The following is a 57671-nucleotide window of genomic DNA, read 5'->3' as shown; positions in this document are numbered from 1 at the left end:
CCCAGCCCCATCACCCGATCTTTACCGCGAATCCTGATAGATAAAATAAAACATTTATTCCAGTTTTGTATAAATTGAAAATTATGTTTTTGCGTACCAGTTAACATTTTCATGACATCTTCGCTGTTTTCTGCAACCCCAATCACACATCGTGTGAGTAAGTCTGTGGAGGTATACAAGGCTGTCAGCGGATCGAAGCAGTGCAGGAACGAAATAGGAGAGAAAATGAAACTGCGGTTTGAAAATGAAATGGATGTTTCAGTTTGTTCTCCCTCCGCATTCACCACTCTCGGAGACAAAAATACAGGGAGTTATCACGGTTTTTACCTTTATCCGGCGTAAAAAATTATGCTGAGGAGATAGCTGGCTTCGGATGAGCCGCAGGACGCGGCGAAAGCTTGCGCCACGTATGGAACGTGTCGCAAGCGGTCCGTTAAGCCAGATACCGACGAAGGCACCGCGTAAGCGGCATAATTCCCGCCGAAAGCCTGGGGTCAAGGGGCGAGCGGCGTTTGAGCCGTCCCTTGTCGGGCGCGTGCTACTAAGTAGCATGAAAATGGCGGCATTATCGCGCACGAAACCGTCTCTTAGTCTTCATAAAAACTGTGACTAAGAGACAGTGCGAAAGGGGAGCATTTAATACTGCCGTGCGCGGGAGAGCGCGGCTTTCACGCTATTGGCAGCAGCCTCGATCTCAGGGTTGTCGGCAACCTGTGCCGTACCGGTGCGCCACCAGGATTCGTAGCCGTGCGTCATGGTCTTCGGCAGCACCTTGATGTCGAGCAGTACGGGTCCCGAATGCTGGCGTGATTCCATCAGCGCCTGCCTGAGCGAGACTTCATCATGCACTCGCCACGCTTTACAGCCGTAGCTTTCCGCGTTCTTGGCGAAATCCACCGGAATGAGTGCGCCGTGCAGTTGCCCCGATTCTGCATCGCGATAGCGATTTTCCGTACAGAAGCTACCCATTCCCTGACTCATTTGCAGGTTGTTGATACAGCCAAAGCCCGCATTATCGAATAGCAGCACGGTAATTTTGATGCCCTCCTGTACCGCCGTTTGCAGTTCGGTATGCAGCATTAAATAGGAACCGTCGCCGACCATCGCGTAGACCGGCTGTTGCGGTGCCGCAAGGCGTGCACCAATCGCCGCCGCAATCTCGTATCCCATACAGGAATAGCCATACTCCAGATGATAGCTGTCCGGCGTTTTCACCTGCCACACGCGCTGTAGATCGCCCGGTAACGAGCCCGCCGCTCCTACCACAATCGCGTTGTCTTCCAGTTTCTCATTCAGTATGCCCAGCACGCGCGTTTGCGTCAGATGGGTATTCAGCATCTGGCGGTATTCATCCAGCTTGTCTTCCAGACCATCCACCACTTCTGGCACCAGTTCACCGTTATCCTGCACGGTAAACAACCGCTGTAGCTCGCACTCCCATTCCGCACGAACCTGCGCGACAGTCTGCTGCCAGCCGCTGCGATACGATACCGTCTCCAGCCGTTCAGACAGCGCTTCCAGCCCGACACGCGCATCGGCGATCAGGGGTAGCGCCTCCAGTTTTAACGCATCGAACTCGGCAACGTTGAGCAGTAAAAATTCGACGTTCGGGTTCTGAAACAGAGATTTAGAGCCAGTGGTGAAATCGGTTAAACGCGTCCCGACGCCGATAATCAGATCCGCCTCATGCGCCAGCCGATTCGCCGCCAGCCCGCCCGTCACGCCAATACCACCGCAGTTCAGCGGATGTGATGACACAATCGCACCTTTACCTGCCTGCGTTTCGCCAAACGGAATTGCAAATTGCTCGGCAAATTGCGCCAGCGCGTCATGTGCGCCGGAATAACGGACACCGCCGCCGCAAATCAGCATCGGACGACGCTTTTTCGCAATCAGCGCTGCCGCCTCCTCCAGTCGTGCCGCATCCGGCGGGCGTCGTTCGAGGTGATGGACGCGCTTGCGGAAAAACGATGCCGGATAATCCCAGACTTCCGCCTGCACATCCTGCGGTAAACATAGCGTCACCGCGCCGGTATCGGCCGGATCGGTCAGCACGCGCATCGCATTAATCAGCGCACTCATCAGCTGTTCAGGGCGATTAATGCGATCCCAATAGCGGGAAACCGGTTTGAAGCAGTCATTGGTGCTGATCGACAGATCGTGATACTGCTCGACCTGCTGCAACACCGGATCCGGCTGGCGGCAGGCAAAGAGATCGCCGGGCAGCAGCAGCACCGGAATGCGGTTGGCGGTGGCGGTCGCCGCCGCAGTCACCATATTCGCCGCGCCCGGCCCCACCGATGAGGTGACCGCATAGATTTTCCGTCGCTTGTGCTGTTTAGCGAAACCGACGGCGATCTGCGCCATTCCCTGTTCATTGCACCCCTGATGCACGGTGAGACGATTCGCCTCCTGCTCCAACGCCTGGCCGATGCCCAGCACATTACCGTGACCGAAAATGGTCATGACGCCCTGCACAAAGGGGGATTCTTCACCGTCTACGCTGAGGTATTGCTGGTTGAGAAACCTGACCAGCGCCTGCGCCATGGTGATGCGACACGTATCCATTGATCTACTCCTTCACGTAAGGGAGGATTAAAACGACGATCCCTGCTGCAATATCGAGATTCACGGGTATACCACGGGGTGAGGCATCCCTGCGGGAACCTCATCCCCGTGTTCCCCCTAAAACTACACATCATTGATACAGCACATTTCCAACACTTATTATCGTTACCAACGTGACACACATCCTCATTCCAGCGTGGGCATGACGAAGCTGCTGGTGTGGTGTTCCAAACGGACGCTAGCGGGCCAGCGGCTGGTGACGGTTTTCATGCGGGTGTAGAAGCGCACGCCGTCGCTGCCATGGACGTTGAGCGGCCCAAAAATGGAGCGCTTCCAACCGCCGAAGCTGTGGAACGCCATCGGCACCGGAATCGGTACGTTCACGCCGACCATACCTGCCTGCACCTCTTCGCAGAACTGGCGTGCAGTCTCGCCATCGCGGGTAAAAATAGCGGTGCCATTGCCGTATTCATGGTTATTAATCAGCGTCACCGCCGTCTGGTAATCCGGCACCCGCACCACGGACAGCACTGGGCCAAAAATCTCTTCCTGATAGATCTTCATCTCCGGCGTGACGTTATCGAACAGCGTCGGTCCGATAAAGTAGCCTTGCGGATGCGCCTGTACGGACAGCGTGCGACCATCGATACGCAGCGTCGCACCCTGCTCGACACCACTTTGAATATAGTCGGCAATCTTCGCCCGGTGCGGTGCGCTGATCACCGGCCCCATTTCATTTTCCTGCCCGTCAACCAGACCTGGTCCGACGCGCATTGCTTTGATCTGTGCGCTCAGACGCTGATGCAGCGCTTCCGCCGTGTCATCACCAACGGCCACCACCACCGACAGCGCCATGCAGCGTTCGCCTGCCGCGCCAAAGGCCGCGCCCATGATCGCGCTGGCAGCCATGTCCATGTCGGCATCCGGCATCAGGATGCAGTGGTTTTTCGCCCCGCCCAGCGCCTGACAGCGTTTGCCGTGCGCCGATGCCGTCTGATAAATGTATTCCGCCACCGGCGTCGATCCCACAAAGCTCACCGCCTGTACGCGCGGATCGGTCAGCAGGATGTCCACTGCTTCCTTGTCACCCTGAACCACGTTAAACACGCCATCCGGCAGGCCCGCTTCTTTCAGCAGTTGCGCTAACAGCAGCGAGAGCGACGGATCTTTTTCCGACGGCTTAAGCACAAAGGTATTGCCGGTCGCCAGCGCAATCGGGAACATCCACATGGGCACCATCGCCGGGAAGTTGAACGGCGTAATCCCGACGCACACGCCGAGCGGCTGCATGAGCGAATGGCTATCCACACCCGTGCCGACATTCGCCGAGTGTTCGCCTTTTTGCAGATGTGGGATACCACACGCAAACTCAACAACTTCCAGACCGCGCGTCACCTCCCCCACGGCATCGGAATAGACTTTGCCGTGCTCCTGTGAAATCAGACGGGCCAGCGTATCCATTCGTTCTTCCAGCAGCGCTTTGAAGCGAAACAGCACGCGCGCCCGGCGGAGCGGAGAGTGTTTTGACCACGTAGGGAATGCCGCCGCCGCGCTGGCAATCGCCTGCTCGACTTCCGCCTTATCAGACATCACAACCTGGCGAATCTGCTCGCCCGTCGCTGGGTTATACACCGCGGCGTAGCGTTGGCTGTTGCTGGAGGCAATCGCCCCCTGAATGAAGTTAGATACGGTTTCCATGTTTACACCTTTGTGGGTTTTGAGGAGACAAACGGCTGACATCGGATTACAGTATATGAAATGAATATTCCATTTAATGGAAAAATAAAATAAATGTTGATTATTGTGATCCGCTGCGAATTTTTATGTAAACTTGAAGACAGCCGTCCATAAAGACAGGCGAGCAGCCTCTGAAAATAGCCGTACCGATGAAAGGCGTGCCGCCAAAAATGTCGTACAGATAAAACAACCGTATCCAGAAATGAATTTTCTGTTCCGTTTCAGGCGCAAATCATGAAATCGCCCTAATGGGATAGGTTCTTATACGTCTTTGGGAGATAACCCGATATGCCCATGGCAACCAGCCTGAGAGAGTTACAGGAACAGATTCGCGAGCGCTATGATTCGCTCAGTAAGCGGTTACAGCAGGTGGCGCACTATGTACTAGATAATACCAACAGCATCGCGTTCGATACCGTCGCGGTGATCGCCGAACGCGCTGACGTTCCCCCCTCAACGTTGATTCGTTTCGCCAACGCCTTTGATTTCAGCGGCTTCAACGAAATGAAACAGCTGTTCCGTATGAATCTGGTGGAGGAAACCGCCAGCTATACCGACCGTGCGCGGCTGTTTCGGGCGATGGAAGCTGACGCCATGCCAGAAACGCCGCTGGATATTCTGCATGAGTTTGCCCACTCAAACGCGCAGGCGATGCAGCAGTTGGCAGCACGCACCCCGCCAGAGGATCTGCAAAAAGCCGTCGATCTGCTGGCACAGGCGGAAACCATCTATATCGTCGGGCTGCGGCGCTCGTTCAGCGTCGCCACTTACCTGACCTACGCGCTTAGCCATCTGGAAAGCAGCCCGATTCTGGTCAACGGGTTGGGAGGCATGTTTCGCGAACAGCTCAGCCGAGTCAGCTCGCGCGATGTGGTGGTTTCCATCAGCTTCTCGCCCTATTCACAGGAGACCGTGATGGTCAGTGAAATGGCAGCGAAAGCCGGTGCGCGGCAAATCGTGATTACCGACAGTCAAATTAGCCCTCTAGCGACACTCAGCGACGTTTGCTTTGTCGTAAAGGAAGCGCAGGTTGACGCGTTCCGTTCACAGTCCGCCACGCTATGTCTGGTGCAATCGCTGATGGTGTCGCTGGCCTACCGGCAGGGAAACGGCGCAGATCAGAGTGAAAAACAGCAGCGCGGCTAGTCGGAATCGTTTAATTAGCAGGACTCACAGAGAGGGAGAGCCGTTTTATGCTTAAAGTGATCGCACAAGATTTTATTAAGCCTGAGTACATTGAAATCGTCATGCCGCTGTACCGCGAATTAGTAGAGAAAACCCGACAGGAGCCGCTGTGCATCTCCTATGAGCTTTTTATCAATCAGAAAGATCCGGGGCATTTCACCTTTATCGAAACCTGGCCGGATAAAGCCGCACTGGACACTCACTGCCAGACCGAACACTTCCAGCGTCTGGTTCCGATGATCAATAGCCACCAGCGGGCCGAATGCACCGTCCTGCTAATGGATCCGTTTGAGTGACACTGCGCCGCCTGCTGGCTATAAACCTATCTTGAGACTAATGACGGCCCTCCCGCCGTTTCCTTATGCATTCAGGCAACTTCGGTTCGGCGGCGGCCTTTATTTTTTGCCCGGTAAAGTGCCATATCCGCGGCTTTTAACCAGTCAATATATTGACCCATTTCCGGTGAAATTTCCGCAATACCGACGCTGACAAACACCGCCAACTGCGGCGTCTGGCTCAGGAATTTCAGCGATAAGCTCTCCCGAATACGATTCACGGCGTCCAACGCGTCTCCCGCGCTGGTCTGTGGTAAAATAACGGCAAACTCATCACCGCCGAACCGCCCAATCACATCCGTTTCCCGAAAGCCGGATGTCAGCTCACGCGTCAGCAGCAATATCGCCTGATCGCCGACGTTATGCCCAAAGTTATCGTTAAAGGCTTTAAAATGGTCGATATCAAACAGGACTAGCGTCGCCGTACGCTTATAGCGCTGGCAACTATCATACTCATGCTTTAGCAGACGTTCCCAGTGGTGACGGTTATAGAGGCTGGTCATCCCGTCATGAATACTGACTTCCATCAGCATACGTTTGTGTTCCGCCAGTTTCAGCGCAGTGGTGTAAGTGACATAACCCAGAAAAATCGGGTAGACCAGCAACATCGGTAGACAGGCATAAAGCTGCAGCGGTGTCGTATCCAGCGAAACCGGCACGGAAAACAGCACAAGCACCAGCACACAGGCGACACACTGTAATACGATGCCCTGAACAAGCAGCTTTACTCCACCGCCAGCCGTACAGTTCATCCCTACCATTGCCGCAATCACGGCGCTGGGCAGAAGATTCACGCCCATAAACCCAATCCAGATGCCACCAAACGCCACATCAATCAATAAATTACTCTTCTCGCACTGCATCGGGTCGCGTGACCGCAGGGACAGCGTGTAGGCAATGTGAGGCCAGATAAAGGTGTTAAGAAAGAGCAACACCCACAAGAGCGTCGGGACAGGCCAGGTAATTAGCACCGAGGAAATAAAGAGAGCGCACAGTATCGTACCGACAATCCGTGGAATATAGACTCGCTGGGAAAAGCGTAGCCCTGAGCGACGTACATCTACCGTCAAAAACATCGGCGGCGAGGCTGACATAACGACCCCCATTGCGGTTCACGAATAAATAGCGAGAAAAAAGAACATTATGGCTGAAAGCATGCCAGCAACAGTGAGCAATTTTTGAATTTATTTTGTTACATAACGAAACGAAGTGATGTCGTAAGGGTTGGAGAGAGTAGCACGGATGTTAAAGGTAGCTGGTCTTACCCGTGGCTTTCGTCCCATTCCGATTATTGCCGTAGACGTCCCCATCATGATAGCCCATGTTATTAAGCTGGAGAGGGTTGTAACCGATTGATGTGAATGGTCAGAAACATGATCTCATCTGTTGTTAGCTGGCAACCGTAATTTTTTTCCACATAATCATATACTTTCATTGCACAGGTATAGGCCCGCGGCATCAATTCGGTAATCCCCTGATAGATTGAATCGTCGCCGTGATTCACCGTTTCCCGATTTAACAAACGCAGAGCGAAGAATTTCAGATGCGTAACCAAACGCTGATAATTAAGGGAATGTTCATCGAACGTGATGTGCAGATCGTATTTCAGAATGGTCAGAATATCTTTAATGATACCTGGGCTTTGCATCGTGCTCTGCATATCGCTGTTATTCGTTGCATTCGCCAGATGCAGCGCAATAAACCCCGCCTCATCCTCCGGCAAATCGATATCCAGTCTGGTGCGAATCAGTGCCAGTGCCTCCAGCCCAATGGCAAATTCACTGCGATAGAACTGGCGAATATCCCATAGCATCAGGTTCTTGATCGTCTGCCCTTTTTTATGGCGTTGAATAGCAAAGTTAATGTGGTCGCTTAATGCCAGAAACAGCGTGTCCTGCACATCAAGTCGCAGCGTTTTTTGCGCCAGAGTAATGATCTGCTGCGTCACAGCCAGACAGTCGGGCGGAATATCCGCTAGGAGCTGTGACAGCACATCCGCTATGCCGTCACTTTTCTTCACGAACTGGCTTTCAATACGCTGCGGATCGATAGGGTCACCCACTTTCTTGCCAAAGCCGACGCCTTTGCCAATCGCCACAATTTCCCGTCGGTCATCAGCCAGCACCAACACGGCGTTATTGCTCAGTATTTTTTCAATGATCATCGCATCAGCCGTCCTGTCTGATGGGAAGGCACGCAGGCCTTCCCTACCGTTTAGCGCCTCAACGTGGTATCGACGAGGCGCCTTTTCAATGTTGTTCGTTTAAGGATCGATTACGCTTCTGAGCTATCCAGCCCATTGTTTTTAATGATATCAGCATACCAGTATGCGCTTTTTTTACGGATACGCCGCAGATCTTTCAGATCGAACTCTTCACGGTTAACGTAAATAAAACCATAGCGCTTCGAGCATCCCTGATGGGTGGATATGAGATCCAACGCCGACCATGGCGTATAACTGAAGACATCCACCCCGTCGGTGATCGCAAGCTGGATTTGCTCAATGTGGCGTTGCAGATAGTCGATGCGATAATCATCGTGAATCTCACCGTTTTCATCGAGCGTATCAAACGCGCCCAGCCCATTTTCCGTAATGATCAGCGGTAAATGGTAGCGATCGTGCAGTTCACGCAACGTATTGCGGAAACCTATCGGATCGATCTCCCAGCCAAAGGCATTTTTCTGCAACCACGGATTACTTGCCCCGCGATGTACGCCTTCTTCACTGATGTTATAGATAGCGCGATCGGGCTGGATTCAGACAAAAAAAAACCTGATACGAACATGTCTGAATCACATGCGTCGTATCAGGTTTCGCTCGGGCCTTGGCCCGATCACGTCCTTCTTATCGGGTTATATCTGCTAACCGCCGTAGACTCAAACCGAGGTCGGGCAATCTGTGATGAATATCACCGATAATGTCCTCACCTGAGCAGGAGTGTCCTCTGTGCCAGCCATCTCAGGAATGCAGACTCACCGCTCATGTCCGTCGTCGCTGTCACGCACGCCGTGCCCATTGAGCCTCACGAGCCGCTGCAACAGCCTTAGCAACTTCATTCCATCTGGCGATCCCAGACCCGTACAGACGTCCCACCCTTCAGAGGCAACAAAGGCCCCATTATTTCCCCGCACGATATCCTTGCAGCTATTATGGTTACGGTACAACAAAGGAGGAATAAACAGCGAGGCCGAATGGGTTAACGCGAGCATACGTGCCAGCAATCCCGCCCACAGCGGTGCAACAGCACTGGTTCCCCCAACAACGCCTTCCAGTCCGTTAACTTCAATCAGATAGCCTGTTTCGGGGTCGGCATTACCGCTGACGTCCGGTACGCCGCGGTGTTGCAAAGGATGATGACCGCCATATTTGTCGACCAGAGACATCCCCAACTGCCAACCGGGCAACGCAAAGTACTGGCTGAAACCACAGCCTGTCGCGCCGCCGTCTCGGTTATGCCAGGTCGTTTCTTCCATCGCTTTTTGCAAGCGAGTGCCGCCACAGGCTAAAACGTAGGGGCTGGATGCAGGGAAATCGACATGCAAACCATGTGGTTCACCGTCCTGTGAGCCGTGATCGCCAGACGCCACGCACACCGTAATCCCTAGTGCAGCGGCGGTCTGAAAGGCCTGGTTGTACACCTGTAATGACTGCGCAGTCCATTCCGACTCGCAACTCCCCCAGCTAATCGAAATCACCGAAGGCGCATTTTTTTCATCATAAATCGCTGCGTTGATCGCCTCTAAAAATCCGGCATCGGTATTCGGAGCAAAATACACCACAATTTTAGCGGCCGGTGCCAGCGTACCCGCAATTTCGATATCCATCTGCACTTCGATATCGATCGGGTTCACCTCTTTGTCGTCATCTGACGAAGCAAGGGTATTCTTAGCGCCCCCCACACAAACATCGACGACCTGCGGCGGATTGACGCCCATTCGTTTAAAATAGTGCGCCAACTGCGGTAAGCGATACCCGCCCCCCAGTTCAATAATCCCAATACACTGCCCTGCACCGTCATGCTCTGGAAAGTGGTAAAGCTCCGCCAGCTCAAGCGGCGTATAACCCGACAGGCGCTTTGCCGTAGTAGAGAACGAGTCGTTTATACGCAGGTAACAGTTCGACGCCAAACGCTCATCAAGGCCTAGTACGGCGATAACTACGCCTTGTAGGTATTCAGGCAGATAAATTCCCCCTGCTCTCCCACGAAATACCCCGTTTTTGTGCTCATACCGGGCCAAGCTCACGCGAAATGCCTGCTCCATTTGCGCCACCGTCCCCGTCAAGAAGACGGTACGGCTGGCAGCATGTTCACGCTCGACAGATAGCCGATAATGCTGTGCAAACGCACGGACATGCTCTAGATCGGCCTCATCAGCGCCGAACTTTCTGGCATAACTGGCGCGCGACAGCGGTTTATTAGCGCAGATGCCGCCAAATTGTGGATCGATACTATCGTGCAGTTCGGTGTAATACTCATCATCTGGCGTTGTAAAACGCAACACCAGCATGACTCTGACGCTTTCATTAACATTACAGCGTTCGCGGTACGCGGCGTCAGCGATATTTCCGCGTTCACTCCCTTTCAATAATTGGTAAGTCATCGTCTTCTCTCCCACTCAGCTATTTGCTGTTTGGTTCAATTTGACTCAATGCCACATAAATCTGGCGTTTGTCGTTCTGTGACAGATGCTCAACATTAATAGAAGAAAGAAATGTGGCCTCTTGCTGAAGTGCAAAATGCCCGCCATTCGCAAGGTAACGTTGAATACTCACCAGAAGCTGGTCGTCAATCGTGAGTAGTGTGGGTCTAATGGTGTCGTTCAACGACAGCGGCGTCCAGTCGCTCTCCGGTGTCGCAAGCCAGTCTGCCATATAACGATACTGAATGGCTTTGCTGGAATTCATTAATGACGTAAAAAACAGCTGGGTACTCTGAGGGGATAAACCAACGGCAGCAGATTGCTCCCGCACCTTACTCAAAATACGATCCTCTTGTTTTAGATCCTCAACTGGCAGGTGTTGGCGGGCCTTATACCCCGCAACATCTTTCATCAACACCATCCTTTCCTGAATCAGTTGATAGATACCAAGAGGATTATCCTGCGTTGCGGCATAGAGAGGAACACACCAAACAGAGCTCATTACTAACGAGATAACAGCGGAAATAGGCAAATTCATCGGATTACATTCTCTTGTCAGCACCACCATGAAGGTCTATGGCTATATTTTTATTTCGCCATTGCGACAGGAGATAATAGGTTTCGCCATATGAATCTTCCATGACGAAACTATTTCAACCGTTACCCACAGGAAACATTTCTTCTTAAAAATCTCCCAACCTGCCGCGACACCCGCCATTAAGTTGCTAAATTACAAGAAATTTAAGAATAAAGCCCCAAAAGCACAATCCTCATTACTCGATGATTAAGATACAAATAATAACAAAATGAAATAGTTCAATTTAGTTACTAAGTGGCAATATTGCTCTGTTAAGCAAGCGCACACAAAAAAGCCCGTCGTGGCACTCGGCCATGACGGGCTTGATTCACCCTAAACGAACGAAGATTGATTAGTGCTCTGTGAGACCATACAGCGAGCTGCGGCGCTGTAGCATCTGACCACCGTCTCGCGTCAACGGTACCCAACCAACAGCGCCACGTTTCACCGTCGGTTCAGTGAACAGTAGATCAAACGGTATCGAGACGTAGAAGCCTTTGGTGAAACTCCCTTCCCCATATTCAGCGGCGCTGACGTTGGTCTTGGTCGCAAAGGCACCGGCAATAATTCCGCTGTCAAAGCGGCGAGACAGATCGAGAGTCACCCCTTTGTCCCCTGCCAGATAACGACCCACGCTCACTTTAGCGACCGCACCTTCCACAAACGGCAGTTCCCAGTACGCAGTCAGATGACCTGTCACCACATCGTAATCGGCCATCCTCATGATGTCGTTCCAGTCACGCTGTTTGGCATAGTTCACATCCAGCCCCAGCGCCCAGCTTTTACCAAACGGACGATACAGCACTTCAGATCCGACCCCCGCATACATCATTTCCAGATAGCCGCCGTAGACCTGGGTATACCAGTCCTGCGCGGGATTATCCATGCGAGTCAATTGCAGGTTGGTCAATAGCAGATCGGAAGAAGTAATGTATTCACGCACCCAGGTTCTGACGCGTGGTAGCGCTGCGCCATCCGCCGGTGGTGCTTTAAAATTGAATTTGTCATAGTTATTCACCAGATTCAGCGTTGCCGTTCCGCCTACGCTCCAGTGATCGCTCAGACGGTAGTCCACGTTACCTTTCAGTGCGACCTGATACATGTAGAAGGATTCAGGGCCACCGAAAGACTGCGTCAGCGTCGGATCTAATGAATACGTCAGACGATCGGGTTCTGCGAGCAGCACCTGCTGACCACGCACGTCGGATACCGGCTCTTTGCGATGCGTTTCAGGCTCCGGTTGACCCAGTGGAACGGCAGCCTGCTTAACCTGATGGAAGGCTTTGGCATCCACTTCCGTGCTGGCAATCGGTAAACGCTGGCTGCGCTGAACAAGGTGGTATTCATCAATACTACCCGGCACATGGTTTGCCAATACCGTAGCCGCACGCTGCGTCGCCTGTTCACTATCACGATACTTTGTCTGATCGGCAACAATGGTGACCTGCTTTTTGTCCGCGTAAATATCGGCGTCTTTAAAGCCAGCCTTATCATTTAGCTCTTTGGAGACGAGCTGCCAATTTGTGCCTTTGCCATCCTGCACTGGCGCATAGACGGGTGGCGCATCGTCTAAATAGTTCGGCTTCAGGTCGTTGAAATTAGTGCGTAGGGTAAAGCCCCACATCAGGGTATTGCCACGCTGCCACGACAGCGTAGTATCCAGCACATCGCCCACACGGTAGACGGCGCCGATATTGAAAGGGGAATCCTGCTTGACAGCACCAGCAGTTTCGCGACTGTAGTCATTACCATCATATTCAAGCTTTAAGCGCAATGGATCCCACGGGGTTTGATATTCAACACCACCAAATAGCGCTGCCGAACCGTGAAAGAAATTCCCAACTTCGAATTGCCCACCGTTCTCAGAATACCCACGACTACGCTGGCAGAAGCTTGCTTTCAACGAGCAGGCGGGATTTTTAATATTACTGCTCTCGGCCATATTGCCCCACCCCATACCCAAGGAAAAATCAAACGGCCCCATACGCTTACTGGCCACCAGATATTCGCTATCAAATAATCCTGTACCGGCGATATCACGCAACCCCAGAGACAGATTGGGCATCCAATAACTTTCCTGCCACAACCTCGCCTTAATATCAAAACCTTTATCTTTATGTGTCTGACTACCACTAAAACCAGAGTACAAACTATATAATCTTGTTCGCGTATCAGTATAGCGTACCGTCGTTTCCAGCCAGTCAAAGAGCTGGAGCGATACGGAATAACGCCGATACTCTTCGTTGTCACGATAGTTCAGGCTAAATTCGCCCGTTTTCGCCATACGCGCCGTCGGCATCTGCAATAACCCCGTCCCCCCAAAATCAGACTGCGACACGCCAGCAGGCTGAAAGCGCAAGTTCGGGTTCGTCGCAGTACGGCTGCTTTCTGTTTCAGCCGCCATCGCCTGCGCACTCAAGATGCTGCCAATCGCCAACGCCAGACAGCATAGTTTAATGTTTCTGTTCTTTGTCATTCGAGTGGAATCCGGTTAGCAAGGTAGTCAGCAAGCTGATCGTTAAGTGATGACATATCCTGTGGTAGCACCGAGGGGTTAAAGCCGATAAAGAGCGTTTCGCCCGCAGCGGGTTCACGATGCTGACGATTCCACAGCGCCAGCGGCACCTTACGCCACTGACCGTTCCCCCCAATCAGATAGCCGTAACTGTTGTCCGCTCCCGCAAGAAGCCGACGTCCAGAGAGATAATTCTCGACCGACCATCCTGCACGTAGCGCCACTTTCCCCGAGGTCTCCAGTTCCCCCACATCAGCGGCCGTATTCACCAGACCGATCAGCGACAACGTGTCATCATGAGGCGCCACATACAGTGCATATTCCCCCACCAGAGGGCGATTATTTTCTATATACACACGTACGCGGTCAGGATCCAGATCGGTACGGATACGACCCGCAACATTAATCGGGTTAATCGTCTTTCTCAGCAGCCAGGCGGAGATCGCCAGATCGCCATCGCCTGAATTGCGCCAGCGCGTTTCCAGTTCAGCCAGCTTTTGCAGCAAGACATCCCCTTGCGCACGTACCTTCTGTGTTGTCGCAAAATCAGAAATAAACGCCGTTTGCCAGTTAATATTCTGTGGCCAGGAAACCTGTTCGTAAAATTTTTCAAGACGCGTACCGTCGTCCAGTTTAACGACAGCGATTGTCTCTTGAGGCGATTTTACAGTCAGTTGCGCAGACGTCGCGACGCCGGAAACCAGCAGCAACAAGGTAGCGATACGATTGAGTGCCAACATTGCAGCCCCTTATTGTACGTAGGGTTTTAATACGGTGAATGTGGCCAATGCCATATCCGGCCCCATATACTGCTGGCTTTGAACCACACTTCCGTTAGTCGGATCGAGCCAGTAGCTATTGGTGTAAGATTCATTCAACGCGGGGACGGTCACCTGCTCATCAAAACGCAGCAGCTCACGCGGGATATCCAGAATTTTTACGGTTTCTTTGCCGCGGGCCTGAAAAACAGACGTGGTCTCATAACCGCCCCGGAAGACCTGAGCCCATTCAACCCGGCTCTGCCATGTCATTGGCGTTGATGTCTTCAATAGGCCTAACGCCAGGGGATCGTGTTGCAGGTTATCCACATAGGTAATGTCTTCGCCGAAGCCCTGCGTTTTCACCAAACGACCATGTTGGGTCGATACCATATTTTTATCGGCACCGATCCATTTCAACTGATTCTGCTCGGCGAAAGCGAGCACAACAAACGCCTGTGGCGCTTTACCCACTTTCAGATAGGCCGATGCATAGGGCGTATTGGCAACCTGTTTAGCCGTCACATGGGTGTCATCCTGGCCGAAAAATGCCAGCTTGAAGGTTTTCCCCACTTGATCCACATTTTGGGAACAGCCAGTCAGCACAATCGATAAAAGAGGTATGGCAATTAGCGCTCTCACCTTTGCCATTCGTTTTATTTTTGTCATGGAATGCAGTTCTCGTTGAACAGCGTAGCCCGGAAAAAGAAAGGCCACCGAAGTGGCCTTAGAATTAAAACGAAATTAACTACGAGTACCAGTAGTTGCCGTCGTTGTCCCCGCAGGAGAGCTGTCATCGTTGCTGGAAACAGCAACTGCAACAGCAACACCGATCGCAGCAGCAGCACCGACAGCAATCAGAGCAGTAGTACCAGCAGCAAAGCCAGCACCACCAGCACCAGCGGCACCCGCAGCAGCAGCGCTGGTGGTCGTGGTGGTAGAGGTACCAGCAGCAGTGCTGCTAGAGACGCCATCAACAGCAAACGCGTTTGACGACATGGCCAGTACCGCAGCCAGCGTGATTAACGTTTTCTTCATTACGATTTCCTTTTTAACATGAAGTACTTCAGGGTGGGGTACCGTCGAAAAGACCATACCCCGTCCTTCATTTCAGCCAGCACAACAGCAAACCGATTGAGTTTTGCGTCGTTACCGACCGTTACCGGGATCCTCCCAGTAATGAGTTACAGTTCAATGGCGATGAAACTATCAATGAGGAAATAACCCCTCTATGAGATAAAACCACCTCTGACAACCAACACCAGAAAACAAAACTACAACTCAATTTTTGCAACACCGTTAAAAATAGCAAGATCCCGATGTAATAAACAGCAATGATCTCGGTAAAAAAGCAGATTTCTTTAATGAAATTTACAGTATTCCAGAAAAAAAGTCATAGATATCTTAACGATATCGTTCCACTGATACATCAATACAAAAAACGCCAGATATTTCCTAATCTGGCGTTTTATTAACAAACGGCGCTATCTAAGCATAAGAAACGGCTATTCCAGCCACTCGGTATGGAATACGCCTTCTTTATCCGTACGCTTATAAGTATGTGCACCGAAATAGTCACGCTGAGCCTGAATCAGGTTAGCAGGCAACACGGCTGAACGGTAGCTGTCGTAATAAGCAATGGCCGCTGAGAACGTTGGCGTTGGGATGCCTTGCTGAACCGCGTAAGATACCACGTCGCGCAGCGCTTGCTGATACTCATCTGCCACTTTCTTGAAGTAAGGGGCCAACAGCAGGTTAGCGATATCTGCTTTCTGCTCGTACGCATCGGTGATTTTCTGCAGGAACTGTGCACGAATGATGCAGCCAGCGCGGAAAATCTTGGCGATTTCACCGTAGTTCAGATCCCAGTTGTTCTCGTCTGATGCCGCTTTCAGCTGTGAGAAGCCTTGAGCATAAGAAACGATTTTACCCAGATACAGCGCACGGCGTACTTTCTCAACAAACTCGGCTTTATCACCACCGAATGGCTGAGCCGTTGGGCCCGTCAGCACTTTAGAGGCCGCAACACGCTGATCTTTCAGTGAAGAAAGGTAACGTGCAAAAACGGATTCCGTAATCAGAGACAGCGGTTCACCCAGATCCAGAGAGCTTTGGCTGGTCCATTTACCGGTACCTTTATTAGCCGCTTCATCCAGAATCACGTCAACCAGATAGTTACCTTCTTCATCTTTCTTCCTGAAGATATCGGCAGTGATCTCAATCAGGTAACTGCTTAATTCGCCTTTGTTCCATTCAGAGAACGTCGCGGCAAGCTCGTCGTTGCCCAGATCCAGTGCCTGCTTGAGCAATGCATAGGCTTCGGCAATAAGCTGCATGTCGCCGTATTCAATGCCGTTATGCACCATCTTGACATAGTGGCCTGCTCCATCAGCGCCAATATAGGTCACACAGGCTTCGCCATCAGCACGCGCAGCAATCTGTTCCAGAATCGGCGCAACCAGCTCATACGCTTCTTTCTGACCTCCCGGCATGATGGAAGGCCCTTTCAGCGCGCCCTCTTCCCCACCGGATACGCCAGTACCGATGAAGTTAAACCCTTCAGCGGACAGTTCGCGATTACGGCGAATCGTATCTTTATAGAAGGTGTTACCGCCATCGATCAGAATATCGCCTTTTTCCAGGTAAGGTTTCAGCGATTCAATCGTTTTATCGGTTGCTTCACCGGCCTTCACCATCAGCAGAATACGGCGTGGTTTTTCCAGGGATTCGACAAACTCTTCAACGGTGTAAGAAGGCACCAGTTTTTTACCCGGATTTTCCGCGATAACTTCATCAGTTTTATCGGAAGAACGGTTAAAGATGGAAACGCTATAGCCACGGCTCTCAATGTTCAGCGCCAGATTGCGCCCCATCACCGCCATACCGACAACGCCAATTTGCTGTTTGGACATTAAAGCAACTCCTGTCTGAAGGATAACCTGCCTGCAACGGCGACAACGTCTCGCGTTGCGACCTCGCAAGCAATTTAAAAACAGGCCGACATGGTAACTCAGCTTTGCGTGAGTGGGTAGTGATTGGTTTGATAGCGAAAGCTCACCCAATCGGAACGTATGGCGGGAAAAAGAAAAAGCCGCAGAACGATTCAACGATCTGCGGTTTTACAGCGAGTTATCACTCAATATTACTTTTTCAGCAGCGCCTTAATACTTTCTTTAAATTCGGCACCAAACTCAGGGTTGCGTAACCCATAAGACACAAATGCCTGCGCGTAACCCAACTTACGGCCACAGTTAAAGTTCTTGCCTGACATTTGCACAGCATCCACCTGCTGAGTCGCGATCATATCGGCAATCACATCCGTTAACTGAATACGTCCCCATGCACCAGGGACGGCTTTATCCAGCAGTGGCCAGGCATCGGCAGTTAACACATAACGCCCTACTGCAGACAGGTCAGACCCTGTTTCAGACGGTGCCTCAGGTTTTTCAATCATAGAGGTAATCGCTGCGGCATCACCGGGGTTCACCAGCGGTTTGTCACAATCGACGACAGAGTACTCTGGCAACACCTCATAAGGACGATGTTTAACCAGCACCTGACTACGCCCGGTTTCTTCAAAACGGGAGATCAACAGCGCCAGGTTTTCCTTCGTCTGATCGGCCGTGCTTTCATCCAGCACCACATCGGGCAACACCACCACAAATGGACTATCGCCAATGATTGGGCGGGCACAAGAGACCGCATGCCCTAACCCCAGCGTTTCCCCCTGACGAACGTTCATGATCGTTACGCCTTTCGGGCAGATAGACTGAACTTCGGCCAGCAGTTGACGCTTTGCACGTTCTTCCAGCAGAGATTCAAGCTCAAACGAGGTATCGAAGTGGTTTTCAATCGCATTTTTCGACGCATGCGTCACCAGAACAATTTCTTTAATCCCCGCCCTCACACACTCGTTGACGATCTTCTCAATCACCGGGCGGTCAACCAGCGGCAACATTTCCTTAGGAATAGCCTTGGTCACCGGTAACAAATTCATCCCTAAACCTGCTACTGGGATAATCGCTTTTAATGATGTCATGGATTGACTCTCTTCAATCTGTTGGTTTTTATCTAAACATCTATTTTGATCGAACCGATCAGTTTCACTTCGTAGCCTAATGCCACAGCGCCACGCATGACACTAAGATTACACCCAATCTGATACAAAGCGATCTCATGTATCTGACTTTTTCTGATACGTCAGACAATTTTGGTGAGGTAGAGTGATATACTAGAACCACTATTTAAAGATAATTTTTAACGAAATAAAGGCGGAGTTATTGATGAAAGGGATCGTGCTTGCAGGGGGAAGTGGTACTCGGCTATACCCGATTACTCGCGGAATTTCCAAGCAGCTACTGCCGATTTACGATAAACCAATGGTTTACTACCCTATTTCGGTTCTTATGCTCGCCGGTATTTGTGACATCTTGATTATCACCACGCCTGAAGATATGCCAGCATTTCAGCGCCTCTTGGGTGATGGTAGTCGTTTTGGTATCAAGCTTAGCTATGCGATTCAACCCAGCCCAGATGGACTTGCTCAAGCTTTTATCATCGGTGAAGAATTTATCAATGGGGAACGCTGTGCGCTGGTACTTGGTGATAATATTTATTTCGGCCAGAGCTTTGGTAAGAAACTTGAATCCGTGGCGGCAAGAGAAGAAGGCGCAACGATCTTCGGCTATCAGGTAACCGATCCCGAACGTTTTGGCGTTGTCGAGTTTGATCAGGATTTCAGAGCGCTGTCGATAGAAGAAAAGCCAGTAAAACCGAAATCGAACTGGGCTGTCACTGGGCTCTATTTCTACGATAAGAATATTGTAGAAATGGCGAAGCAGGTCAAACCGTCACACCGCGGCGAGCTAGAAATCACCACGCTTAATCAGATGTATCTAGAGCAAGGCAATCTAAACGTTGAACTATTAGGACGTGGTTTCGCTTGGTTAGATACAGGCACGCATGACAGCCTGATTGAAGCGTCACAATTTATCCATACCATCGAGAAGCGCCAAGGATTTAAGGTCGCCTGCCTTGAAGAAATCGCCTTTAAAAAAGGCTGGATAACAGCCCACCAAGTTGCCGAAGAAGCCGCTGTCATGGCGAAGACTCCTTACGGACTTTATCTCTCACGATTGATTGCAGAAAAATAAGATGCAGATTACTGATTCAAAAATTCATGGGGCAAAAATCATTCAGCCCAAAGTATTTGGCGATGCTCGAGGATTCTTTCTGGAAACCTTCGAGAAAAAGCGTTATCAGCAAATGCTGAATATTGATGTCGACTTTGTTCAGGATAATCATTCTCGGTCAAGTAAAGGTGTTTTACGAGGCCTGCATTTTCAAAAAACCAAACCACAGGGGAAGCTGGTTCGTGTGGTCCGTGGTGAAGTATTTGACGTTGTAGTTGATATTCGCCAAGACTCTCCTTCCTACGGCGAATGGTGCGGCGTAACGCTGTCAGAAGAAAACAAAACCCAGTTCTGGCTACCGCCCGGCTTAGCGCATGGTTTTGTTGTGCTCTCTGATATCGCTGATTTCGAATATAAGTGTACGGATTATTATGATCCTAGCGATGAAGGCTGCCTGCTATGGAACGATCCTGAAGTTGGCATTGAATGGCCAATAGCAGACCCTTTGCTCTCTGAGAAAGATAAGTTAGGGAAATTATTCCAGGAGCTCGCAAAATGAAAATATTACTGACAGGCGCAAATGGGCAATTAGGTCGCTGTTTTCAGGATCGCTTACCAGCAGAATGGGAAATTTTGGCAACCGATACTGCTGAACTCGACATTACGGATCTAGAACATGTCGAGCAAACAGTAAAACAATTTAAGCCAGACGCCATCGTCAACGCAGCGGCTTACACCGCCGTGGATAAGGCTGAATCAGAGCCTGAACTCGCAGAAAAAATTAACGTTATAGGCCCAGAAAATTTAGCCATTGTCGCCAGCAATCAAGGTATTCGGTTAGTCCACGTTTCCACTGACTATGTTTTTGATGGGAATGCAACAGAACCTTACCGCGAAGACAGTGCAACGAATCCGTTAAGTGTTTACGGTAAAACCAAGCTGGCGGGTGAACGGGCGGTAGCAAAAGCTTCCCCCGAGGCAATTATTATTCGTACCGCTTGGGTGTTTAGCGAATATGGCAATAATTTCGTAAAGACGATGCTCCGATTAGCCAAAGAACGGGATACATTGAGTGTTGTTAACGACCAACGTGGCTGCCCAACCTATGCGGGGGATCTGGCACAGGCGATTATTTCTCTTTTGGAGAAAAACGCAGAAGGTGGGATTTATCACTACTGCGGGGGTGAGGAGGTAAGTTGGTATGAGTTTGCTGAGGAGATTTTTGCTGTGGCTGCGCAGAAAACTGTTCTGAGTAAAGCTCCCGCGCTAACGTCGATTAAAACAGCGCAATATCCTACTCCGGCATATCGTCCCGCATATTCGGCCTTAGCAGGAGAGAAAATTAAGGCATTAGGAATTGCACTATCTGATTGGAAAATAGCGCTGAAAAAGACGATTTAATCATCCTCGGGGTTTGGAAGAAAAAATTTGCCAGTCTGGGCAATGCATGGAATCATAAACGCGTTCACCATATTTACTGCCTGCCGAAACTGAATTTTCGCCGAAGGGAAAACAGCGCCTGCAGGTACGCAATCCGGCTCCGCTGGCGACGCCGAAAGCGATGAACTAGAGCTGGTTCATCTATTTTATGCACGATGCGCTGGTGTGCGGAAGACGCTTCCGGACCTTCAACGTGGTGGGTGATTTTAACCGTGAAGCTCTGGCGATCGAAATTGACCTGAATATCCCAGTGCAGCGGGTCGTGAAAGTGCTGGACAGAATCGTGGCAAACCGCGGATGCGGATGGATAACGGCCCGGAACTCGCCTCTCTGACGCTGGCACAGTGGGCGGAAGAGGAAGAGCGTGGTGCGATGTTGGAATTTATCAGGCCAGGCAAGCCAACGCAGAATACCTTTATCGGACGGTTCAACCCAAGGCGAGATCACGAATACTTTTTAATCGCCATTTGACGATCAATTAAGCTCGCATTGCCTGCAAACTGTACAATCCGACTTTCTTAGAAAGATAATCAGTTTGGTTAACACTCAATCTGAGTGAATAATAAGCGTTCATGCTCTCACCCTGCGGTTCAACCGGACATACAGGACAGAAATACTGGATTTTTATCTGTTCAGGACACTGAATGAAGCACGGAAAATTACGGAGCGCTGTCTGGCTGAATATAACAGCGAGTGCCCCATTAATCCCTGAATAACCTGACGCTGGAAGAGTACCAGCTTATTACTGAAACCCCAGAAATCTCAAAAAGTGCGTGGAACTAAAACGGGTGCGCTTACAGATACTTGTACTTATCTATTTCATAAATGTAACAATTTTCTTATAAAAGAAAATATTTTATTTGATTTTAACCTCCAATAAATTTTTCTAGCTAGGTGCTCAAAATTAAAATTAAACGGGGATCTCAATATATTTAAATAATTTTGCTCCCAAAATGATAAAATCTGTTCGCTAGTTTGAGTTTGTTTTGAAAGCTGTAATTCAGATAATGCTGACGAAAACTCTGTATTCGCCATAACTTCTGATATTTGAAATCTCATCCTTATTTCATCTTTCCTTATCATACTGGACAAGGTTTCTGACAAATCATACCCCTTAATAATGATCCAACCAGTCTGTAAAAAATTCGGAGAATCACGAAATTGAAGCAATCCTACAGGAAGGTTCTCAATCATAGAGGTTAAAGCAATAGAACTAGGTGTTGTAATTACACAAGATACTAATGATAGTACATCAGTAAAACTACCATTTTTAATATTATTACACGAATCAATCTTTAGCTCTTCAATTAATCTTTCGTCAAAAACTCTAAAAATGATAGAATAACCATTTTTCTCAATTGCATAAATAACGTCTTTAAGTAAAGAAACTAAATTTTCAAATTCGATATTGTTGAAATATGCCGTATTTGCAGTTGTTATTAAGAAATCAGTTTTTTTACTCATAGACGATACTAGATGTTGATTGTATTTAAGTTTAGAAATTCTTGGTGGTAAATGTCTAATAGCATTGACTCCAAGCACACTGAAATAACGCCTTGCGGAATTTCCAACGACTGCTATATTGTCTGCCAGTATAGGATGATAATTTTTTATTCCGAGTGAGTTTATATTTTCATTCTTAGTAAAATTATTAATCTCACAAATCCCATCCATTAAAAGTAAAGTTTTCACTTTTACTTTTTTGCAATAGCTAATCATATGATTGTAAATAGGCGATGAATAAATAGTATAAATAACAAGATCATATGATGCTAACTCGCCAATGTTTTTAAGTAAATCCCCTCCATTAAAATGTTTTTCACACCCTTCAAAAATTGATTCATCAAGAATTGTGGAGTAAAAACTCTTAGACTCTAAAAATAATATTTTATAAAACATACTTAACCAAATCCTTTACAAAATCTCGTTCGCTCCTAGTGCATTTTGACAATGTCACTTCACCATCTTTTATCAAATTTAAAATCTTAGTTGCAGCCTTAACAGGGTCTTTATACTCATCTAATAATAGCCCATTCTCTATATATTTAAACGCCTCTCTTGTTCCACAACGGTTATATGCAATTGGAAAGGTTCCACACGAGGAGGCTTCCAGATAACTTAACCCATATGATTCATTTAGCTCTGAAAGAGAAATATAGAAGTGTGAAGATGAGTAATGTTTTGATAATTCCCCCCGTTCGACTGCTCCATGAAAAAAAACATTATTTTTCATTTTTGACTTAGAAACAATATATTTAAAACCCTCAAGGTATGAACCATCACCAATAACTTCCCATTTTATTTCTTTTTTATTTTCCAAGATAATATTAAATATGTCCAACATTGTATCAAAACCTTTTCCTTTTTCTACTCTTGATACTGTTAGAAATTTGATAACATTTTGGGGGGGGCTACGGTACAGCGGTTTGGATAGATCAGAAATTCCGCTATGTATTACAGTACATTTATCCTCAGGGATCTCAATTTCATATATTTTAATATACTGTTCCTTTATGTATTGAGATACAAATATGACCTTTTTACAACCAAATAAAGCTCTTTTAAAAAAAAGAGAGAATTTCATGAGTTTTAAAGGGAGAAATGAAGATGACAAGTACTTTTCTTCACCGTGTATAACACATATTGCTCGACTTAACATTTCTTGAGAGAAGTATCTTCCAGCATTATATATAGAAACAGGATCATTACATATGACACAATCAAATTTTGAAATATTAAATAAAAATGGAATATAATTAACAGGCCAAAGTTTATGAGTTAAAAAAGCTGTTTTAATCGATTTTTCTGATGATTTTTTTGATCTTGACGACGTTAATAAAGTCACGGAGCAATTGGATGAAAATTCGGTTTCCAGACCTTTTTTTATTATGCTAGCTACGGAACCCGCACCACCTAAACATGGTGAATATTCATGTGAAAATAGTAAAATATTTTTCATTATATTTTATAAACCTCTAGATATTTTTCCAGCATGTCTTTCATCCTAAAATCCTCTTCCACAATTCTCTTTGCCTCCATACCATGCCGTTTTAATAAAGATCTATCTTTTAGATAATTAGAAATTCTTTGTGCTATTTCTATATGATTTTTGGGCTCAACCAGAAAGCCATTTTTATCATTTTTTACTATTTCAGGAATACCCTCGACATTAGAAGCAATTGAAGGAATCCCAAAAATACCAGCTTCAAGAAAAACCAACCCAAAAGCCTCAAAAATAGAAGGTAGACATAATATATCAATTTCTTTAAAAAAATCGTCTTTGTTTGACACCCATCCTTTAAATTTTACTTGGCAAGAAAGTCGTTCATTTTTAACAAACGCTTCACACAGCGCTTTCAACTCTCCATCTCCACCAATGATAACCTTTACATTTTTCTGAGAAAAAAGGCCGACTCGATTACCATACTCGATAGCTTTTAAAAAAGTAATTGGGTCCTTCTGTTTATCGAGTCTACTTATAAAACCTACTGTTATTGGTCTGTCGCTATCGTCATTAAAATCTCTTTGGTTTTTTTTTATAAAATCAATAGAATTATAGATGCAGATTTTATTTTTTACGTGCGGATAAAATTTCAAATAATGGTTATTAACAGAAATTAATGTATTTGAAAAAAAACAAAAAAAAGTCTCTATCAGATAGAAAAAAATGCGTTTATGCAATTTTTCAAATCGATGGAAAGCTATCCCATGAACAGTATGAACAACCTTTTTGCAACCCGACAGCCAAGCAGCAAACCTAGCGACAATGCCTGGTTTTGTTGAGTTAGTATGGATGATATCAAATTTTTCTTTTTTAAAAAATTTATATAATTCAATTATAGATAATATATCGTTAAAACCAATTTCTCGTCTTAATGAATCTATAAATATAACTTTTACACCTATATTGGAAAATTTCTCCACTATATTGTCTTTACATTCATACGTTCCACCAAACACTATATATTTCTCGAAGTCATTTGGTAAATTTTTCAATATATCAAAACTTACTTGCTGAACACCAGACATCTTAGGTATAACTTGAATGTGTACTATTTTTGGCATATACAGATTTCAACCTAGGCATAAAGATCAATATAAGAGCAACAACATCTATAGGACTTACTAAATAAGCTCGTTCAAAATTCATAGCAAATAAATATGTAGTATAAATAAAAAACAAAGAAAGATTGCGATAATATAAATTTAGAAATAAGTTTTTTAATAAATTTAAAATGATGAATATAGTTATAAATCCATATACTGAAGCAGACCATATTATAGAATTATGCGGATTTTTACCTATAACGCCTTTAACAAAGGCACAACTATCATCACCTCCTTGATGGAGGCCTAATAAAATTTGGCTAGCACTAAATTTATCGTAATAGCAGGTCCACATGACAAAACGACTACTATCTAATCCTGAATTATCGCCCCCCTGCGAAAATCGATTAAGTAAGAACGTTAAGTCCAACATGAATATAGATATGCTACTCAACAAAATAACCAGAGTAATCAGAATAAACTTTTTACTTACCCCTCTTTCATGGAAAAAATGTATAGCAAAAACTAATAACGAGCAAGCAAGAGCAACTCTACTGTTAGATAATAGCAGAGTCACTATAGAGAGAGTAATAAAAGAGTGATATAAAAATGTTTTTTTATAATTTATATCTGTAATGGAGATCAAACCAAAAAAAGTAAATATAAAAGTTAAAACTATAGGATGGACAGAATTCCTATTCATTTCCATTCCAAAAAAACCGATAAAATCAGATTTTACAAGTCCTCCTTTTGCTAGTTCCATAATAAATATACACAATGATATTATTAAACCGGCGAACATTATTCTATTGGCTAGGCTAGTAAGTTCATTGCTACTATTAGTATCTTTTCTAGACAAAAAATATATATAAGAATATAAATTTATACCCGAAATTAGGTTTATATACAAAGAAAAATAAGACTCTAAATATCTATCGTGAGATCCTAACACTACGAAAAGATAAGAGCATGTACATATAATTAACAAAAAAACCGTATGTTTATATTTAATTGAAAATTTAAAAAAAGCACAACCAACCAATAAAACCAATACGTAAGCTAATATATTGTCGGATAATAGGCTCTTAATAAAATAAAGAATAAAATATATAACAAATAAATGGCTATATCGCATACATATTTACCTAATTCTTAAGATCTATTATCGTAAAATTTTCACTTGCATTATATGTATGCATTCCCGAGTAACCCCTTGGTTTTTTTATATCACTTATCTCTTTGTTGACATTGGCAACAATTGACCCACCATAAGTATTCAAACTATTTTGATAAATTCTCCTTTGGCTTTGCCCTGCGTTTCTAGAACAGTCATCACCTAAGGAAACGATAACAAAATCGTCTAATTTTACTTTTTCGTAAAGATAATTCCCAACGGTGACACTAAGTCTATTTGAATTACTTTTCCATGGGTGATCATATATATTTGTTTCTAAAGTAATTATTCCTTCATTTGTTATATATATATTAGTATCTCCAAATTCAATGTCTTCTCTCTTAATAAAAGTATGCACCTTTTCCCATACACTTGGAAAATTATTACATTTATATAAATCAATGCATCCATTGCTTGACTGAGGTATCATGAAATAAATATCGTTATGTATAAAAACATTTGGATACGATAAATGATATTTTTCTTCGAGTATTAGTATTTCTTTTGAAGGGAAATTAATATCGGTAATATCTCTCGCTACTATAATACCTTTTCCTTTATTAAAGGAGTATTTTTCATAAAAAACATATGTTCTATTATCTTTTTCTACTAGAAATGGATCTGCAATAAACGAATCTTTTGGATGAGTTATTTTTTTAAATTTATAAAAATTATTATATATTTCCTCTGGTTCAATTTTCAAAGGAGCAACATATATTGACCAGCGATCTATCCCAATGATTTTTTCACGACATATTTTAAAAAAAACCATGAGTTTTCTTATATGCTTCATAAAAATATTTTTATGATTTATTCTCTTATCGAAAGAGTTATCATCCAAAGGAAAATCAATGGCATTACTTAATCTCCCTAATATATCTAAATCAAAGATAACACTATTGAGTATATGATCTTTTCTACCGCTAAATGTTTTCTTATTAACTGGGATTTTTAGCTTTCGGCCATCATCATATGTGAAAATATATTCGACCTTACAGTGGTCCGTAAAAATAAGATAATCCGTTAATTCTTTGTTTGAATGAAACTCATATCCATCGATAAGGACATTAACACAAATAATACCTCTTCCTTTAGCGTCCACAAAAGTATTATCAGTCCAAGGGAAAATTTTTAATGGATTAATATTATTAATATCTTTTCTAGCTATCATTTTTATTTTCTCTTGAAAATATAATTATAAGACATTAAAAACAAAAGACATATTGAGAATATATAAGTTAATTTAATAGCAAAAACCACACCACTCTCTCCCATTATTGTTCCTAGAGCTATCACGGTAAAAAGAGAGAAAAATCCGAGTAAGAAATTGTAAATGGATGAGAGATTAACTCGGTCTAAATGCAGATAAATAGTTGGCACAAATTGAGCAACACCAATAAATGGAACAAACCATACTAATTCTTTAAATATCAAAATAGATAATTCATATTTCTTTCCCAATTCAAAATCCGAAACAAAAACAACAAACAAATAACTAAAAAAAACAAAAAAATAAGAAACCGAAAAATATATTAAGGATAGTTTTTTTATCTCATTCCATATATCTAATCTACTACTTACTCTTTTAAACACATGCGTAATTATAACTTGACAAGAAGTAGCTACAATAGAAAAAATAGCCAGGAATCGCATGGCTATCTCATATTGAGAAAATGAATAATTAGAGGCAATTTTACCCAAGTATAACATTGGAAATTGCATATATAGCACATAACCAAGCGCATTGAATGAGTGATATTTTATTCCATCCTTAACCAAATCAAATAAAAAAAAACCGCCTTTCTTCCAAAAGAAGAATATATTTTCATTATATTTATAGTATAAATAAACAACACTTATTAGATACATAACTAAATTCGAAAGAAAAAAACCTGTGACTGTCGGCCACATGTAAAATATACCTATAGAAATAGGAAGAACAGTCAATTTTGATTTAATAACTGTCTTAGCTAAATCTAATGGTGCATACTTAACAAGATAAATTGAATTTAATTGTTGTTCCAACATCATTAATGGAATTGTAATTATTAATATAACAACAGTCCCCATTTTTACTTCAAATACATAGCCAAATAATTTAAAAAATAAAGTTACCACAAGGGCTAACACTAAGAAAATAATATTATAAATCAAAAGATTTTTCATTACATCTTGTACATTAAAACCTTTTATAACAATATATTTAAATCCTATTTGTCCTAAACTAAGATATGAAACAGTAAAAACCATCGATACCCAATAAAGAATTATTCCAGCTTGACCTCTTATCTCAAATCCCAAAAACTCATTGGATACAAATAAAAGTATTAGCCCAACCAAAGCATTCAGGACTTTGGCTAATATAGTTGTCATATAATTAACAATAGTATTCAATTAAACACCGACCTTCATTACCGAAAATAAAGAAAAAAAAGTTTTACTTGTTATCTTAAAATGAAACTTAAACTCTACTGATTCAATAGCCTTTTTAGATATATAATTAGTGGATTCCACCGATATTATTTTTTTATCATTATTTTCTGTCAGAATTTTTTTTAATAATAATTTATACAATCCCTTTCTTCGGTGTTTATCGCAGGTATTCGCTCCATATATATATAAAGATTTTTCTATTTTTATATTTGCATTTAATTCAGAAATAAAAAAATCACCGCAGGATTTTATAAAAACAAAAGATATAATGTCATTATTTTTATCTTTTATAACTATAGCTTTACTACCTTTCTGTAACTCATCGTTCAAAAAAGAAAACTTAAAATTGCTTGATTTAACCTCATCTAAGCGATCTATATTTAACTTATCAAAAAAATAGCCCCTAGGAGGGTTTATTTTTTCTTCAAGGATTTCATTAAAACTATAAAATTCCAACGTTCTTTTAATGAAAAAAAATGAAAATAATTTTTTTATTATTTTCCTTAACATATTAATATAACGCATTTTTTATTTGGAATAACCTTAAGTATAATTGAGATTTATAATTTTTTGCACATATGAATCTTAATGTATATCTAGTAGTCGATGTCCAATTTTTTTTGTATAGCTCACTACCTCTTAAAAAATCAAATTTAGTTTTCCCCTTTCCACGATAAAAACTTATCAACTCGCTCATTAATATAGAACCAACACCTTTATCTGAATACTTTTTCCTATATACAGGAATATAATAATAAAATGTGCTTTCATCATAAAAACCGAAGTGAGCAGCGACAATTTCGCCTTCAATTTTTATAAATGAATAATCATAATCGATACCACTTTTTAGTATTGAGAGAATAATTTCCCTATTACCATGGGTCATTAACTCATGATTAGGATATACTTCATTTTTTAGATCCAGTAACTCGAACAGTTCTTTTTCAGAAATAGTTTGCCCTAGCCCATATTGAACCTGAAAATCCTCTTCTAATCTTTTTTTTCTTCTATTTACATCTTTTAATTGTCGTTTATCTACATCATTCTCCATTTTGTCTAGATATAGAAGTGGACATTCTGAACGATGAGTTAAAAAAGTTTTATATTGATTATTGTTTTTTAGAAGACTAACTAATTCAATATTAACACAGCAATCTTGCGATATATTATCTAAATCGATCAGATCCCAGTCATACTCAGGCTTCAGCAACTCTCCATATAATTCTTTGGCGATTTTAAATGCTTTACATTCTGAAGAATAAATCCCTCCACTATAATCAGATAAATTATTTTGAATAAAAGACAATGTTTTTATCTTTAAACCCAAAAAAATTTTAGAATATATATTAAATCCAAAAACACCAATCACTTTATTCTTATCTTCAATAACAAGATAAAATTTACTATTAGTGTCATTATTTATTTTGTTTGCTTCCATCCAACTAGCTGATTGGAATATATTTATAGACTTTAGATCATGGAATGAATTTTTATAGATCCGGTTGATGTCTGTAGTTCTAACTACTTTCATTTCTCTCTCTTTCTAGTATTCAAATAAAATATTCGATATGCCTATAGACATTAATATACTTATTTTCATCTACCAACGAACTTACATTATTTATGAACAGCTTTTAGCTAGTTAAATTAGATTAGCTTGTATAATATCAAATTTATTTTTCTATGTTAGCAGACTGACAACTGGGACAATGAACATTAATGCTGGCCATGAGAAAACCTTAAAAGCGTGCATTATATATCACAATCAACTAATTGAATGCATCACCATTTCCTAGAGTAATTTTCATAGTTTTATTTTATATGAAAACCATTTACAAACATCAGATAGCTACCCTCTAACACATTTTTTATAAGCAAAAAGATCTCAAGTAAGTACCAAAAGTATACTTATTGGTTTCCTTAACTTATAGGGCGGTAGTAACTCAGCAAGTACCAGACTGATTTAGATTCTGGTAAATACACACTAACGCTATCACCGCCCTTGAATTATTGTTGATGGGATAATACAACTATCCAGATAGAATAGAATTGTATAATAAACATGATGTTATTTTTCAGGTTTATAATCATAAGTATAATAATGATAATTACCATACCCATAATAACTCGCCGCACGCTTAACAATGGCGTTAAGGATCACACCTTTAATTTCAGTACCATTTTGTTCAAAGCGACGAATGCTCACTTCAATTTCTTTTACCGTATTCATCTCAAAACGCGCCACTAGCAATGACGTCCCTGCATGACGACTAATAACCGCAGCATCAGTGACAGCCAAGATTGGAGGCGTATCCAACAACACCAAATCATAATGCTCTCCTGCCCATTTGATGAACTCCGCAAAGCGGCTATGCATCAATAATTCAGAAGGATTCGGCGGCACCTGCCCACGGGGAATAAAATCCATGTTTTCCACCGCGGTTTTGCGCACGCTTTTTGTCACATCGCACTGGCCGGATAAAATATCAGACAGGCCATCCGTACCTTGGGTTCCCATTAGCTCATGGGCATAACCTTTACGCATATCACAGTCAACGATAAGCACACGCTGTCCTGATTGCGCAATAACCGCTCCTAGGTTGGCACTAACGAACGTTTTACCAATAGCAGGGCTGGCACCGGAAATCATCAGTACGTTATTTTTCGCTTCCATCATGGCGAAGTGCAGGCTGGTACGCAGGCTTCTAATCGCTTCAATCGCCAAGTCCGCTGGATTACCGACTGCCAGCAAATCCGTTGCCCGCGTATTGCCTTTTTTATTTTTTTTGCCTAGTAAAGCTCGGTCTTTTTTCTGTTGCCATTCGGAAAGTGGCACACTGGCATACACATTAATACCGAGCTCTTCCAACTGTTCGGGGCTTTCTATGCCTTTATGCAATAGCGTTTTCAGTATGACAAAAGCGGTTGATGCCATTCCCCCCAAGATCATTGCCAGTAGAACAACCAAGGCCTTTTTAGGCTTCACCGGCTTTGGCTGAATAACAGCATTGTCCACGATACGTACGTTACCGACGGTGCTGGCCTTATTAATGCTGAGCTCTTGCTGTTTATTCAGCAGTTGCATATACACTTCTTGCCCAGCCTGAACATCCCGCGTGAAACGTAAAATCTCCTGCTGCGTTTTCGGCATTGCTCCTATACGCTTATTAAGTTTATCGCGTTCCTGCTCCAGCGTTTTACGCTTTTCCATCAAGGCACGATAGGCAGGGTGCTCGCGAGTATACAATTTCGAAATTTCTGCTTCTTTAAACGTCAGCTCATTCAACTGTGCTTCAACCGCTACCGTGGTATCCAGTACCGCTTTCGCCTCTAAAGAAAGATCGACGGATTCATTCTGTTGACGGAATTGATTAAGCTTGTTTTCTGCCTCATTGAGTGAACTGCGCACATTTGGCAACTGCTCTTTTAAGAACTCTAAACTCTTGCCTGCTTCTTCGGATTTACGCTCTACGTTCTGTTGCAGGTAATTTTGACTAATACTGCCCAATATCTTAGTGGTAAGCGCCGGATCTTCACCTTCCAGACTAAGCGCTAATACCCCCGTATCTTTGCCTTTATCTGCTACGCTAAAATTATCCAGCAGGTCATTGATTGCAGTTAATTGATTCAGTTTTTGAATGCGAAAAATGGTACCCGGTTCAGCTTCAATACCACTGACTAATAAGGTAATACCGTTATGATTTTCTAACTGACCGACGCTGCCAGTGAATTTCACGGTGTCACCCGCTTCCAAGGCGTATTGTTGGTTAGGTAACACTTCCAGCGACAGTGTTTCATCTTGCCAAGATGTTGGCACATCAAGGCGGGATACTGCGATTTTGCTCGGTTCATTGCCCGCCAACCGTGCAATACCTTTACCCACTAACGGGAAATATTTTTGCTCAACATCAATATCCAGTGCCAGATCGTTCACCGTTTTGCCGATCACCATACGGGATTTAATCAGTTCAATCTCCGCGGCTGATTGCGGCTTGGCATCCGGCAACATGCTGGAAATATCATTTAATAGCGAATTACCAGAGTTTTGCTCCACCTGAATCAACGCATCGGCTTTGTAAACGGGCGTGGCCAGCATGGCATACATAATGCCTAAAACGGTAAACACCGCCGTCACACCAATAATCAACCAGCGGTTATCCAGCAATGTCCCTAATAAACGCCCTAAATCGATCTCATCTGAATTGGTTTCAGATACTTTTACTGAGGTTTTCTCTGTCATCGGATTCTCTGACGATTAACGATTTAATGCCTGCGCCCATTTTTGCGCAGACTGCTCAAGTTGTGAGTAAACGAATTCAAATGCTTCGCGGCTTTTACGATAGGGATCGGCAATTTCCTGCTGATTCAGCCAGTGGCCAAATAGCATGGTTTTACCTCGCACCTCTGGCGCGATGCGGCTCACCCCGTCAATGTGGCCTTTCTCCATCACCAGAATCAGATCGTACTGGCGGCATAAGGCTGAAGTTAATTGCTGCGCCTTATGTCCTTCAAGAGAAAGGTTATGCTGATTTGCCACGTCAGTAGCAGTTGAATCCGCAGGCTTATCCACCAATGCACCTAGCCCAGCAGAGGCTATTTTTTTTGTTGGCAACGCCTGTTTCAACAGCCGTTCTCCGGTTGGAGAACGGCAAATATTCCCCACACACACCACCAAAATTGAATCAAACATAATGATCTCTACGGCCAGTTACGAACACGCAACGTCCCTTCGGTTAATTCATTAAAGCCGGAAATGGTCGGTACAAGTTGGCTGATAACGCGGTTCCAGCGAACGAGCGGCGCCGTGGTGACATACACGATGTCATACGGCTGCAGCTTGAATTCTGTGCCCATTACCATCGCTGTGGCATCTTTGGCATTAAGCTGGTAGATGTCTGCCAGTTTTGGGCCTTGCGTGCCACGTAGTGAACGGATTACAAAAATGCCTGTGGCATCAGAAAATGTCTGATCTATCCCTTCCGCATTACCCAAGGCTTCCGTCAGCGTCATACCACTACGGTCCATTTTGAGGGTACTTTGCTTTTTCACTTCCCCCATCACAAAGACTTTCAGGTCGTCATTACGGGGAATGTAGAGAATATCACCAGGGTAAAGCAGATGGTTTTGTGAAAGGTCGCCGTTTTGCATCAGCGCTTGAAGGGAGAGTCGTTGTTCTTTGCCATTGTGGGTTAGCACAATATTACGCCAGTCGGCGTTTTCCGTCAGCCCACCCGCTTTGTTAATTGCGTCCAGAACGGTCAGTGGCACGTTAGTAATCGGCTGTTGGCCGGATATCGCCACTTCACCCGTCACGTAGGCTTTCTGTGAGCGGAAGGCCGCAATGCTGACGTCTACCTGAGGGGACTCTATATATTGCGCTAAACGCCCCATTATTTGATCGCGAACTTCAGTGACCGTTTTACCCGCGACGCTCACTTTACCAATATAAGGATAAAAAATTGTGCCATCGGAATGTACCCAGTTACCGGTATCTGCTGCGGTACGGTACGTCCCCGCAGGGGTCGTCAATTCAGGGTGGTCCCACACCGTGACCATGATGACATCACCAATACCGATGCGGTATTCATACCCCTGCAATTCCTTTTCCAAAGCAGGGTTAGCTTGCGCTATTAGTGGTTTAGGACGCATCTTCTCCACTAAATAAGGGGTTAGTGGGTAAACATTGACCAGTTTATCGATATTGAAATCCGCATCTTGCTGTTCAACTACGTTTTTACCGCTAGTAGAAAGGTGAGAACCAGGAACTAGGGTACAACCGCTCAATAGCGCTACCGACACCATCAAGGGCATCAATTTTCGTTTGTGCTTCATCATCCTGTCTATGCCATCGCTCTTGATTGAATATTGCGCAAATCCCTACAAAATAGCTCATTATTATAGAGAATAAGTTATTAGATTAAACCATGGTCTACGGTGTTAAATGCTGACAATTCACCGTTTTAACGGTGTTGTACCATTTTTTTCCACGATCGTTACAGCAGAATGCGAATCGCGAGTGGTTTTCCGAAACCATGTCAACACACGCCATATCCGACTAATCATCCAGAAGTAACCGCAGAAAACCATGAGGAATACACTAAGCATAATAGACTCAGCGATGCCAATACGCTCGCTAAGAATTCCTATAGCTGAAAATAGCATCGCCACAAGAAGAATAGCGACCAGCGCCTGATGCGGAGTAAGGCCTGCACGCATTAAGATATGGTGCAAATGCTCACGGTCAGGTTTAAACGGGCTATCGCCACGTCGAACACGGCGAACCATAATTGTCACCATGTCCATGAGTGGGATAGCGATAAGCCAGAGCGCAGTCACCGGACGAACAACTGCGTTTCCACCCTGTGTGGCCAGCATCAGTAACCATATGACTGTAAAGCCGATTAGCGTGCTGCCCGCGTCCCCCATAAACACCTTAAATTTCTTTCCCCACATTATGCCTAAATTAAGGAAGATATAAGGCAACGTTGCCGCGAGCAGGCACGCGCTCCAAAGTGCTAATTCATTATGGCCACCAAGGTAGAACACAATAGCGAGCGCTCCAAATGTTACGCAGGAAAGCGCTCCCAGTAAGCCATCAATCCCGTCAACCATATTGAAGGCATTGATGGCTCCCCATACTGCAAATAATGTCACCGTGTAGCCAAAGATGCCGAGGAAAAGCTCATATCCGAAGAGAACGTGCCCTAATGTCTCTAAATACAACCCTGCATACATCATTAATCCAGCGACACCAGCTTGCAGCCCTACTCGGGGTAACACGGGGAGATCAAAACGGTCATCCAGCACACCAACAGCCAAAAGCGCGGTGGCACAAACCATATAGAGAGAAAAATCGGGTAACCAATTTGGTTGCAAGACGTATAAAACCCATAGGGCAAGATAGATTGATACCCCTCCAACAAGGGGAATATGGCCTTTGTGTTTCTTACGGATGTTAGGTTTATCAACTAAACCCACTTTGATTGCCACTTTTCTAGCTAAGAAAAGTGCGGCAAAAGCGCTTAGAAATATCACTATAAATTCTTGCATTTTTACACCATCATCAACCGTTGTATGTTTCTGCACTAGGCACGCTACCGCCCTTGGCTTGTAGCTACCAATGCACTATCAAAGTACGGCCCCAGTCCTGTGGTTTACATTTTTAAAGCGTTAAGCTACAGATTTATTATGGTTTTTATTTTAGAAAGAGAGTAAACCATCGAAGTGCTCCCTCTCTAGCAGCAAGCATATGGCAATTGACAAACCTGCCATTCCATATCCTCAATGTGACAGGCAATACTAAACCCAGCTCAAACAACTAACATAGTATTAACCACTCAAGCGGGAGCACAAGGATAAGATGTTTAGGGAGAGGTTTTTTCGGAATAAGACTACGGGTATCCATTGTGTAAAAACCTCCATAAGTATAAAAAATCAACTAAAAGAACAAAGCCAGTCTATTTCAGTCATAAAAGCAGCGGTATGGAATGTAAAACCACCGAATTGTGTGGCTATTCGCAACTGGGCGCCATTCTATGCTCGGATACATAGCGTAATCAAATGTTACGGCCTGTATCTCTGCTATGCCGCATAAAATTTTGCTTAAGATCTATTACATTATTTTGTAATGTCAGTAACGCTCCCAATATGTTGGGCATAAAAAAGACAAAAATATTAACCTAACGTCTGCTAACGCTATCCCATGGTAAAGAATATCCCTGCAAATTCTGGTTCATCTGTGCATGCCCTGATACGCTATCGAGGTTATGTTCATTTAAAGGTGAAAAAAGAGATATGGAGTGGATCGCTGATCCAACAATATGGGCTGGGTTGACCACGTTGGTTGTCCTGGAACTGGTTCTGGGCATTGATAATCTTATCTTCATTGCCATTCTGGCTGAGAAACTACCAAAAGAACAACGCGATAAAGCCAGAGTCGTCGGTCTATTACTTGCCTTGATTATGCGACTGGGTCTACTGGCGTCCATTTCGTGGCTGGTGTCGTTGACTACCCCCTTCTTCACGTTCCTTGGGCACACCTTCAGCGCTCGCGATGTCATCATGCTGGTTGGCGGGCTATTCCTACTCTTTAAAGCCACTATGGAGCTCAACGAACGCCTTGAAGGAAAAGATGAGGAGCAGCAAACCCAACGTAAAGGCGCACGTTTCTGGCCGGTAGTCGCACAGATTGTAGTACTGGATGCCATATTCTCACTGGACTCCGTGATTACCGCCGTCGGCATGACTGACCACCTGCTGGTCATGATGTCCGCCGTGACCATTGCTATTTTCCTCATGCTGCTGGCCAGCAAGCCGCTGACCCGCTTTGTCGCTGAACACCCGACCATCGTTATCCTGTGCCTCAGCTTCTTACTGATGATTGGTTTCAGTCTGGTCGCGGACGCCTTTGGTTATCACATCCCTAAAGGCTATCTCTACGCCGCGATAGGTTTCTCAGTGATGATTGAGATGTTGAATCAGGTTTCCCTGTTCAACCGTCGGCGCTTTCTTTCTTCCACGGTTCCACTGCGCCAGCGCACCGCGGAAGTGGTTTTGCGTATCTTGCGCGGTAACCATGAAGAAGCTGAACTGGACAACCAAACCTCATCGATGATTGCAGATAACACTCGGGCAGGTCAGGAAGTCTTCAATATTCAGGAACGCCGGATGATAAAGCGGGTATTAGGACTGGCGCAGCGAACCATCAGCAGCATTATGACGTCACGGCATGATATCGACCCAGTTGAGCTGGATATTACGCAGGATGCACTCGCCAAACTGTTAACGACCAACCAGCATTCCCGACTCGTGGTCACTGACAGCCACACCTCCGACGAGCCGCTAGGCATCATAAATGTTGCCGAATTACTACAACAGCAACTAAACCGCGAGCCGTTCAATCCACGTATTCTGATTCGTCAGCCGCTGGTCTTTCCTGAACAGCTTTCACTTTTGCAGGCTTTGGAACAGTTTAGAGAAGCGCGAACGCACTTTGCGTTTGTCGTTGATGAATTCGGTTCGATGGAAGGCATAGTGACATTAAGCGACGTGATGGAAACCATTGCTGGCAATCTGCCGCGCGAAGGAGAAGATCGCGATGCGCGCCACAGCATTCAGCAAAATGACGACGGCAGTTGGATCGTAAATGGCTATATTCCACTGGAAGACTTAACGATGTATGTTCCGCTGACGCTGGATGAAAAGCGCGAATACTACACATTGGCAGGGCTATTGATGGAGCACTCGCAGCGGGTTCCCCAGGTGGGCGATACACTGTCAATCGATGGCTATCAGTTCACTATTCTGGCAGTGGAAAGTCATCGTATCGTGGAGGTCCGTATCACACCGAACGACGAACTACAGACTGATTTTGAAGTGTGATGAAATAGGGGCTAGGGGATGACTTATCTGTTCCCCTCCCCTGACGGGCAATACATTGATGTTCGAGCAATCCTATCAGACAATAAGAGAATCGTAGGAACGAGGGCTATCACATGTTCGATAAGATCGTTTTGACATTGAAAAAACAGATGCCCGACATCAAAATTATTTATCTCTTTGGTTCCCAGGCTACAGGCAATGCCAGAGCGGACAGCGACATTGATATCGCCATCATGGCTACGAGAGCACTGGATCCCGTTGAACGCTGGGAGCTATCTAATCAATTAGCAAAGGAAGTGGGTCATGACGTCGATCTTATCGATTTATTGCAGGCTTCAACGGTATTAAAAATGGAGATCGCTCGTAACGGCAAGCTGCTTTATGATGCGGAAACAGCAGCGGGAGAATTTGAAATGACAACACTCTCGATGTACCAGCATCTCCAAAAAGAGCGCGCGGATATCATTCGTAGTTTTAATCAGGATCTAAAAGCATGACAGATATCTTGCTTAACAAAAGCAGCACCATACAAAGATGCCTACGTCGTATTCATGAGGAATTCAATACTGAGGGAAGGGTTTCGTCAAAATTTCACTAAGCAAGATTCCGTCATACTTAACATACAGCGTGCCTGCGAAGCCGCTATTGATATTGCTAATTACCTTATCCGTATCAAGCAGCTAGGCATACCACAAAGTAGCCGCGATAGCTTCGCGCTTCTTGCTGCAAACCAGATTATTACGATTGATCTGTCTGATAATTTGCAAAAATGGTGGGATTAAGAAATATTGCCGTGCATGACTATCGGGCGCTCAATCTGGATATTGTCATCCACGTCATTTCTCATCGTTTAAGCGAGTTTGAACATTTTATCAAACAAATAGCCCGGTACAGCGGCAGCCAGCACCTTTAGAGCACATAGCTTAAAAGTGCTGCTGTTTACCTAATTTCTGCTATCAGGCAGGCACCATAATTTCAGTGGCAACGACTACCACAATCAGCCCAACCAGAACCGGAACCGATGTGCGCTTCACCACCTCGAACGGCGATATTTTTGCCATCCCAGCAACAGCAACCACTACGCCGGATACCGGAGAAATGGTACGACCCAGATTGGAAGCCTGAAGCATCGGAATGGCCAAATAGGCTGGGTTGATACCCATTTGTGACGCCAACTTTGGAATCAGCTCAACAAACGCATAGAACGGCGCATTACCCGAACCCGTTGTCATCGCAGCCAGCATCGTGATCGCAACCAACACCAGCATAATCACCAGCCCGCCGCTGCCAAATGACTGCGCCAGGCCAATCAGACCGCTGATAAAACCAATAGTGCCAAGCCCCTGAGCAAAGACACCGGCCGCGACCAGCAGAATGACGACACTAGAAAACGCATCAGCCATCCCACGATAAGCGACATCCAACCCATCAAACACTTTTTGCGCACTGAACGAACGAACAAATTCCAGCACCGCGGCCAGCACCATACAGATAACCAGTACGGTGATGATATGCAGCTCCGGCCCCCATTTGCCATCAAACACCAGCACCCCCATGATCGGCGTAAACGGCAGAATGGCGTAAAAACGCGGGGCATCCGTTTTGATCTCGCTGACATCCAGAATCTCATGGCTAACGTTCGCTTTGTTATCCAGATAGCGCTGCCAGAAGAAATGCGCGACGGCCATACACACGATCGCCATGATGGAAATAGGCAGCGTGGCCTTAAAGGCGAAATCCACTAATTTCATCTGTGATGCCTGTGCAGCAAGTACCACGTCGCCCGACGTCGGCGACAGGATCAACGCCACAGGGGAAGCACAGATTGCGGCAGCAGCACCGCGGCTAATACCGACGTTCACCATGACGGGGAACAGCGTTGCCATCAACAGCACACCGAGTCCCGTGGCCGATGACACCGCCAACGACATCAGACAAGCGACAAAATAGGCCGCGATCATCAGTAAGTAAGGTGAGTTAATCATTTTCAGCGGGCGGGAAACCAGCTTCACGACAACATCATTGGCACCAATGTGCGTCATATAAGCCGCAAATCCACACAGCACCATAATCATCATGCCGAGATCGCCACCGCGGCTCATCAGCAAAATTTTTACGTATTCAACAATATCCGTTGCGCTCCAGCCTGTCGCCTTCGCACTGGCTGGCAATACATTTTTCCCCAGCATGGCACTGATTGCCAAAAGTAAGAGGCCTCCTACCAGCAACACGCCAGTCGCGGAGTACCCTTTTATAATGTAACGACCAACCAGAATCGTTACAGCAACACCAATCAAAAGTTCGAGCATAGTGGGTTTCGATACCTGAGTAATAAATTATCTGACAGACATTCCCCGGCAGCGGAATAGCGCCGCACCGAAAATAGGGAGCGAAGTTTACTGCTTTAGAAAATAAAAAAAGAGAAAAATATTAATATGCAGCGTTAAAAAAGAGACACCGGGCACATAGCCAGGCTGGAGGAGGATGACAAACTAAGGGAAAACGTTATCAAGAAGCTGCCAGTCTGCTGACAGGAATCAGCAAACTGGCTAAAAGCGCAGCATGTCAGAAAATTAAAGGCGGTCGAGTAATTGCTTCAGATCCTTACCTTTCTGGCTTTGTTGATTTTGGCTGGCCCAGTCATTCAGACGTTTCTTCAACTCGTCCTGTAGGCGTTTACGCAGCAGTTGATCCACCTGTAATTGGTAATTCAATTTATCCCACTCGCCATAGACACGTAACGGGATCGCCGTGTTTTTCAACACGCTGACCAGTTGATCATCCCCCTGCCACCCTTGCGTGATAGAGACATTCAAGTTGACATCACACGTCTGGGCTGGCAAATCGAATTGACCAACACCGGTTAGCGACAGCAGCTCTGAGCGGCCATTGAGATCGGTAAGGCGTAACTTACCCGCATTCAGTTGCACTTTCCCGTTCAACTGTTGCAGTTCGGTATAGCGATCGTAACGTTCTTGTCCTCGCACATTCCCATTGCTACGCGCGACGGCCATCTGCACCATTTGCTGGATATTCAAACCCTGTAGACGAACGTTATTGCCTTGCAGTGTCGCCGTCCCCTGCCACTGTTGGAGCAACGCAGGTAACGCAAAGCTATTGCCGCTGAACTGCCCCGCCATCGACAATTTCCCACTGACCGTCTCGGCGGGCAGCGCAAACGCAGCCATTAGTTGAGACAGTTCAACATCCTTGAGCTCCGGCCGTAGCATGATGTTGGTCGATGACTTCGTCACAACTTTACCGGGCAATGAGAAATGTCCACCGCCCAGTTCACCGCTCAAGGCAGTAACATCCAGCAGCCCCAGCTGATTGTCTGCCCGTAGCGTAAATTGGCGGACATCGAGTCCACGATAGACCAGCGTCGCGACCTGTAGCGACAGACGCGCAGTGAACATCTGTAAGCTGTCTTCTGGCTTGGTTAGCCCACTTTCATTTGAAATGACAGGAGCAGATGATTTAGCTGACACGACAGCGACATTGTTCTCTTTCACCGACGCGATCCCCAGCAGGGAATCCAAGTCGAGCTTTTCAGACAACAGGTCCAATTCGTAGTGTGGGATATCCCCCAGCGTCACGCTACCGACGCCAGACAGTTGGCTATTATTGGTACTGAGTGAAAGCTGGCTAAACGTGATTTTTTCAGGCTGCTGTTGATAACTTGCCTGAACACTCCCCGTTCCACTGATACCGTTTACCGGTATTCCTGCCCCCTGAAGCTGGTAATCCAGTTTGGTAATATTGGCATTGACCTGCTGGGGGAAATGCAGCAAATCGACATCGGCGGCAAGGGAGAAGGCAATATCGCGCTGATCGCGATTGATGCGGCTTGATAATTCAATGTTGACCTGGCGTTCGCTGTTCTGCTCCATAGCAAGATTAATATCACGAACATTAATTTGTTCGTTCTTGCTGCGTTGCAGAATCAACAGGCTATCCGCGACTTTTATCTTATCGATATCCAGCCGCCAGCGCCGTTCTTCAGATGGAGTCTGCGATCCCGCTGGGGCAATGGGCGCATTGTTAGCCTGCTTGGCTTCACTTTCCGGCGTCAGGCGAATAATGGCACCTTTCAGCATCACCTGCTTGACTGCTAGCTTGTGTGATAACAGCGGCCACAGTTGCACATCAAGACGCATGTTCTCGGCGCTGACAATCGGCGCACTGGATCCCGGTGCGCTTAACGACATTCCACCAGATAATATGCTCAGTTGCGGCCACACATGCCAGCGCAGATCGCCATCCAACTGAAGGCGATAGCCGCTGCGTTCCTCAACCTGCTTCACCATGTAGGCGCGGAAGTCATTGGGATTAACCAGTACGACCAAGGCCGTCATTCCTGCCACCAGCACCACAAGCAGAATTGCCAGCGTCGTCAGAAATCTTCTCATGCCATCCTCATTGCGAAACGCACGGCCACCTGCTTTTTACTTTACAGGCCTGTCGCCAGACGCTTAGTCTTTATCGATCCGGCTCGCTACCGCACCCTGTTGATCTTTATATTTGGCATCCTGACGGCGGTTGTAAGGACGAGCAGCCGGCCCGGAAAGCGGTTCAAAACTCAGAGCGCCAATCATCATGCCGGGGCGTAGCGCCAACGGCAACTTACCTGAATTATAGAACTCCAGCACAATTCTTCCTTGCCAACCTGGATCAATACGGTGTGCGGTGACGTGAACCATCAATCCCAGACGGGCTAGCGAAGAGCGGCCATCCAGCCAACCAACCAAGTTATCCGGCAGCGTAACGGATTCAAACGTCACTGCCAGCGCTAATTCTCCCGGGTGGAGGAAAAACGCCTCGCCTTCTGGCAAATTGATTTCATCACTCATAACGCGATCCAGCGCTGCGCTGACTTCATCTTTCGGGCCACTTAAGTCAATGAAGGCCGCAGTGTGTCCGCGGAAGACGCGAAACTGATTTCCCAAACGAACATCAACGGTCGCGCCACTGATCCTCTCAGTAGGTGGACGGGGTGTAATCACCAGTCGGCCATCATCCAGCCAGGCTTCAATGTCACGGTCACACAGTCTCATCTTATTCTCCATTCGACGCCAGTATCTATCAGATAAACCTCATCTACCCGTCATACTTCGCGTTGCCTCCACGTTAGTGATGCAACGCGGATTATCTCGGGTAGCGACTACTCAAAAAACTGGCTTATCTTGGCTTTCAAAATATCAATCGCAATACGGTTTTTCCCACCGCGCGGCACAATAATGTCGGCATACTGCTTAGAGGGCTCAATAAATTGCAGGAACATCGGGCGCACGGTCTTCTGATACTGTTCCATCACGGAATCCATTGAACGCCCGCGTTCATTAACGTCGCGACGCATACGGCGCAGTAGGCAAATATCCAGCGGTGTATCGACAAAAATAGAGAAATTCATCTCACTGCGCAGGCGCGCATCCGTCAGCAGCAGGATACCTTCCAGGATAATGACCTTTTTCAGCTCGATATGCACGGTTTCCTGCTTGCGGGTGTGCTCGACATAGCTGTACTGCGGGACTTCGATCGCCTGACCCGCTTTCAGCATCTGCAAATGCTTGAGTAGCAGACTATGATCCATCGAACTCGGGTGGTCATAGTTAGTTTTTACCCGCTCTTCCATCGTCAGGTGGCTTTGATCCTTATAATAACTGTCCTCAGATATCACCCCGATATGCTGATCGCCAACCTGATCGCGCAATTCTCGATACAAGGTGCTGGAAATAAGACTTTTACCCGAAGCGGATGCTCCTGAGATCCCGATGATGACGCACTGGTGAGACTGATCAGTCATGGTATTAACGACCTGATTAACATAAATAAAAGAGAGGGGAATGCGCCAACGGGCGCTTTGACGCGGCAATTATAGGGAGTTACCCCCCTTCACGCCACCCTTTCTGCGTATTGCGCTCTAGGGAAATCGCCTGCTAGCGTAGGATCAAGCCGGGCCAGAGCCCGGCTTTTATACCCGTCATACTTCAAGTTGCATGTGCGTTGGCTTCGTTCACTCACCCGAATCACTTACCTGAGTAAGCTCATCGGGATTCCTTACCTTGCCGCGTTACGAGGCGCATAAATGAGCCTCGCCCTACGGGTCAACGCCTTGCGTTGTTCAAAACGCTAACGTTTTGTCCTGAAACTCGAATTATTTAGGGTATATAGCAGGCTACAGCGCCCGGAAAGAAATTTCGCCGGGAATCGTGTCACCCTGCCAGTAAAGCTGAGCGGCAACCTGCCCCGCCAGTTCGCGGTACAGAGAGGTAAATTCGCTATCCGGCTGGCTGACCACCGTCGGCTCACCGCGGTCAAGGTCTTCACGCAGGGAGATATGCAGTGGAAGCTGACCTAACAGGGAACAGTGATATTTTTCCGCCAACTTCTGCGCGCCGCCCGTGCCGAAGATCGGTTCCAGATGACCGCAGTTGCTACAGATGTGTACGCTCATATTCTCAACGATGCCCAGTACCGGCACGCTGACTTTTTCAAACATCGCGATACCCTTCATGGCATCCATCAGCGCGATATCCTGTGGCGTCGTCACGACGACAGCCCCGGTGACAGGAATACTCTGCGCCAGCGTCAGTTGAATATCACCCGTACCCGGCGGCATATCTAATACCAGATAGTCCAAATCAGGCCAGAGTGTATCCTGCAACAGCTGCAATAATGCTTTGCTGGCCATCGGCCCGCGCCACACCATGGCATTATCATCCGTCACCAGATAACCAATCGAGTTGGTTGCCAGGCCGTGCGCGATAATCGGAGCCATATGTTGACCGTCCGGCGAGGTTGGGCGCTCACTGGCAGACCCCAGCATAGTCGGAATGGAAGGACCGTAGATATCGGCATCAAGAATGCCCACATTGGCACCCTCAGCCGCCAATGCCAGCGCCATGTTGACCGCCGTACTGGATTTGCCGACACCGCCTTTCCCGGAACTGACGGCGATGATGTTTTTCACGCCCTTCACACCGGCCTGATCGTTAACCCGGCGCAGCGTCGCGATATCGTGCGTTAAGCGCCACTCGACCGCCTTTGCGCCCGATAAGCGTAATAGCTCATCGCTAACCGTTTCTTTTAATACTGCCAACCCGCTCAGCCAGACAAACGGCATCGTCAGGTCGATGTGCAATACGTTGTCCAGCAGCGCACAATGGCGCAGTGCATTCAGTGTCGTCAGGTTATTTTTCAGTGTCGGGTGCTGAAAAGTAGATAAAACCCCGGTGACCATCGCACGCAGTGCTTCAGGACGCTGTTCGGGGACTGTCGCGTTCATTCCGGCTCCTTGAAATTCTCATATTTGACCGTTGAGACCCTGTACAGCATACCAGAGCCATCACAGTCTGACGCCCTTCGGCATCAAAAACGTGGAAACGCTACGCAAAATAAAAGCGGCCATGTGGCTTCCTGCCGTTTTTACTCACGCCAGCGGTTTACGCAGCAAGGCGCTATCGGTTAACATCGATCTCCCTCTATTCACAAAAGAAAGCAAGTTCCTCATGACTCAAGTCGCAAAGAAAATCCTGGTAACGTGCGCGCTGCCTTACGCTAATGGTTCGATCCACCTCGGTCATATGCTTGAACATGTTCAGGCCGATATTTGGGTTCGTTACCAGCGAATGCGCGGCAACCAGGTTCACTTCATCTGTGCGGATGACGCCCACGGCACGCCAATTATGCTGAAAGCACAGCAGATGGGGATTGCGCCGGAACAGATGATTGCGGCAATGAGTCAGGAGCATCAACAGGACTTTGCCGGTTTCAATATCAGCTATGACAACTACCACTCCACGCATAGTGAAGAGAACCGTGAGCTGTCAGGTCTGATTTATCGCCGTCTGAAAGAGAACGGCTTTATTAAAAATCGCACCATTTCTCAGTTGTACGATCCAGAGAAAGGCATGTTCCTGCCGGATCGTTTCGTCAAAGGCACCTGTCCGAAATGTAAGGCTGTCGACCAATATGGCGATAACTGTGAAGTGTGTGGTGCAACCTACAGCCCCACTGAGTTGATCGAACCGAAATCAGTGGTTTCTGGTGCGACACCAGAAATGCGTGAAACAGAACACTTTTTCTTCGATCTGCCTGCTTTCAGCGAAATGCTGCAAGCGTGGACACGTTCTGGTGCATTGCAAGAGCAAGTCGCCAACAAGATGCAGGAGTGGTTCGACGCGGGTCTGCAACAGTGGGATATTACCCGCGATGCACCGTATTTCGGCTTTGAAATTCCTGATGCTCCGGGCAAATATTTTTACGTCTGGCTGGATGCGCCAATCGGCTACATGGGTTCGTTCAAAAACCTGTGCGACAAACGTGACGATCTGAATTTTGATGATTTCTGGAAGAAGGACTCAGACGCGGATTTGTACCACTTCATCGGTAAAGACATCGTTTATTTCCACAGCCTGTTCTGGCCGGCGATGTTGGAAGGCAGCGGTTTCCGTAAGCCGACGAATCTGTTCGTGCATGGCTATGTCATGGTCAACGGTGCCAAGATGTCTAAATCACGCGGCACCTTCATCAAGGCGGGCACGTACCTGCAACATTTGGATGCCGATTGCCTGCGTTACTACTACGCGGCAAAACTGTCTTCTCGCATTGATGACATCGACCTCAATTTGGAAGATTTCGTTCAGCGCGTGAACGCTGACATCGTTAACAAAGTCGTGAATCTGGCATCACGTAATGCCGGTTTCATCACCAAGCGCTTTGACGGCAAACTGGCGGACAAGCTGGCCGACGCCGAGCTGTACAAAACCTTCACCGATGCCGCCACCAGCATTGCCGAAGCCTATAGCAGCCGTGAATCTGGGCGTGCCATTCGTGAGATCATGGCGCTGGCGGATATCGCCAACCGCTATGTTGACGAACAAGCACCGTGGGTTGTGGCGAAAGCAGAAGGTCGGGATGAAGACCTGCAAGCTATTTGCTCAATGGGCATCAACCTGTTCCGCGTACTGATGACGTACCTGAAGCCGGTTCTGCCTTCGCTGTCCCAGCGGACAGAAGCGTTTTTGAACACGGAACTGAGCTGGGATGCTATCGCCACCCCGCTGCTGAACCATCAGGTTAGCCCATTCAAAGCGCTGTTCAACCGCATCGATCTGGATAAAGTGAACGCGATGGTTGACGCGTCTAAAGAAGACATGATCACCGCGCAAAAAGTCGTGTCCGGTCCGCTGGCAGACAACCCAGTGCAGGACACCATTAATTTTGACGATTTTGCCAAAGTTGATATGCGTATCGCATTGATTAAGCAGGCTGAACTGGTTGACGGTTCTGACAAGCTCTTACGTCTGACGTTAGATCTGGGCGGTGAAACCCGTCAGGTCTTCTCCGGCATTCGTGAAGCTTATCCCGATCCGGCTAAGCTGGAAGGCCGCTTAACCGTAATGGTCGCCAACCTGGCTCCGCGTAAAATGCGCTTCGGCATATCAGAAGGCATGGTGATGGCAGCCGGTCCCGGCGGGAAAGATATCTTCCTCCTGAGCCCAGACAGCGGCGCTCAGCCGGGCATGCAGGTCAAATAATCACCACATCAAGCCGGATTTTAATCCGGCTTTTTTTTGCAACAATTCCTCCACACACCCCCGCGAATTTCCCTTCGACTGGCTCATCGCTCCACATTATTTGTAACCATGAAATAACAAAATCGTTATGCATTACAATATATAACGAATAAAAAATATACCTCTTTATAGGTGTTATGGGGGTTTAAATACTTAAATTTTGATTTTGCGCAAAGCCCACAATTTATGTGTTGTTAAATTGCTCGCAACAAAAATGACACATAATTACACAGGGAAACTAATGCAACTGAATAGAAGAGGTTTCTTTAAAGTTTGCGCGGGGGGGATGGCTGGAACCACTCTCGCGGTATTGGGCTTTACACCCACGGAAGCAATGGCATCAGTACGTCAATATAAGCTGTTACGGGCAAAAGAGACGCGTAACAACTGCACCTACTGTTCAGTTGGTTGTGGTGTGCTCATGTATAGCCTGGGCGATGGCGCCAAAAACGCGAAGCCTTCCGTTTTTCATATCGAAGGTGATGCGGATCACCCAGTCAGCCGCGGCTCCCTTTGCCCGAAAGGTGCGGGCCTGGTTGACTACATCCACAGCGAAAACCGCCTGCTCTACCCTGAATACCGTGCGCCTGGCTCAGACAAATGGCAACGAATCAGCTGGGACGACGCGATTGAACGCATCGCGCGCCTGATGAAAGCTGACCGTGATGCCAACTTCGAACGCACCAACGCCAAAGGCGAAACCGTCAACCGCTGGCTGACTACTGGTATGCTGTGCTCTTCTGCCGCCAGCAACGAAACCGGTATTCTCGACCAGAAATTTGCCCGCGCACTCGGCATGGTTGCCATCGACTGTCAGGCACGTTTGTGTCACGGACCTACCGTTGCCGCACTGGCACCGACATTCGGCCGTGGCGCGATGACCAACAACTGGGTTGATATCAAAAATGCCAACGTCATCATCGTAATGGGCGGAAACCCGGCAGAAGCGCACCCGGTCGGTTTCAAATGGGCCGTTGAAGCGAAAACGCATAACAATGCGAAACTGATTGTTGTCGACCCACGCTTTAACCGTTCTGCTGCCGTTGCCGACCTCTACGCGCCAATTCGCGCGGGTTCAGATGCCGCTTTTCTGTTAGGTATCGTTAACTACCTTATTACGAACGATAAAATTCATCGCGAATACGTGGTGTCTTACACCAACGCCAGCCTGATCGTGCGTGATGATTTCAGCTTTGACGAAGGCTTGTTCAGCGGCTACGACGAACAAAAACGTCAATATGACAAATCCAGCTGGCAGTATGAGCTGAATGAAGCCGGTTTTGCCAAACGCGACAACACGCTCTCCCATCCGCGCTGCGTCTGGAACCTGCTGAAAGAACACGTCTCCCGCTATACGTTGGACATGGTGACATCCCTGTGCGGTACCTCAGCCAAAGATTATGAAGAGATTTGCCGTACGCTGGCTGAAACTTGCGTGCCGAATAAAACCGCAACCTTCATGTATGCACTGGGTTGGACACACCATACTAATGGCGCGCAAATCATCCGCTCCGCTGGCATGATCCAGCTTCTGCTGGGAAATATCGGTATGGCAGGCGGCGGCATCAACGCCCTGCGCGGTCACTCCAACATTCAGGGGTATACCGATCTGGGTCTGCTGTCGTTAAATCTGCCGGGCTATATGCCACTGCCGTCAGAAAAACAGCCGGATCTGAATACCTATCTGAGCCAAATCACCCCCACCGCCGTGTTACCCGATCAGGTTAACTATTGGAAAAACACGCCAAAATTCTTTATCAGCATGATGAAGAGTTTCTATGGCGATCACGCACAGGCGGCGAATAACTGGGGTTATGACTGGTTGCCGAAGTGGGACCGTAGCTACGACGTCATGGTACAAACCGAGCTGATGGTGGAAGGCAAAATGAACGGCTACATCGTTCAGGGCTTTAACCCCGTTGCCGCGTTCTCTAACAAGAACAAAGCGACTGAAGCGCTCTCCAGACTCAAGTACATGGTCATCATCGATCCGCTGGTCACGGAAACCTCCACGTTCTGGCAGAACTACGGTGAATTCAATGATGTGGATACGAAGTCTATTCAGACTGAAGTCTTCCGTCTGCCTTCTTCCTGCTTTGCCGAGGAAAATGGTTCTATCGCCAACTCTGGTCGTTGGTTGCAATGGCACTGGGCGGCGGCTGAGCCACCAGGAGAAGCCCGTCACGACGGTAAAATTCTCGGTAAGCTGCTGATGCGTTTGCGTGAGCTGTATAACGAAGAAGGGGGTACTTATCCGGATCCGTTGATGAACATCAACTGGAATTACAAAGACCCGGAAGACCCGCATCCAGAAGAGATCGCCCGCGAAGCCAACGGCATGGCGCTGGCTGATATCTACGACGACAGCGGCAAACTGATCCTGAAAAAAGGCCAGCAGCTCGCCGATTTCTCACAATTGCGTGATGACGGTACCACGTCCAGCTTCTGCTGGATTTACGCCGGGAGCTGGACCGAAGCCGGTAACCAGATGGATAAGCGTGACAACGCCGATGCCGGTCTGGGCTGCACGCCAAACTGGTCATGGTGCTGGCCGCAAAACCGCCGCATTCTCTACAACCGCGCCTCCGCCGACCTGCAAGGGAAACCGTGGGACAGCAAGCGTAAATTGCTGGAATGGACCGGTCAGAAGTGGCAAGGCATTGATGTGCCTGACTTCGCCGCAACCGTACCGCCGGGCAAAGACACCGGGCCATTCATCATGCTGCCGGAAGGTCTGGCACGTCTGTTCTCCGTGGACAAACTGGTAGACGGGCCGTTCCCTGAACACTACGAGCCGATAGAATCGCCTATTGGCACCAACCCGCTGCACCCGTCGGTGATTTCCAGCCCGGTGGCGCGTTTGTTTGCACGTGATGCGAAAACCATGGGCACCGCGAAGGACTTCCCTTACGTGGCGACCACCTACTCGATTACCGAGTTGTTCCGTCACTGGACAAAACACGCGCGTCTGAACGCGATTGTACAGCCGGAACAGTTTGTTGAGATCGGTGAAAATCTGGCGAAGAGCAAAGGCATTAAAGCAGGCGATGAAGTCAAAGTCTCCTGCCAGCGTGGCTACATCAAAGCCAAAGCGGTGGTTACGAAGCGTATCAAAACGCTGCAAATTGCCGGACGCAGCGTGGAAACCGTTGGTATTCCGTGCCACTGGGGCTTTGAGGGGGCCACGCGTAAAGGGTTCCTGGCTAACACACTCACCCCGAGCGTCGGCGACGCTAATTCACAAACGCCTGAGTACAAAGCGTTTTTGGTTAATGTAGAGAAGGTGTAAGGGTAGCCAACTATGTCAATGCAATCACAAGATATTATTAAACGTTCGGCCACCAACGGCTTTACACCGCCGCCGCATGTGCGTAATGACAAAAGCGAAGTGGCAAAACTGATCGATGTCACCACCTGTATCGGCTGTAAAGGCTGTCAGGTGGCCTGTTCAGAATGGAACGATATTCGTGATGAAGTCGGCCATAACTTCGGTGTTTATGATAACCCAGCGGATTTGAGCGCCAAATCTTGGACGCTGATGCGCTTTTCCGAAGTGGAAGAGAACGATCGTCTGGAATGGCTGATCCGTAAAGATGGCTGCATGCACTGTAGCGATCCGGGCTGTCTGAAAGCCTGTCCTTCCGCTGGTGCGGTTATCCAGTACGCCAATGGTATCGTCGATTTTCAATCCGAAAACTGTATCGGCTGCGGCTATTGCATCGCTGGCTGCCCGTTCAATATTCCGCGTCTGAATAAAGAAGATAACCGCGTCTATAAATGTACGCTGTGCGTCGACAGAGTCAGCGTTGGGCAAGAGCCCGCCTGCGTGAAAACCTGTCCGACGGGTGCCATTCGTTTCGGTACGAAAGAAGAGATGAAGCATCTGGCAGAAGAGCGCATCGCCGATCTGAAAAGCCGTGGTTATAAGAACGCAGGCCTCTACGACCCGCAGGGTGTGGGTGGCACACATGTGATGTATGTTCTGCACCACGCAGACAGACCATCGCTCTATAACAATCTGCCGGATGACCCGCAGATTTCTACGCCGGTCAACCTGTGGAAAGGCATTCTGAAGCCGCTATCTGCGTTAGGGTTTGTCGCCACGTTCGCCGGGTTAATGTTCCACTACATCGGTGTGGGTCCGAACACAGAAGAAACGGAGCATGAACACGAGGGAGAAGACAAAGAAGGGGGAGACAAACATGAGTAAATCAAAAATGATTTTGCGCACCAAGTTTATCGATCGCATCTGTCACTGGATTGTGGTGATTAGCTTTTTTCTGGTCGCGCTCTCAGGTATTGCCCTGTTTTTCCCAACCCTGCAATGGTTGACGCAGACGTTTGGTACGCCGCAGATGGGACGTATTCTGCACCCGTTTTTTGGCGTGCTGATCGTCATTTGTCTGATCCCGATGTTCTTCCGGTTCGTTAGTCATAACATCCCGAAGAAGCGCGATCTGCCGTGGTTCCTCAACATTATTGAAGTGTTGAAAGGCAATGAGCATGAAGTCGCTGAAGTGGGTAAATACAACCCAGGCCAGAAAATGATGTTCTGGAGCATCATGGGGCTGACGCTGGTGCTGCTGATCACCGGGGTAATCATGTGGCGTCCTTACTTTGCCCACCTGTTCCCGATTGATGTCGTGCGCTACGCCATTCTGATTCATGCGGTTGCGGCTATCGTCCTCATCCATGCCATCCTGATCCATATGTACATGGCATTCTGGGTTAAAGGGTCGATCAAGGGCATGATTGAAGGCAAAGTCTCCAAACGCTGGGCGCGTAAACACCACCCACGTTGGGCGCGTGAAATGGAAGAAAAAGAAGCGAAGAAATAACTCGCTCTTTCTTCATCCTGCCACTCACCTGAAATGCCGCGCCTCGCGGGCATTTCAGGCTGTTGACAAACCTATTTATCGAACGAGAACGGGAGTAACGGAATAGAAGAGTAAAGCGTTTGCGTCAGGAACGCTTTTGAACGTCGCTTGCGACGGCCCTGAAAGGGTGAATCTCATGAATGAGATTCATATCTGCGCAATCCGAGCGTACAGGGATGTATTTACAGCGTCTTTACGATCTATCCGTTACTACCGCCATACGGACTTTGTCAGCAACCTCGAATGCTCGCCTCGCGGGCATTTTTCTTTTTATCCGCAGTCAGCACGAATCGTTATAACTTAAACCCAAAAGTCATAATGTTCCCCTCTTCCTCGTCTATCGCTCAACGGCTATGATGCAATATCATTTTTAAATAGACATCCAGACATAAAGACAGCTATAAAGTAGTGACGCAGAAAACATAACAATACTGCCATCGACACGACACACTTTCATCAACACAAGATCCCTTTATAAAACGCCATGGAGCTGATAATGAAGAAATTTATGCCCACCCTGCTTGCACTGAGCTTACTGACTGCGTTACCGGCACTGGCTAATCAGAATGCCACCATTGCTCCCGTTCCGGCCGCTATCGCCAATCATGACGGTCCGGTTCGCATCGCCGTTATCCGCAACTTGGGTTCGGATGACAACACCACGCAATTTGTTTCCGGCGTGCTCGAAGAAGGAAAAAAGCTGGGCTTTAAGGTCAGCACCTTTCTGAGCAATGGCGATGATGCCCGTTTTCAGGATTTCGTGAATCAGGCGATTAGCCAGAAATATGATGGCATCATCCTGTCGCAGGGCCGCGATCCCTACTCTACCGACTTGATTAAACGCATCGTCGACAGCGGCATTGCCGTTTCCGTATTTGATACCGCCGTGAACGGCGAAATCCCAGGCGTGACCGTCACCCAGCAGGATGACGCCTCACTGACTAACGAATCATTCGGCCAACTGGTGAAGGATTTCAACGGTAAAGCCAACATCATCAAACTGTGGGTCGCTGGCTTCCCGCCGATGGAACGCCGCCAGCTTGCTTATCAACAGATCCTGAAAGCTAACCCCGGCATCAAGGAACTCGAATCGATTGGTGCCGTGTCCTCTGATGTACAAGGCGATACAGCCAACAAAGTCGGCGCCGTGCTGGCGAAATACCCGAAAGGCAAAATCGATGCAATCTGGGGATCGTGGGATGCCTTCAGCCAGGGTGCTTATAAGGCGTTGAAAGAAAACGGTCGGACCGAAATCAAACTGTACAGCATCGATATCTCTAATCAGGATTTACAGCTGATGCGCGAAGCAAACAGCCCGTGGAAAGTCAGCGTGGCTGTCGATCCTAAACTGATCGGTAAAGTTAACCTGCGTCTGGTTGCCAACAAGATTGCCGGTGAAGCGACACCTGCAACCTACGAGTTCCGTGCTGCTGCAATTCCACAGGCGCTGTTAGCCAGCCAGCCGGGTGCGGTCAACGTCGCCGGACTGGCGAAAATCATCCCAGGCTGGGGCCACACGGATGATTTTATCGCACCGTGGTTTGCTACACTGGAAGCCAAACAGGCGAAATAACACGGAGATAACTCATGGCATCGACCCCTCTGCCCACTCCCGATTACAGCCGCAACATGCGGCTGATTGGACACAGCGATCAGGGCGGCAGACCCGATGGCGTGCAGGTGATGGTTCATCGCGGGTACGCTTACATCGGGCATATGGTTTCACAAGGTGTGTCGATTGTGGATGTGCGCGATGCCAAGAATCCCAAGCCGGCGGGGTTTATTGCTGCCCCGCCCGGCACCTGGAATATCCACCTGCAAACACACGATGACCTGCTGCTTGTCGTCAACGCGCGCGATTTGTTTGCCGACGCCAGCTTCGCCGAGGAAAAAGTCTATTACACCCGCTCCGTCGCCGACACGGTCAGTACCAAACAGCAGGACAAAAGCTGGAGCGCTGGATTACGGATTTTCGATATCTCAACGCCGGATAAACCTCGCGAAATCAGCTTCCTGCCGTTGGACGGCATCGGCATTCATCGCATCTGGTACGTCGGCGGGCGCTGGGCGTATGTATCCGCGCTGCTCGATGGCTACAGCGACTACATTTTTCTGACTATCGATCTGGCCGATCCGCAGCGCCCAGAGGTTGCTGGTCGTTATTGGTTACCCGGAATGCACACTGCTGGTGGCGAAACCGCAAGCTGGCCGGAAGGCAAGCGTTACGCCCTGCACCACGCCATCATCAGCGGCGACACCGCCTATGGAAGCTGGCGCGACGGCGGATTGACGCTGCTGGACGTGAGCGATCGCACCAACCCACAGCTTATCAGCCACCGTAACTGGAGCCCACCGTTTGGCGGTGGCACACACACGGCGCTGCCGCTGCCGGATCGCGATCTGCTAATCGTGTTGGATGAAGCGGTATTGGATAATCAGGAAGATGGCGAGAAGTTGATTTGGGTGTTCGATATTCGTGAACCGCGTAATCCGGTGAGCATCTCCACCTTTCCGCAGCCGAAAGAGGCGGATTATGTGAAGAAAGGCGCACACTTTGGCCCACATAACCTGCATGAAAACCGGCCCGGCAGCTTCATCAGTTCATCACTGATTTTCGCCACGTACCAAAACGCTGGGGTACGGGCTTACGACATTAGTAACCCATATCAGCCGAAGGAAACGGGTGCACTGGTACCTGCTGCGCCAGACAGCATGGTCGACAAGCGCCCCGGCAGACCGCAAATTATTCAGTCTTGCGATGTGTTCGTTGATGCCGACGGAATTATCTACAGCACGGACTACAACGCGGGTTTGTCGATTATCGAATACCGCGGTTAATCGAAAAAAAGCCCTGCGGATAAACGCAGGGCTTAATGTTGTGCTTGGTTTGCTTAGTTCAGTGCCAGCACCGACACCCACATTGGTCCCTGACCGACGGCGTAACGCGCCAGCGGTTGCAGATCGCCCGTGTTCTGGTCGATGTGATACACCTCAATGTGCTGAGATTTCTGCCCTGCTGAAATCAGGAACTCACCGGTGTTGTCAATATTGAAACCGCGCGGCTGCGTTTCGGTCGGCTGATGTCCGGCCAGCGTTAACGTGCTGCCGTCTTCAGACACCTGGAAAACACTCAGCAGGCTGGCAGTACGATCGCTGATGTACAGGAAGCGACCATTCGGCGTAATGTGAATATCTGCCGCCCAGCGCGTATCGCTGAAACCAGCAGGCATGGCGTCCAACGTTTGCACTTTCTGCACGTCGCCGCTGGCTGTATCCAACTGATACACATCCACTGAACTGTCCAGTTCATTCACACAATAGGCAAAACGCTGATTCGGATGGAATGCCATATGGCGTGGACCGGCACCCGCTACCGTCGTCATTTCAGACTGACGATGCACGCTCAATTCGCCCGCCGCACCCAAATCGTACAGACGGATGCGGTCTTCTTTCAGGCACGGTGCCCATACAACAGAATTAGTTGGATCAATATTGGTAGAGTGGCACCCTTCCAGTCCGTCCAGTTGCTGGATCGGCTCGCCGACGATGCCGTCAGCACCAATCGGGCTAACGCTAACGCAGGCGCCGCTGTAAGATGCGCTAAATAGGAAACGTCCGTCATTATCGGTCGACAGGTGCGTCGGGCTGCCCAGTAAAGATGCGACACCCGCTTGCGTCAATTTACCCTGTTCATCAATACGATAGCTCAGAACCCTGAAATCAGGACGAACCCCAACATACAGGTGACGCTTGTTCGGTGCGATCACCATCGGCTGAACCTGTCCCGGAACATCAACGGTTTGCAATAATGTCAGATTTCCCTGAGCACCGAGTTGCCAAACATGAATCTGCTGGCTTTCCGGGCTGGCGACATAAACCACTTGCTGCATCGTATTCTCCTTATTTTTCACGCGAATGTGGCGGCACAGGAAGGCTCAAAAGAGGTTCATCAGAAGGATAACGAACTTGCTCAACCTGACGCACGGCATACCATAAATGACCAATTACTCTATTCTACAGAGACATCGCAAGGCTACTATTGATTTAAGTAATGATTGATTTAGCTAACGGTGCGGATGTGGGCAATAACGAATAGGTAATGAAAAGTGAGAGTGCAGAGCATCAGGGGAAAATAAGAGAGTAAAAACGAAAACGGGCTAGCCTAAGCTAACCCGTTGAATTTTTTTGGCGGAGGAGTAGAGATTCGAACTCTAGAACACTTTCGCGTCGCCGGTTTTCAAGACCGGTGCCTTCAACCACTCGGCCACTCCTCCGCAATGACGCGCACTATAAACAGTACGCCGCACATTGTAAAGCAGCGTTGTGATCAACTGCTTAAAAAATAGATGATAAGCCGTTGAAAGCATAGAAAATCAACAATGGCGCTGTAAAACCGTCCGTTTAGCCTTATTTCCCACCGCCGCGCTGAATCCTTCGTCATCAAATGAACCTCAGACAATTTTATCTCGCTGTTGTCTGTCTATTTTTCGCCACGTCCTTTATCGTAAGACTCATTTGATACCCACATTTTTATTTGCGAGACAACGATGACCTACCGAGTAATTGCACTTGATCTTGATGGTACGCTACTGAATCAAAAGAAAAAAATCCTGCCAGAATCGCTTAGCGCACTCGCGTTGGCCCGTCAGCAAGGTATAAAAGTGATGATCGTCACCGGACGCCACCACTCGGCAATCCACCCTTTTTATCAGGGGTTGCAGTTGGATACGCCCGCCATCTGCTGTAACGGCACCTACGTTTATGATTACCAGCAGGGCCAAGCGTCGCACACCAATCCGCTCTCTGTCGAACAGGCAAAAAATGTCATCACGCTGCTAGAGGAATTTGATATTCATGGGCTGATGTATGCCGATGATGACATGTATTACCAGTATCCTACTGGGCACGTAGTCCGCACGCTGGCATGGGCGGCTAACCTGCCGGAACAGCAGCGTCCTCGTTTCGCTCAGGTGGAGAATCTGGTGCGTCAGACCGAAACATCCCACGCTATCTGGAAATTCGCAACCACGCACGCCGATGTTCCCACGCTGAACCATTTCGCCGCAGAAGTGGAAAAGCAGCTCGGACTGGCCTGCGAGTGGTCATGGCAGGATCAGGTTGATATCGCCCAAACCGGCAACAGCAAAGGCAAGCTGCTCCAGCAATGGCTAGGCGAACAGGGCATCAGCATGAAGGACGTCGTAGCATTCGGCGATAACTTTAACGATATCAGCATGCTAGAAGGCGTAGGCTTAGGCGTCGCGATGGGCAACAGCGCCGATGAAATCAAAGC

45 protein-coding genes, 1 tRNA gene and 4 pseudogenes (1 of these 50 only partly in view) are annotated in these 57671 nt (G+C 47.3%); 17 read left to right on the top strand and 33 right to left on the bottom strand.

Annotated features, from left to right (window positions below; all coding sequences use genetic code 11):
- Positions 1-636 precede the first annotated feature (636 nt).
- Positions 637-2568: a 3D-(3,5/4)-trihydroxycyclohexane-1,2-dione acylhydrolase (decyclizing) gene (gene iolD / locus EO763_RS07400; protein ID WP_161528540.1), complete on the bottom strand. Its 1932-nt coding sequence runs from the start codon at positions 2566-2568 to the stop codon at positions 637-639.
- A gap of 186 nt (positions 2569-2754) precedes the next feature.
- Positions 2755-4266 carry a CoA-acylating methylmalonate-semialdehyde dehydrogenase gene (locus EO763_RS07395; RefSeq protein ID WP_161528539.1) on the bottom strand — a complete coding sequence of 504 codons (1512 nt, stop codon included), beginning with the start codon at positions 4264-4266 and terminating at the stop codon, positions 2755-2757.
- Positions 4267-4593: 327 nt separating this feature from the next.
- On the opposite strand from EO763_RS07395, the gene EO763_RS07390 reads away from it, so the two are divergent.
- Both EO763_RS07390 and EO763_RS07385 read left to right on the top strand, forming a co-directional pair.
- Positions 4594-5451, top strand: a complete 858-nt coding sequence (locus EO763_RS07390; protein ID WP_161528538.1) for a MurR/RpiR family transcriptional regulator — start codon at positions 4594-4596, stop codon at positions 5449-5451.
- A gap of 47 nt (positions 5452-5498) precedes the next feature.
- Positions 5499-5786, top strand: coding sequence for a putative quinol monooxygenase (locus EO763_RS07385; RefSeq protein WP_161528537.1), 288 nt, complete (start codon positions 5499-5501; stop codon positions 5784-5786).
- A gap of 71 nt (positions 5787-5857) precedes the next feature.
- Here the strand turns inward: EO763_RS07385 and adrA are convergent, their stop codons facing one another.
- The 11 genes and pseudogenes from adrA to EO763_RS07330 all read right to left on the bottom strand — a co-directional run bounded on the left by adrA (position 5858) and on the right by EO763_RS07330 (position 18355).
- On the bottom strand, positions 5858-6919 hold the full coding sequence (gene adrA / locus EO763_RS07380) for a diguanylate cyclase AdrA (RefSeq protein WP_161528536.1): 1062 nt from the start codon (positions 6917-6919) through the stop codon (positions 5858-5860).
- Positions 6920-7152: 233 nt separating this feature from the next.
- Positions 7153-7989 (bottom strand): BglG family transcription antiterminator LicT, encoded by an 837-nt coding sequence (gene licT, locus EO763_RS07375; RefSeq protein WP_161528535.1) that lies wholly within the window; start codon positions 7987-7989, stop codon positions 7153-7155.
- A gap of 110 nt (positions 7990-8099) precedes the next feature.
- A pseudogene (locus EO763_RS07370) lies at positions 8100-8549 on the bottom strand (family 1 glycosylhydrolase); the annotation flags it as partial.
- Positions 8550-8798: 249 nt separating this feature from the next.
- Entirely contained in the window at positions 8799-10427 is a 1629-nt protein-coding gene (locus EO763_RS07365) for a S53 family peptidase (protein ID WP_161528534.1), read from the bottom strand.
- Between the two features lie 19 nt (positions 10428-10446).
- Positions 10447-11004, bottom strand: a complete 558-nt coding sequence (locus EO763_RS07360) for a chorismate mutase (protein ID WP_161528533.1) — start codon at positions 11002-11004, stop codon at positions 10447-10449.
- Positions 11005-11395: 391 nt separating this feature from the next.
- Complete coding sequence (locus EO763_RS07355; RefSeq protein ID WP_161528532.1) at positions 11396-13519, bottom strand: YjbH domain-containing protein; 2124 nt, start codon at positions 13517-13519, stop codon at positions 11396-11398.
- Positions 13516-14298, bottom strand: a complete 783-nt coding sequence (locus EO763_RS07350; protein WP_161528531.1) for a capsule biosynthesis GfcC family protein — start codon at positions 14296-14298, stop codon at positions 13516-13518. Before EO763_RS07350 ends, EO763_RS07355 begins: the two co-directional genes overlap by 4 nt.
- A 9-nt stretch (positions 14299-14307) precedes the next feature.
- A complete protein-coding gene (locus EO763_RS07345; protein WP_167521836.1) occupies positions 14308-14985 on the bottom strand; it encodes a YjbF family lipoprotein in 678 nt (225 codons plus the stop codon).
- A 75-nt stretch (positions 14986-15060) separates the two neighbouring features.
- The gene (locus EO763_RS07340; RefSeq protein WP_010296810.1) at positions 15061-15354 is read right to left on the bottom strand and encodes a hypothetical protein; all 294 of its coding nucleotides are present in this window, start codon (positions 15352-15354) and stop codon (positions 15061-15063) included.
- Between the two features lie 467 nt (positions 15355-15821).
- Complete coding sequence (gndA, locus tag EO763_RS07335; protein WP_039492568.1) at positions 15822-17228, bottom strand: NADP-dependent phosphogluconate dehydrogenase; 1407 nt, start codon at positions 17226-17228, stop codon at positions 15822-15824.
- Between the two features lie 230 nt (positions 17229-17458).
- Complete coding sequence (locus tag EO763_RS07330) at positions 17459-18355, bottom strand: sugar phosphate nucleotidyltransferase (protein ID WP_039540671.1); 897 nt, start codon at positions 18353-18355, stop codon at positions 17459-17461.
- A 244-nt stretch (positions 18356-18599) separates the two neighbouring features.
- On the opposite strand from EO763_RS07330, the gene rfbA reads away from it, so the two are divergent.
- The 5 genes and pseudogenes from rfbA to EO763_RS07305 form a co-directional block, all read left to right on the top strand.
- Positions 18600-19469, top strand: a complete 870-nt coding sequence (rfbA, locus tag EO763_RS07325; RefSeq protein WP_161528530.1) for a glucose-1-phosphate thymidylyltransferase RfbA — start codon at positions 18600-18602, stop codon at positions 19467-19469.
- Position 19470: 1 nt separating this feature from the next.
- Complete coding sequence (gene rfbC / locus EO763_RS07320) at positions 19471-20007, top strand: dTDP-4-dehydrorhamnose 3,5-epimerase (protein WP_161528529.1); 537 nt, start codon at positions 19471-19473, stop codon at positions 20005-20007.
- Entirely contained in the window at positions 20004-20849 is an 846-nt protein-coding gene (gene rfbD / locus EO763_RS07315; RefSeq protein WP_161528528.1) for a dTDP-4-dehydrorhamnose reductase, read from the top strand. The genes rfbC and rfbD overlap by 4 nt, the downstream gene beginning before the upstream one ends.
- Before the next feature lie 38 nt (positions 20850-20887).
- A pseudogene (locus tag EO763_RS07310) lies at positions 20888-21320 on the top strand (DDE-type integrase/transposase/recombinase); the annotation flags it as partial.
- 154 nt (positions 21321-21474) lie between these two features.
- A pseudogene (locus EO763_RS07305) lies at positions 21475-21671 on the top strand (integrase core domain-containing protein); the annotation flags it as partial.
- Between the two features lie 36 nt (positions 21672-21707).
- Here the strand turns inward: EO763_RS07305 and EO763_RS07300 are convergent.
- From EO763_RS07300 to wecA, 13 genes are all read right to left on the bottom strand, one after another.
- Positions 21708-22787 (bottom strand): hypothetical protein, encoded by a 1080-nt coding sequence (locus EO763_RS07300; protein WP_161528527.1) that lies wholly within the window; start codon positions 22785-22787, stop codon positions 21708-21710.
- Positions 22777-23847: a glycosyltransferase family 4 protein gene (locus tag EO763_RS07295; protein WP_161528526.1), complete on the bottom strand. Its 1071-nt coding sequence runs from the start codon at positions 23845-23847 to the stop codon at positions 22777-22779. Before EO763_RS07295 ends, EO763_RS07300 begins: the two co-directional genes overlap by 11 nt.
- On the bottom strand, positions 23847-24953 hold the full coding sequence (locus EO763_RS07290; protein WP_161528525.1) for a glycosyltransferase family 4 protein: 1107 nt from the start codon (positions 24951-24953) through the stop codon (positions 23847-23849). Before EO763_RS07290 ends, EO763_RS07295 begins: the two co-directional genes overlap by 1 nt.
- Complete coding sequence (locus tag EO763_RS07285) at positions 24919-25698, bottom strand: hypothetical protein (RefSeq protein ID WP_161528524.1); 780 nt, start codon at positions 25696-25698, stop codon at positions 24919-24921. The genes EO763_RS07290 and EO763_RS07285 overlap by 35 nt, the downstream gene beginning before the upstream one ends.
- Before the next feature lie 382 nt (positions 25699-26080).
- A complete protein-coding gene (locus tag EO763_RS07280; RefSeq protein ID WP_161528523.1) occupies positions 26081-27280 on the bottom strand; it encodes a glucosamine inositolphosphorylceramide transferase family protein in 1200 nt (399 codons plus the stop codon).
- Between the two features lie 2 nt (positions 27281-27282).
- A complete protein-coding gene (locus tag EO763_RS07275; RefSeq protein WP_161528522.1) occupies positions 27283-28482 on the bottom strand; it encodes an MATE family efflux transporter in 1200 nt (399 codons plus the stop codon).
- A 21-nt stretch (positions 28483-28503) separates the two neighbouring features.
- The gene (locus tag EO763_RS07270; protein WP_161528521.1) at positions 28504-29067 is read right to left on the bottom strand and encodes a hypothetical protein; all 564 of its coding nucleotides are present in this window, start codon (positions 29065-29067) and stop codon (positions 28504-28506) included.
- The gene (locus tag EO763_RS07265; protein ID WP_161528520.1) at positions 29054-30073 is read right to left on the bottom strand and encodes a GNAT family N-acetyltransferase; all 1020 of its coding nucleotides are present in this window, start codon (positions 30071-30073) and stop codon (positions 29054-29056) included. The genes EO763_RS07270 and EO763_RS07265 overlap by 14 nt, the downstream gene beginning before the upstream one ends.
- Before the next feature lie 142 nt (positions 30074-30215).
- Positions 30216-30272, bottom strand: coding sequence for an IS1 family transposase (locus tag EO763_RS23910; RefSeq protein WP_161530358.1), 57 nt, complete (start codon positions 30270-30272; stop codon positions 30216-30218).
- Between the two features lie 338 nt (positions 30273-30610).
- Complete coding sequence (gene wzc / locus EO763_RS07255; protein WP_161528519.1) at positions 30611-32782, bottom strand: tyrosine-protein kinase Wzc; 2172 nt, start codon at positions 32780-32782, stop codon at positions 30611-30613.
- A 15-nt stretch (positions 32783-32797) separates the two neighbouring features.
- Positions 32798-33232, bottom strand: coding sequence for an arsenate reductase/protein-tyrosine-phosphatase family protein (locus tag EO763_RS07250; protein ID WP_039482628.1), 435 nt, complete (start codon positions 33230-33232; stop codon positions 32798-32800).
- Between the two features lie 8 nt (positions 33233-33240).
- Positions 33241-34377 carry a polysaccharide export protein gene (locus EO763_RS07245; protein ID WP_161528518.1) on the bottom strand — a complete coding sequence of 379 codons (1137 nt, stop codon included), beginning with the start codon at positions 34375-34377 and terminating at the stop codon, positions 33241-33243.
- 117 nt (positions 34378-34494) lie between these two features.
- Positions 34495-35592 carry a UDP-N-acetylglucosamine--undecaprenyl-phosphate N-acetylglucosaminephosphotransferase gene (gene wecA / locus EO763_RS07240; protein WP_039492604.1) on the bottom strand — a complete coding sequence of 366 codons (1098 nt, stop codon included), beginning with the start codon at positions 35590-35592 and terminating at the stop codon, positions 34495-34497.
- Between the two features lie 744 nt (positions 35593-36336).
- Here wecA and EO763_RS07235 point away from each other — a divergent pair.
- The 3 genes and pseudogenes from EO763_RS07235 to hepT all read left to right on the top strand — a co-directional run bounded on the left by EO763_RS07235 (position 36337) and on the right by hepT (position 38836).
- Complete coding sequence (locus tag EO763_RS07235) at positions 36337-37923, top strand: TerC family protein (protein WP_161528517.1); 1587 nt, start codon at positions 36337-36339, stop codon at positions 37921-37923.
- 113 nt (positions 37924-38036) lie between these two features.
- Positions 38037-38420 (top strand): type VII toxin-antitoxin system MntA family adenylyltransferase antitoxin, encoded by a 384-nt coding sequence (mntA, locus tag EO763_RS07230; RefSeq protein WP_161528516.1) that lies wholly within the window; start codon positions 38037-38039, stop codon positions 38418-38420.
- Positions 38421-38474: 54 nt separating this feature from the next.
- Positions 38475-38836 (top strand): annotated as a pseudogene (gene hepT, locus EO763_RS23905) (type VII toxin-antitoxin system HepT family RNase toxin).
- 43 nt (positions 38837-38879) lie between these two features.
- Here the strand turns inward: hepT and dcuC are convergent.
- The 5 genes from dcuC to apbC form a co-directional block, all read right to left on the bottom strand.
- Entirely contained in the window at positions 38880-40232 is a 1353-nt protein-coding gene (dcuC, locus tag EO763_RS07220; RefSeq protein WP_039482643.1) for an anaerobic C4-dicarboxylate transporter DcuC, read from the bottom strand.
- A 264-nt stretch (positions 40233-40496) separates the two neighbouring features.
- On the bottom strand, positions 40497-42332 hold the full coding sequence (gene asmA / locus EO763_RS07215; RefSeq protein WP_161528515.1) for an outer membrane assembly protein AsmA: 1836 nt from the start codon (positions 42330-42332) through the stop codon (positions 40497-40499).
- Between the two features lie 63 nt (positions 42333-42395).
- Positions 42396-42977 carry a dCTP deaminase gene (gene dcd / locus EO763_RS07210; RefSeq protein ID WP_005974037.1) on the bottom strand — a complete coding sequence of 194 codons (582 nt, stop codon included), beginning with the start codon at positions 42975-42977 and terminating at the stop codon, positions 42396-42398.
- Positions 42978-43084: 107 nt separating this feature from the next.
- Complete coding sequence (gene udk / locus EO763_RS07205) at positions 43085-43726, bottom strand: uridine kinase (protein ID WP_010281304.1); 642 nt, start codon at positions 43724-43726, stop codon at positions 43085-43087.
- Positions 43727-44098: 372 nt separating this feature from the next.
- Positions 44099-45208, bottom strand: coding sequence for an iron-sulfur cluster carrier protein ApbC (gene apbC / locus EO763_RS07200; protein WP_010281301.1), 1110 nt, complete (start codon positions 45206-45208; stop codon positions 44099-44101).
- 223 nt (positions 45209-45431) lie between these two features.
- Here apbC and metG point away from each other — a divergent pair, with 223 nt between their 5' ends.
- From metG to EO763_RS07170, 6 genes are all read left to right on the top strand, one after another.
- Positions 45432-47462: a methionine--tRNA ligase gene (metG, locus tag EO763_RS07195; protein WP_161528514.1), complete on the top strand. Its 2031-nt coding sequence runs from the start codon at positions 45432-45434 to the stop codon at positions 47460-47462.
- Positions 47463-47742: 280 nt separating this feature from the next.
- Entirely contained in the window at positions 47743-50790 is a 3048-nt protein-coding gene (fdnG, locus tag EO763_RS07190) for a formate dehydrogenase-N subunit alpha (protein ID WP_161528513.1), read from the top strand.
- A gap of 12 nt (positions 50791-50802) precedes the next feature.
- Positions 50803-51711: a formate dehydrogenase subunit beta gene (gene fdxH, locus EO763_RS07185; RefSeq protein ID WP_039492610.1), complete on the top strand. Its 909-nt coding sequence runs from the start codon at positions 50803-50805 to the stop codon at positions 51709-51711.
- Positions 51704-52339, top strand: a complete 636-nt coding sequence (gene fdnI / locus EO763_RS07180) for a formate dehydrogenase-N subunit gamma (protein ID WP_010296735.1) — start codon at positions 51704-51706, stop codon at positions 52337-52339. The genes fdxH and fdnI overlap by 8 nt, the downstream gene beginning before the upstream one ends.
- A 535-nt stretch (positions 52340-52874) precedes the next feature.
- Positions 52875-53951, top strand: a complete 1077-nt coding sequence (locus EO763_RS07175; RefSeq protein WP_161528512.1) for a sugar ABC transporter substrate-binding protein — start codon at positions 52875-52877, stop codon at positions 53949-53951.
- A 14-nt stretch (positions 53952-53965) separates the two neighbouring features.
- A complete protein-coding gene (locus EO763_RS07170; RefSeq protein ID WP_161528511.1) occupies positions 53966-55216 on the top strand; it encodes an LVIVD repeat-containing protein in 1251 nt (416 codons plus the stop codon).
- A gap of 53 nt (positions 55217-55269) precedes the next feature.
- Here EO763_RS07170 and pgl read toward each other — a convergent pair whose 3' ends face one another.
- Both pgl and EO763_RS07160 read right to left on the bottom strand, forming a co-directional pair.
- Positions 55270-56268 carry a 6-phosphogluconolactonase gene (gene pgl, locus EO763_RS07165; RefSeq protein WP_161528510.1) on the bottom strand — a complete coding sequence of 333 codons (999 nt, stop codon included), beginning with the start codon at positions 56266-56268 and terminating at the stop codon, positions 55270-55272.
- A 296-nt stretch (positions 56269-56564) separates the two neighbouring features.
- Positions 56565-56652 (bottom strand) — tRNA-Ser (locus EO763_RS07160).
- A 273-nt stretch (positions 56653-56925) separates the two neighbouring features.
- Here EO763_RS07160 and EO763_RS07155 point away from each other — a divergent pair.
- Positions 56926-57671 carry the 5' portion of a pyridoxal phosphatase gene (locus EO763_RS07155; RefSeq protein ID WP_161528509.1) on the top strand. It continues 76 nt past the right edge of the window, so 746 of the gene's 822 nt are visible here — the first part of the coding sequence; its start codon is at positions 56926-56928; its stop codon lies beyond the right edge, outside the window.

The sequence above is a fragment of the Pectobacterium odoriferum genome, assembly GCF_009931295.1.
In the GTDB taxonomy this organism is placed as follows: Bacteria; Pseudomonadota; Gammaproteobacteria; order Enterobacterales; family Enterobacteriaceae; genus Pectobacterium; species Pectobacterium odoriferum.
Note: the sequence above shows the minus strand (reverse complement) of the source record. Positions and strands in the feature narration are given on the sequence as shown.

What these genes read in the sequence shown, in the direction of transcription:
- fdxH (WP_039492610.1), top strand. Translation starts at nt 50,803, where the DNA reads ATGTCAATGCAATCACAAGATATTATTAAACGTTCGGCCACCAACGGC.
- licT (WP_161528535.1), bottom strand. Translation starts at nt 7,989, where the DNA reads ATGATCATTGAAAAAATACTGAGCAATAACGCCGTGTTGGTGCTGGCT.
- EO763_RS07390 (WP_161528538.1), top strand. Translation starts at nt 4,594, where the DNA reads ATGCCCATGGCAACCAGCCTGAGAGAGTTACAGGAACAGATTCGCGAG.
- gndA (WP_039492568.1), bottom strand. Translation starts at nt 17,228, where the DNA reads ATGTCCAAACAGCAAATTGGCGTTGTCGGTATGGCGGTGATGGGGCGC.
- EO763_RS07345 (WP_167521836.1), bottom strand. Translation starts at nt 14,985, where the DNA reads ATGACAAAAATAAAACGAATGGCAAAGGTGAGAGCGCTAATTGCCATA.
- rfbC (WP_161528529.1), top strand. Translation starts at nt 19,471, where the DNA reads ATGCAGATTACTGATTCAAAAATTCATGGGGCAAAAATCATTCAGCCC.
- EO763_RS07270 (WP_161528521.1), bottom strand. Translation starts at nt 29,067, where the DNA reads ATGCGTTATATTAATATGTTAAGGAAAATAATAAAAAAATTATTTTCA.
- EO763_RS07395 (WP_161528539.1), bottom strand. Translation starts at nt 4,266, where the DNA reads ATGGAAACCGTATCTAACTTCATTCAGGGGGCGATTGCCTCCAGCAAC.
- EO763_RS07295 (WP_161528526.1), bottom strand. Translation starts at nt 23,847, where the DNA reads ATGAAAAATATTTTACTATTTTCACATGAATATTCACCATGTTTAGGT.
- EO763_RS07250 (WP_039482628.1), bottom strand. Translation starts at nt 33,232, where the DNA reads ATGTTTGATTCAATTTTGGTGGTGTGTGTGGGGAATATTTGCCGTTCT.
- EO763_RS07300 (WP_161528527.1), bottom strand. Translation starts at nt 22,787, where the DNA reads ATGTTTTATAAAATATTATTTTTAGAGTCTAAGAGTTTTTACTCCACA.
- fdnI (WP_010296735.1), top strand. Translation starts at nt 51,704, where the DNA reads ATGAGTAAATCAAAAATGATTTTGCGCACCAAGTTTATCGATCGCATC.
- rfbD (WP_161528528.1), top strand. Translation starts at nt 20,004, where the DNA reads ATGAAAATATTACTGACAGGCGCAAATGGGCAATTAGGTCGCTGTTTT.
- asmA (WP_161528515.1), bottom strand. Translation starts at nt 42,332, where the DNA reads ATGAGAAGATTTCTGACGACGCTGGCAATTCTGCTTGTGGTGCTGGTG.
- dcd (WP_005974037.1), bottom strand. Translation starts at nt 42,977, where the DNA reads ATGAGACTGTGTGACCGTGACATTGAAGCCTGGCTGGATGATGGCCGA.
- EO763_RS07175 (WP_161528512.1), top strand. Translation starts at nt 52,875, where the DNA reads ATGAAGAAATTTATGCCCACCCTGCTTGCACTGAGCTTACTGACTGCG.
- mntA (WP_161528516.1), top strand. Translation starts at nt 38,037, where the DNA reads ATGTTCGATAAGATCGTTTTGACATTGAAAAAACAGATGCCCGACATC.
- wzc (WP_161528519.1), bottom strand. Translation starts at nt 32,782, where the DNA reads ATGACAGAGAAAACCTCAGTAAAAGTATCTGAAACCAATTCAGATGAG.
- EO763_RS07245 (WP_161528518.1), bottom strand. Translation starts at nt 34,377, where the DNA reads ATGATGAAGCACAAACGAAAATTGATGCCCTTGATGGTGTCGGTAGCG.
- EO763_RS07330 (WP_039540671.1), bottom strand. Translation starts at nt 18,355, where the DNA reads ATGACATCATTAAAAGCGATTATCCCAGTAGCAGGTTTAGGGATGAAT.
- EO763_RS07365 (WP_161528534.1), bottom strand. Translation starts at nt 10,427, where the DNA reads ATGACTTACCAATTATTGAAAGGGAGTGAACGCGGAAATATCGCTGAC.
- udk (WP_010281304.1), bottom strand. Translation starts at nt 43,726, where the DNA reads ATGACTGATCAGTCTCACCAGTGCGTCATCATCGGGATCTCAGGAGCA.
- apbC (WP_010281301.1), bottom strand. Translation starts at nt 45,208, where the DNA reads ATGAACGCGACAGTCCCCGAACAGCGTCCTGAAGCACTGCGTGCGATG.
- EO763_RS07360 (WP_161528533.1), bottom strand. Translation starts at nt 11,004, where the DNA reads ATGAATTTGCCTATTTCCGCTGTTATCTCGTTAGTAATGAGCTCTGTT.
- EO763_RS07290 (WP_161528525.1), bottom strand. Translation starts at nt 24,953, where the DNA reads ATGCCAAAAATAGTACACATTCAAGTTATACCTAAGATGTCTGGTGTT.
- EO763_RS07285 (WP_161528524.1), bottom strand. Translation starts at nt 25,698, where the DNA reads ATGGAACTAGCAAAAGGAGGACTTGTAAAATCTGATTTTATCGGTTTT.
- pgl (WP_161528510.1), bottom strand. Translation starts at nt 56,268, where the DNA reads ATGCAGCAAGTGGTTTATGTCGCCAGCCCGGAAAGCCAGCAGATTCAT.
- EO763_RS07385 (WP_161528537.1), top strand. Translation starts at nt 5,499, where the DNA reads ATGCTTAAAGTGATCGCACAAGATTTTATTAAGCCTGAGTACATTGAA.
- EO763_RS07340 (WP_010296810.1), bottom strand. Translation starts at nt 15,354, where the DNA reads ATGAAGAAAACGTTAATCACGCTGGCTGCGGTACTGGCCATGTCGTCA.
- EO763_RS07170 (WP_161528511.1), top strand. Translation starts at nt 53,966, where the DNA reads ATGGCATCGACCCCTCTGCCCACTCCCGATTACAGCCGCAACATGCGG.
- EO763_RS07350 (WP_161528531.1), bottom strand. Translation starts at nt 14,298, where the DNA reads ATGTTGGCACTCAATCGTATCGCTACCTTGTTGCTGCTGGTTTCCGGC.
- EO763_RS07355 (WP_161528532.1), bottom strand. Translation starts at nt 13,519, where the DNA reads ATGACAAAGAACAGAAACATTAAACTATGCTGTCTGGCGTTGGCGATT.
- fdnG (WP_161528513.1), top strand. Translation starts at nt 47,743, where the DNA reads ATGCAACTGAATAGAAGAGGTTTCTTTAAAGTTTGCGCGGGGGGGATG.
- dcuC (WP_039482643.1), bottom strand. Translation starts at nt 40,232, where the DNA reads ATGCTCGAACTTTTGATTGGTGTTGCTGTAACGATTCTGGTTGGTCGT.
- EO763_RS07275 (WP_161528522.1), bottom strand. Translation starts at nt 28,482, where the DNA reads ATGACAACTATATTAGCCAAAGTCCTGAATGCTTTGGTTGGGCTAATA.
- metG (WP_161528514.1), top strand. Translation starts at nt 45,432, where the DNA reads ATGACTCAAGTCGCAAAGAAAATCCTGGTAACGTGCGCGCTGCCTTAC.
- EO763_RS07280 (WP_161528523.1), bottom strand. Translation starts at nt 27,280, where the DNA reads ATGATAGCTAGAAAAGATATTAATAATATTAATCCATTAAAAATTTTC.
- EO763_RS07235 (WP_161528517.1), top strand. Translation starts at nt 36,337, where the DNA reads ATGGAGTGGATCGCTGATCCAACAATATGGGCTGGGTTGACCACGTTG.
- wecA (WP_039492604.1), bottom strand. Translation starts at nt 35,592, where the DNA reads ATGCAAGAATTTATAGTGATATTTCTAAGCGCTTTTGCCGCACTTTTC.
- rfbA (WP_161528530.1), top strand. Translation starts at nt 18,600, where the DNA reads ATGAAAGGGATCGTGCTTGCAGGGGGAAGTGGTACTCGGCTATACCCG.
- EO763_RS07265 (WP_161528520.1), bottom strand. Translation starts at nt 30,073, where the DNA reads ATGAAAGTAGTTAGAACTACAGACATCAACCGGATCTATAAAAATTCA.
- iolD (WP_161528540.1), bottom strand. Translation starts at nt 2,568, where the DNA reads ATGGATACGTGTCGCATCACCATGGCGCAGGCGCTGGTCAGGTTTCTC.
- adrA (WP_161528536.1), bottom strand. Translation starts at nt 6,919, where the DNA reads ATGTCAGCCTCGCCGCCGATGTTTTTGACGGTAGATGTACGTCGCTCA.